This window comes from Cupriavidus sp. PET2-C1, assembly GCF_054515855.1.
The window spans coordinates 285,271-341,679 of sequence record NZ_CM137260.1 but is presented as its reverse complement, the minus strand read 5'-3'; the positions used below and the strand labels follow the sequence as shown (position 1 = coordinate 341,679).

52 protein-coding genes (2 of these 52 cut by a window edge) are annotated in these 56,409 nt (G+C 65.5%); 23 read left to right on the top strand and 29 right to left on the bottom strand.

Annotated features, from left to right (window positions below):
* Positions 1–705, bottom strand: partial view of an extracellular catalytic domain type 1 short-chain-length polyhydroxyalkanoate depolymerase gene (locus tag ACX12D_RS21510; protein WP_459375540.1) — the 5' portion only. It extends 438 nt beyond the left edge of the window; 705 of the gene's 1,143 nt are visible here — the first part of the coding sequence; the start codon lies at positions 703–705; the stop codon falls past the left edge of the window.
* A 49-nt stretch (positions 706–754) separates the two neighbouring features.
* A complete protein-coding gene (locus ACX12D_RS21505) occupies positions 755–1,192 on the bottom strand; it encodes a CopG family transcriptional regulator (protein WP_459375539.1) in 438 nt (145 codons plus the stop codon).
* Positions 1,193–1,491: 299 nt separating this feature from the next.
* Here ACX12D_RS21505 and ACX12D_RS21500 point away from each other — a divergent pair, with 299 nt between their 5' ends.
* Positions 1,492–1,917 carry a hypothetical protein gene (locus ACX12D_RS21500; protein ID WP_459375538.1) on the top strand — a complete coding sequence of 142 codons (426 nt, stop codon included), beginning with the start codon at positions 1,492–1,494 and terminating at the stop codon, positions 1,915–1,917.
* 74 nt (positions 1,918–1,991) lie between these two features.
* Here ACX12D_RS21500 and ACX12D_RS21495 read toward each other — a convergent pair whose 3' ends face one another.
* Positions 1,992–2,387, bottom strand: a complete 396-nt coding sequence (locus ACX12D_RS21495; RefSeq protein WP_459375537.1) for a DUF1801 domain-containing protein — start codon at positions 2,385–2,387, stop codon at positions 1,992–1,994.
* Between the two features lie 248 nt (positions 2,388–2,635).
* Between ACX12D_RS21495 and ACX12D_RS21490 the strand changes: the two genes are divergently transcribed.
* The 4 genes from ACX12D_RS21490 to ACX12D_RS21475 all read left to right on the top strand — a co-directional run bounded on the left by ACX12D_RS21490 (position 2,636) and on the right by ACX12D_RS21475 (position 6,429).
* A complete protein-coding gene (locus ACX12D_RS21490; protein ID WP_459375536.1) occupies positions 2,636–3,028 on the top strand; it encodes a DUF6331 family protein in 393 nt (130 codons plus the stop codon).
* A gap of 243 nt (positions 3,029–3,271) precedes the next feature.
* Complete coding sequence (locus tag ACX12D_RS21485; protein WP_459375535.1) at positions 3,272–4,102, top strand: alpha/beta hydrolase; 831 nt, start codon at positions 3,272–3,274, stop codon at positions 4,100–4,102.
* On the top strand, positions 4,099–5,145 hold the full coding sequence (locus ACX12D_RS21480) for an Ldh family oxidoreductase (RefSeq protein WP_459375534.1): 1,047 nt from the start codon (positions 4,099–4,101) through the stop codon (positions 5,143–5,145). Before ACX12D_RS21485 ends, ACX12D_RS21480 begins: the two co-directional genes overlap by 4 nt.
* Positions 5,146–5,565: 420 nt before the next feature.
* Positions 5,566–6,429, top strand: a complete 864-nt coding sequence (locus ACX12D_RS21475) for a helix-turn-helix transcriptional regulator (RefSeq protein WP_459375533.1) — start codon at positions 5,566–5,568, stop codon at positions 6,427–6,429.
* Positions 6,430–6,480: 51 nt separating this feature from the next.
* Here the strand turns inward: ACX12D_RS21475 and ACX12D_RS21470 are convergent, their stop codons facing one another.
* From ACX12D_RS21470 to ACX12D_RS21460, 3 genes are all read right to left on the bottom strand, one after another.
* Positions 6,481–7,617: an acetamidase/formamidase family protein gene (locus tag ACX12D_RS21470; RefSeq protein WP_459375532.1), complete on the bottom strand. Its 1,137-nt coding sequence runs from the start codon at positions 7,615–7,617 to the stop codon at positions 6,481–6,483.
* A gap of 65 nt (positions 7,618–7,682) precedes the next feature.
* Positions 7,683–8,333 (bottom strand): c-type cytochrome, encoded by a 651-nt coding sequence (locus ACX12D_RS21465; RefSeq protein ID WP_459375531.1) that lies wholly within the window; start codon positions 8,331–8,333, stop codon positions 7,683–7,685.
* 32 nt (positions 8,334–8,365) lie between these two features.
* Positions 8,366–9,412 carry a Bug family tripartite tricarboxylate transporter substrate binding protein gene (locus tag ACX12D_RS21460; protein ID WP_459375530.1) on the bottom strand — a complete coding sequence of 349 codons (1,047 nt, stop codon included), beginning with the start codon at positions 9,410–9,412 and terminating at the stop codon, positions 8,366–8,368.
* Positions 9,413–9,681: 269 nt separating this feature from the next.
* Between ACX12D_RS21460 and ACX12D_RS21455 the strand changes: the two genes are divergently transcribed.
* Positions 9,682–10,470, top strand: coding sequence for an alpha/beta fold hydrolase (locus ACX12D_RS21455; protein WP_459375529.1), 789 nt, complete (start codon positions 9,682–9,684; stop codon positions 10,468–10,470).
* Positions 10,471–10,543: 73 nt separating this feature from the next.
* Here ACX12D_RS21455 and ACX12D_RS21450 read toward each other — a convergent pair whose 3' ends face one another.
* The 10 genes from ACX12D_RS21450 to ACX12D_RS21405 form a co-directional block, all read right to left on the bottom strand.
* Positions 10,544–11,050, bottom strand: coding sequence for a GlcG/HbpS family heme-binding protein (locus ACX12D_RS21450; protein ID WP_459375528.1), 507 nt, complete (start codon positions 11,048–11,050; stop codon positions 10,544–10,546).
* An 85-nt stretch (positions 11,051–11,135) separates the two neighbouring features.
* Entirely contained in the window at positions 11,136–12,188 is a 1,053-nt protein-coding gene (locus ACX12D_RS21445) for a porin (RefSeq protein WP_459375527.1), read from the bottom strand.
* Between the two features lie 294 nt (positions 12,189–12,482).
* Complete coding sequence (locus ACX12D_RS21440; protein WP_459375526.1) at positions 12,483–14,972, bottom strand: TonB-dependent siderophore receptor; 2,490 nt, start codon at positions 14,970–14,972, stop codon at positions 12,483–12,485.
* Positions 14,973–15,101: 129 nt separating this feature from the next.
* Positions 15,102–16,109, bottom strand: coding sequence for a siderophore ABC transporter substrate-binding protein (locus tag ACX12D_RS21435; protein ID WP_459375525.1), 1,008 nt, complete (start codon positions 16,107–16,109; stop codon positions 15,102–15,104).
* A complete protein-coding gene (locus tag ACX12D_RS21430) occupies positions 16,106–16,882 on the bottom strand; it encodes an iron ABC transporter ATP-binding protein (RefSeq protein ID WP_459375524.1) in 777 nt (258 codons plus the stop codon). The genes ACX12D_RS21435 and ACX12D_RS21430 overlap by 4 nt, the downstream gene beginning before the upstream one ends.
* Positions 16,879–17,829, bottom strand: coding sequence for an iron chelate uptake ABC transporter family permease subunit (locus tag ACX12D_RS21425; protein WP_459375523.1), 951 nt, complete (start codon positions 17,827–17,829; stop codon positions 16,879–16,881). Before ACX12D_RS21425 ends, ACX12D_RS21430 begins: the two co-directional genes overlap by 4 nt.
* Complete coding sequence (locus ACX12D_RS21420) at positions 17,826–18,767, bottom strand: ABC transporter permease (protein ID WP_441631291.1); 942 nt, start codon at positions 18,765–18,767, stop codon at positions 17,826–17,828. The genes ACX12D_RS21425 and ACX12D_RS21420 overlap by 4 nt, the downstream gene beginning before the upstream one ends.
* Positions 18,767–20,533, bottom strand: a complete 1,767-nt coding sequence (locus ACX12D_RS21415) for an ABC transporter ATP-binding protein (RefSeq protein ID WP_459375522.1) — start codon at positions 20,531–20,533, stop codon at positions 18,767–18,769. The genes ACX12D_RS21420 and ACX12D_RS21415 overlap by 1 nt, the downstream gene beginning before the upstream one ends.
* Positions 20,527–22,335: an ABC transporter ATP-binding protein gene (locus ACX12D_RS21410; RefSeq protein WP_459375521.1), complete on the bottom strand. Its 1,809-nt coding sequence runs from the start codon at positions 22,333–22,335 to the stop codon at positions 20,527–20,529. Before ACX12D_RS21410 ends, ACX12D_RS21415 begins: the two co-directional genes overlap by 7 nt.
* Positions 22,332–22,499: a hypothetical protein gene (locus ACX12D_RS21405; protein ID WP_459375520.1), complete on the bottom strand. Its 168-nt coding sequence runs from the start codon at positions 22,497–22,499 to the stop codon at positions 22,332–22,334. Before ACX12D_RS21405 ends, ACX12D_RS21410 begins: the two co-directional genes overlap by 4 nt.
* Positions 22,500–22,577: 78 nt before the next feature.
* Between ACX12D_RS21405 and ACX12D_RS21400 the strand changes: the two genes are divergently transcribed.
* Both ACX12D_RS21400 and ACX12D_RS21395 read left to right on the top strand, forming a co-directional pair.
* A complete protein-coding gene (locus ACX12D_RS21400; protein ID WP_459375519.1) occupies positions 22,578–23,252 on the top strand; it encodes a TetR/AcrR family transcriptional regulator in 675 nt (224 codons plus the stop codon).
* A gap of 412 nt (positions 23,253–23,664) precedes the next feature.
* Complete coding sequence (locus ACX12D_RS21395) at positions 23,665–24,375, top strand: helix-turn-helix transcriptional regulator (RefSeq protein WP_459375518.1); 711 nt, start codon at positions 23,665–23,667, stop codon at positions 24,373–24,375.
* A gap of 48 nt (positions 24,376–24,423) precedes the next feature.
* On the opposite strand, the gene ACX12D_RS21390 is transcribed toward ACX12D_RS21395, so the two are convergent.
* The 4 genes from ACX12D_RS21390 to gabT all read right to left on the bottom strand — a co-directional run bounded on the left by ACX12D_RS21390 (position 24,424) and on the right by gabT (position 30,342).
* A complete protein-coding gene (locus ACX12D_RS21390; protein ID WP_459375517.1) occupies positions 24,424–25,923 on the bottom strand; it encodes an aldehyde dehydrogenase in 1,500 nt (499 codons plus the stop codon).
* A 36-nt stretch (positions 25,924–25,959) separates the two neighbouring features.
* The gene (locus tag ACX12D_RS21385) at positions 25,960–27,207 is read right to left on the bottom strand and encodes a Zn-dependent hydrolase (RefSeq protein WP_459375516.1); all 1,248 of its coding nucleotides are present in this window, start codon (positions 27,205–27,207) and stop codon (positions 25,960–25,962) included.
* 26 nt (positions 27,208–27,233) lie between these two features.
* Positions 27,234–28,961, bottom strand: coding sequence for a thiamine pyrophosphate-binding protein (locus ACX12D_RS21380; RefSeq protein WP_459375515.1), 1,728 nt, complete (start codon positions 28,959–28,961; stop codon positions 27,234–27,236).
* A 118-nt stretch (positions 28,962–29,079) separates the two neighbouring features.
* Positions 29,080–30,342 carry a 4-aminobutyrate--2-oxoglutarate transaminase gene (gene gabT / locus ACX12D_RS21375; RefSeq protein WP_441631275.1) on the bottom strand — a complete coding sequence of 421 codons (1,263 nt, stop codon included), beginning with the start codon at positions 30,340–30,342 and terminating at the stop codon, positions 29,080–29,082.
* A 498-nt stretch (positions 30,343–30,840) separates the two neighbouring features.
* Between gabT and ACX12D_RS21370 the strand changes: the two genes are divergently transcribed.
* The 4 genes from ACX12D_RS21370 (at position 30,841) to ACX12D_RS21355 (ending at position 34,902) form a co-directional block, all read left to right on the top strand.
* Entirely contained in the window at positions 30,841–31,590 is a 750-nt protein-coding gene (locus tag ACX12D_RS21370; RefSeq protein ID WP_459375514.1) for a FadR/GntR family transcriptional regulator, read from the top strand.
* A gap of 385 nt (positions 31,591–31,975) precedes the next feature.
* Positions 31,976–33,328: an MFS transporter gene (locus tag ACX12D_RS21365; RefSeq protein WP_459375513.1), complete on the top strand. Its 1,353-nt coding sequence runs from the start codon at positions 31,976–31,978 to the stop codon at positions 33,326–33,328.
* Between the two features lie 9 nt (positions 33,329–33,337).
* Positions 33,338–33,994, top strand: coding sequence for an RraA family protein (locus tag ACX12D_RS21360; protein WP_459375512.1), 657 nt, complete (start codon positions 33,338–33,340; stop codon positions 33,992–33,994).
* On the top strand, positions 33,991–34,902 hold the full coding sequence (locus ACX12D_RS21355) for an HpcH/HpaI aldolase/citrate lyase family protein (RefSeq protein WP_459375511.1): 912 nt from the start codon (positions 33,991–33,993) through the stop codon (positions 34,900–34,902). The genes ACX12D_RS21360 and ACX12D_RS21355 overlap by 4 nt, the downstream gene beginning before the upstream one ends.
* 44 nt (positions 34,903–34,946) lie before the next feature.
* On the opposite strand, the gene ACX12D_RS21350 is transcribed toward ACX12D_RS21355, so the two are convergent.
* The 4 genes from ACX12D_RS21350 to ACX12D_RS21335 all read right to left on the bottom strand — a co-directional run bounded on the left by ACX12D_RS21350 (position 34,947) and on the right by ACX12D_RS21335 (position 37,857).
* A complete protein-coding gene (locus ACX12D_RS21350) occupies positions 34,947–35,978 on the bottom strand; it encodes a sensor domain-containing diguanylate cyclase (protein WP_459375510.1) in 1,032 nt (343 codons plus the stop codon).
* Between the two features lie 72 nt (positions 35,979–36,050).
* Complete coding sequence (locus ACX12D_RS21345; RefSeq protein ID WP_459375509.1) at positions 36,051–36,428, bottom strand: hypothetical protein; 378 nt, start codon at positions 36,426–36,428, stop codon at positions 36,051–36,053.
* A 59-nt stretch (positions 36,429–36,487) separates the two neighbouring features.
* On the bottom strand, positions 36,488–36,862 hold the full coding sequence (locus ACX12D_RS21340) for a hypothetical protein (RefSeq protein WP_459375508.1): 375 nt from the start codon (positions 36,860–36,862) through the stop codon (positions 36,488–36,490).
* Positions 36,862–37,857, bottom strand: coding sequence for a LysR family transcriptional regulator (locus ACX12D_RS21335; RefSeq protein ID WP_459375507.1), 996 nt, complete (start codon positions 37,855–37,857; stop codon positions 36,862–36,864). Before ACX12D_RS21335 ends, ACX12D_RS21340 begins: the two co-directional genes overlap by 1 nt.
* Positions 37,858–37,982: 125 nt before the next feature.
* Between ACX12D_RS21335 and ACX12D_RS21330 the strand changes: the two genes are divergently transcribed.
* The 3 genes from ACX12D_RS21330 (at position 37,983) to ACX12D_RS21320 (ending at position 40,289) form a co-directional block, all read left to right on the top strand.
* Positions 37,983–38,615 (top strand): HAD family hydrolase, encoded by a 633-nt coding sequence (locus ACX12D_RS21330; RefSeq protein WP_459375506.1) that lies wholly within the window; start codon positions 37,983–37,985, stop codon positions 38,613–38,615.
* Positions 38,612–39,919, top strand: coding sequence for an NAD(P)/FAD-dependent oxidoreductase (locus ACX12D_RS21325; protein ID WP_459375505.1), 1,308 nt, complete (start codon positions 38,612–38,614; stop codon positions 39,917–39,919). Before ACX12D_RS21330 ends, ACX12D_RS21325 begins: the two co-directional genes overlap by 4 nt.
* A gap of 124 nt (positions 39,920–40,043) precedes the next feature.
* Entirely contained in the window at positions 40,044–40,289 is a 246-nt protein-coding gene (locus ACX12D_RS21320) for a tripartite tricarboxylate transporter substrate-binding protein (protein ID WP_459375504.1), read from the top strand.
* Positions 40,290–40,310: 21 nt separating this feature from the next.
* Here ACX12D_RS21320 and ACX12D_RS21315 read toward each other — a convergent pair whose 3' ends face one another.
* Positions 40,311–41,225: a LysR family transcriptional regulator gene (locus ACX12D_RS21315; protein ID WP_459375503.1), complete on the bottom strand. Its 915-nt coding sequence runs from the start codon at positions 41,223–41,225 to the stop codon at positions 40,311–40,313.
* Positions 41,226–41,425: 200 nt separating this feature from the next.
* Here ACX12D_RS21315 and ACX12D_RS21310 point away from each other — a divergent pair, with 200 nt between their 5' ends.
* From ACX12D_RS21310 to ggt, 5 genes are all read left to right on the top strand, one after another.
* The gene (locus ACX12D_RS21310; RefSeq protein WP_459375502.1) at positions 41,426–42,388 is read left to right on the top strand and encodes a hydroxymethylglutaryl-CoA lyase; all 963 of its coding nucleotides are present in this window, start codon (positions 41,426–41,428) and stop codon (positions 42,386–42,388) included.
* Between the two features lie 228 nt (positions 42,389–42,616).
* A complete protein-coding gene (locus ACX12D_RS21305) occupies positions 42,617–43,171 on the top strand; it encodes a cysteine hydrolase family protein (protein WP_459375501.1) in 555 nt (184 codons plus the stop codon).
* Between the two features lie 250 nt (positions 43,172–43,421).
* Positions 43,422–43,805 carry a nuclear transport factor 2 family protein gene (locus ACX12D_RS21300; protein WP_459375500.1) on the top strand — a complete coding sequence of 128 codons (384 nt, stop codon included), beginning with the start codon at positions 43,422–43,424 and terminating at the stop codon, positions 43,803–43,805.
* Between the two features lie 276 nt (positions 43,806–44,081).
* Positions 44,082–44,930, top strand: coding sequence for a MurR/RpiR family transcriptional regulator (locus ACX12D_RS21295; RefSeq protein ID WP_459375499.1), 849 nt, complete (start codon positions 44,082–44,084; stop codon positions 44,928–44,930).
* Between the two features lie 29 nt (positions 44,931–44,959).
* Positions 44,960–46,825 carry a gamma-glutamyltransferase gene (ggt, locus tag ACX12D_RS21290; protein ID WP_459375498.1) on the top strand — a complete coding sequence of 622 codons (1,866 nt, stop codon included), beginning with the start codon at positions 44,960–44,962 and terminating at the stop codon, positions 46,823–46,825.
* 501 nt (positions 46,826–47,326) lie between these two features.
* Here the strand turns inward: ggt and ACX12D_RS21285 are convergent.
* From ACX12D_RS21285 to ACX12D_RS21270, 4 genes are all read right to left on the bottom strand, one after another.
* On the bottom strand, positions 47,327–48,457 hold the full coding sequence (locus ACX12D_RS21285; RefSeq protein ID WP_459371562.1) for an IS110 family RNA-guided transposase: 1,131 nt from the start codon (positions 48,455–48,457) through the stop codon (positions 47,327–47,329).
* Between the two features lie 266 nt (positions 48,458–48,723).
* Positions 48,724–49,767 carry a rod shape-determining protein gene (locus ACX12D_RS21280; RefSeq protein WP_441631237.1) on the bottom strand — a complete coding sequence of 348 codons (1,044 nt, stop codon included), beginning with the start codon at positions 49,765–49,767 and terminating at the stop codon, positions 48,724–48,726.
* A gap of 596 nt (positions 49,768–50,363) precedes the next feature.
* Positions 50,364–51,329 carry a LysR substrate-binding domain-containing protein gene (locus tag ACX12D_RS21275; protein WP_459375497.1) on the bottom strand — a complete coding sequence of 322 codons (966 nt, stop codon included), beginning with the start codon at positions 51,327–51,329 and terminating at the stop codon, positions 50,364–50,366.
* Between the two features lie 215 nt (positions 51,330–51,544).
* A complete protein-coding gene (locus tag ACX12D_RS21270) occupies positions 51,545–52,666 on the bottom strand; it encodes an asparaginase (RefSeq protein ID WP_459375496.1) in 1,122 nt (373 codons plus the stop codon).
* A gap of 340 nt (positions 52,667–53,006) precedes the next feature.
* Here ACX12D_RS21270 and aspA point away from each other — a divergent pair, with 340 nt between their 5' ends.
* The 3 genes from aspA to aceE all read left to right on the top strand — a co-directional run.
* On the top strand, positions 53,007–54,434 hold the full coding sequence (gene aspA, locus ACX12D_RS21265; RefSeq protein WP_459375495.1) for an aspartate ammonia-lyase: 1,428 nt from the start codon (positions 53,007–53,009) through the stop codon (positions 54,432–54,434).
* A 110-nt stretch (positions 54,435–54,544) separates the two neighbouring features.
* Complete coding sequence (locus tag ACX12D_RS21260) at positions 54,545–55,885, top strand: dicarboxylate/amino acid:cation symporter (RefSeq protein WP_459375494.1); 1,341 nt, start codon at positions 54,545–54,547, stop codon at positions 55,883–55,885.
* 188 nt (positions 55,886–56,073) lie between these two features.
* Positions 56,074–56,409 carry the 5' end (the start) of a pyruvate dehydrogenase (acetyl-transferring), homodimeric type gene (aceE, locus tag ACX12D_RS21255; protein WP_459375493.1) on the top strand. The gene runs 2,358 nt beyond the window's last position, so only the first 336 of its 2,694 coding nucleotides appear in the window; its start codon is at positions 56,074–56,076; its stop codon lies off the right edge, out of view.

Below are 56,409 nucleotides of genomic sequence, written 5' to 3'. Positions count from 1 at the left end.
CAGGTCGGGATACGCATGCACCATCACGGCGGCCATGGCGCCGCCGGCGGACAAGCCGGCCACATACACGCGATCGGGATCGACCGGATGGCTGGCCATGACGTCCCGCGTGATGCCCGCGATCAGCGACGGCTCGCCCTGCTCGCGCTGCTGGTCGCCCGGCTTGAACCAGCTCCAGCACCTGGACGGGTTCGCCGTCACGGGCTGGATGGGATAAGCAACCACGAAACCGTGCTGCTTCGCCAGCGCATTCATGCGGGTACCCGCCGCGAAATCGTCGGCATCCTGCGTGCAGCCGTGCAGCATCACCACCAGCGGCAGGCGCTTGCCCTCGAAGCCGGCGGGCACGTAGACCTTGTAGGCACGCTGGCCGGCGTGTCCGGCATGGCGCCTGGTGGTGAAGTGGCCGGTGTCCTGCACGCCGGGTTGCGCTGCGGGTTGCGGCGCGGGTTGCGGGGCATCCGCGGGGTGCGCGCGGCCTTCGCGCGCTTGCGCAGCACGCTCCTGCGCCTGGCGTGGCAGCAGCGCCTCGACAACTTGCGCAGGCTGGAAGCCGGGATTGGGGACTGCGGGGACTGCGGGCACTGCGCTGTTGCCGCGCAACGCGCGCGCAATGACCTCGGTGGCTTCCAGCGGCCCCGCCGTGCGCAGCAGCGCCATGGCTTCCTGCATGGAAGCCAGAAATTCTTCGTTCATCTTCGTCATGGTGTCCTTCTATGTGCCTTTGGCGTTGGGCTTTCCGTTGCCTGGCGGCTTAGCGGATGCGGCCGGCCAGCGCGGCCTTGACGGCGGCGGAGGCGTGGAAAGCGCCCAGCACCACGATCGACTCGATCGTGGCCAGGGCAAGCTCGGGCGTGACATCGGATGCGATGCTGGCCAGTCCCAGCACATGGATATCCAGGCGCTGGTGCGCGGCTTGCGCTGCCTCCAGGTCCTGGCGGGAGAAATGCTGCAGGCCGAGCACCAGCGCGCGCCGCGTCACGGTCTCGCTGACGGCCTGCGCGTGGATCGCAAGCTGGTTGCGGATCGCGGTGCGGATCAGGTCGGTACGGTTTGAGTAAAAGCCTTCCTCGACCAGCAGGTCGATCTGGCCGAGATCGACCGGGCCGAGATTGATCGTGATCTTCTCGGTCTCGCCGCCTTTAGGGCGGGGTTGCGCCACAAGTGTCTTTTGCCGCTCATCCATCGTCATTTACCATCCAAATACCATCCAATGGGATGGTTATAGGATGGGATGGCCGATTATTCAAGAACGATTGCAGTCTTTTGCTGCAATCGCACATGAAAGTGCAGCCTACGGTATCCGGTGGAATTGCCCGCCCTGGCATGCAAGCCTTTACGGGCGGCCCATGAAATTTTTCGCCACGCGGCAAGGTGCCGGGGGATCTGCTCTATCCTTGGGCGTGGCTTCACGCACACGGAACCAGAGCACCGGGGAACCAGGGCTCAAGAGATCGATTTATCCATTGATCGAGAGGACATAGGAGCGATATGCCAGCCCCCGCAATGACAACGCGCAGCAGCCTGCGGCATCGCCGGGCGGCATCCCGGCTTGCCTGCGCTTGCGCAGCCCTGGCGCTATGCGCCTGCGCGCCAGACTCGGTGCGCAACTACGAGGCAAAAGGCTTCAATGCCTACCTCGACAGCGTGCAGCGAGGCTGCCCGAACATGATGATCGGAAACAACAACATCAGCGATTGGCTGCGCACCGACGGTGGCCAGAACAACAGCGACTACGTGTACTGGCTCGACCAGACCTCCCGGCTTTACTACCGGCGCATCACGCCGGCGCAGTATCGCGATTCGGTCGTCGGCGCGCTCGGGCAAGGCAAATCGGATACGCGCGCGGTGGATTGCATCCTCGGCAAGCTGCCAGCGCGGCGCCCTGCCAGCCCGGCAGGGGACAAGCGGCCGTAGTTGCTGGACGTGCTAGCTGGCCGTGGCAGCTGCAACGGCCAGGATGGGCGCCGGCGCATGTGGCACCGGACCGGCTATCGGGCCGATGACCCGTTCAGGGCTGCAGCGGCGCGTATGAGCGTCTTGAAGGCATCCTCGTCCATTTCGTCACCCTCGTGCAGATCGATAGCACGCCGGGTGTTGCCTTCCAGGCTGGCGTTGAATAGTCCTGAAGGGTCATCGAGCGAAGCGCCCTTGGCGAAAGTCAGCTTCACAACGCTCTTGTAGGTCTCGCCGGTGCAGATCAGTCCATCGTGAGACCAGACCGGAACGCCTCTCCACTTCCACTCCTCGACCACCTCAGGGTCAGCCTGCTTGATGAGAGCGCGGACATGGGAGAGCGTCTTGCCCCGCCAGTCGTCCAGTTCCTGGATCCTGGCGTCGATCAGCCGGGAAGGGGATTCGCCCTGGGTCGTTGCGCTCTTTTTCATAGGGATTGCACCTGATTCGGCTGTTTTACCATCTTGCTTGCATAGCCGGCTCGCCGTTGCGTGAGCGGTACCGCGCCTGAATAGGCGGTCTTGAATTTACCATACCCGATTGGTTGTGCATCCGGCATGATCGTTGTCGACCCTACGGGGTCGTGGCGACATGGTGACATGGATTTGTCAGCCAGTCCTGGCGCGCGGCGCTCGGCTACACTTTGCCGACTCTCCCCTTACTGGCACAAGCGAAGGAAATGGCAAATCAAGGCGACATCAGCATCGGCGAAGACAAATGGATTCCGTTCATCGACCTGGAAGGGAAGTACCACGACGCGGTGAACATCGACGCGTGGCTCGCCCCTATCCTGCCCTTGCTTGACTGGCTCGAAACGGAATGCGTCGTGGACTGTTGCGGCATTGACGCATATGGCTTCTGGCCCGATGCCATTGCCCGGGCGGCGACGCAAACCGGCCTCCCCGATCTTGCCGAGCGGATTGCACAGGTGAGAGAACGCGTCGCCAGCTCCGCCGGCGAGGCCTTCCTTAGCCACAGGATGAATAACTATTTCGACAGGCAGGTCTTGCTTGCGCTGATCGACCACATCGCTGCCTGCCTTGCGTCCGGCGCGCGGGACGCGAAAGCCTGAGCGGCTGGATGATTTCGTTCCCGCGGCCCATCCGCTGCGCGCGATCGTGAGCCGTGCTGACGGACACGCAAATCGCGCCCATCATCAAAGTCAGCGGACGATCGGGTAAGTCAGTGGATTCTTGGGCAGTCATGGAACCGCGGATTTCGTAGAACATCGTGTGTCACTAAACCTGGAGAAATGAGCGTGCACACGGATGTAACTTTTGACTCCGACGGGCTCCGCCTGGCCGGAGCCCTGCATTTGCCCCCAAATCTTGTCGACGGCGAGCGACGTCCGGCCATCGCAGTGCTGCATGGGTTCGGCAGCAACAAGGATGACGGTATGGTGCAGCTGGCGACGCGCCTGTTTTCCTCGCTGGGCTATGTGGTCCTGCGTTTCGACATGCGGGGCTGCGGTTACAGCGAAGGCGAGCGCGGCAAGGTACTGTGCGAGGACCAGGTGAGCGACACGCGCAACGCGGTCAGCTACTTGCAGAGCCTTTCCGAGGTGGAGCCAGCCAAGATTGCCGTGATGGGCCACAGCTTCGGCGCGGCCGTGGCGGTCTATGCGGCTGGCGTTGACCCTCGCATCGTGGCCTGCATCTCATCGGCCGGTTGGGGCGATGGGGAAGTCAAGCTGCGCCAGCAACATGCCGGGCCGGGCGAATGGCAGCGCTTCGAGGCAATGGTGGAAGAAGGCCGTGCCCGATTGGCCATGGGCCAGTCGATGCAGGTCTCGCGCTTTGACATCGTGCCGATCCCCCCCGCGATGCGCAGCAATCTGCCTGCGGGAAGCTTCATGGCGTTCCCGTTCGAGGTGGTCGAAAGCATGCTGGGCTTTCGGCCGAACGCAGTGGTCGGTGACATTGCCCCGCGTCCGCTCCTGCTGCTGCATCCGGCGGACGATTCGGTCACCCCGACGGACCAGTCGATCGAGCTGTTCCGCAACGCCAGGATGCCGGCCGAACTGCACCTGCTCTCGGAGATCGATCATTTCATCTTCTCCGACGACAACCGGGCTGTCCTGAACCTGGTCACGGACTGGCTGGTCAAGTTCTTCCCGGTCCACCAGGCGCCATCGGGGTCCGCATGACCGCGCGGCCCTCGACGATGATCAGTGCAGCCCGGCTGCAGACCTTCGCGCAGGCGCTACTTGCCTCGGCAGGGCTGCACGAACCTGGCGCCTCACTGGTGGCGGAGAGCCTGGTGTGGGCTGACCTGCGTGGTTCTCCCGGACATGGGGTAGCGCGCATCCCGCAGTACATTGCGTGGCTGGCCTCGGGCGACATGAATGGCCGGGCACAACCGCGCCCGGTGCTCAACCTGCCAGCGCTAACCGTGGTCGAGGGGGATCGCTGCGCCGGTGCGCTGGGCATGCGCATTGCCGCCGGGCAAGGCATTGCCGCTGCGCGCCAGGCCGGGGCCAGCCTGGTGCTCTTGCGGCAGACAACGCATACCGGCGCGCTCGGCTTTCACACCGCGCATGTGGCCAGTGCGGGCATGTTTGCCATGGCGATGGCCGCGTCGGGACCGTTGATGGCCTACCATGGCGCCTCGGTAGCGGGTGTCTCGACGGCTCCGCTGTCCATGGCCTGCCCTGGCCTCGGCGAGCCGATCGTGTTCGACATGGCTTCGGGCGCGGTTGCCTTCGGCAAACTGATGCAGGCTCGGGCAGCCGGCCGGCCGCTCGAGCCGGGCTGGGCCATCGATGCCATGGGTAACCCCACCACGGACGCCCATCAGGCGGCAACGCCGCTGCCACTGGGCGGCCCGAAAGGCTCGGGCCTCGCGCTGATGGCCGAGATCGCCTGCAGCCTGCTGACCAACCATCCGATCCTGGCACCCGCGCTGCTGGCTTCCCCTGCCGTTCATCCCCACACGCAGAACGCGTGGATGCTCGTGATCGATATCGCTCAGGTGCTGGACCCCGCCATGTTTCAAGCGCAGTTGACCGAGCTCGCGCAGGCCATCCACAATCTGCCGGCGTCTTTCGAAGGCCCTCCTCGGCTGCCGGGGGAACGCGGCTACGCCGAATCCCGGGAGCGGGGCGTGAGCGGGATTGCCTTGGCGCCCGTCACTGCCGCCGCGCTGGAGGAACTTGCCAGCCAGGCGGGCATTCGCGTTCCCTGGGAGTAGCATGCCCGGGAGGTCACATTCAACCGCGCGCACGAATACGGGCCTGCAGGCCACCGGGCTCGCGGTGCCGGGGCGCGTACAAACGAGAAAGCCTGACAAGTCGAGCCATACCGACGTGTCGAAGCCAGCTCTGGACGGGGCGTATTCGACGCTTGGATGATCAACAGCCCCTTCCCCTCGTCTGCGTGTAGCCCTTGTTTCACTTTTTGCCAAATCAACAGAGACTTCTCCCCCCTTGACGACTGCCGGACAGATGACATAATTCCAACTTACTGCAAACGTTTGCATAAGTGGGATGATCAAGTGGCTTGTCGGCGTGTTTTGGTCGAGCACTGGGTTCACGCAAGGCGAGGCCTGACGCCACGGTCTGCCGCGCGTGAGCACGATTCCCCCCAAGACATTGATGAGGAGACACCCTGAATGGCAAATGACCGCCAGCTACGCATCGTCCACGGCAGCTTCGGCCGTGCCACCCTCCATCGGATATCGGGGCCGCTCGTCGCGCATGCCCATGCGGAGTTCCATCTGATCTTCAAGTTCGGCGGCACAGATGCGACATTCAAGATCGACGGCCACGCGCAGACACTGACCGACGGCTGCGCGCTGCTGATCAATCCCTGGTCGACGCATGCGAAGAGCGCCAAGGAGGGCTCGCCCTCGCTGCTGCTCGCCTTGCTGCTGGAGCCGGAATGGCTGGGACGCACGCTCGGCGTCGACAATCCTGCCAGCGGCCTGCGCTTTAGCAAAACGCTGGCGCGCATGGATGCGGATACCGTCGCATCATTGACAGAGTTGGGTACCTGCCTGGCCCGGGACCTGGCTGACGATTCGGCGATTGGCTCGGTAGATTGCGAGGCCGCCGTCGCGGAACTGGCACGCAGGGTGTCGGCCTGCCATCTTCAGCGGCGGTCCATGACCGAAGTGCTGGCAAACACCAGGCCGCTGGACTATCGGATCAAGCGCGCGACCGAGTACATACGCAGCCACGCGGGGGAAAATCCCAACGTGGAGACGGTCGCCAGCGCGGTGGGCATGTCCCGCAGCCGGCTCTTCCACCAGTTCAAGGCGTGCATGGGCATTTCGCCGCAGCAATACCTCGACTGGATCCGGATCGGCATCGCCACACGGCTGCTGGCAGAACGGCATGCCAGCATCGGGGACGTAGCAGACCAACTCGGATTCAGCGCGCAAGGACACTTCACGCGCTTTTTCGTCCAACACTTGGGGCTTAGCCCGTCGGAGTTTCGCCGCATCGGCATGCCGGGCGGTGCACACGGCGACTGAAGCGCCCAACGCCGCCCGGCGTCCACTACCGTCAACCGCCGTCAACTACCGTCAAGCGCGCAGCGAGCGCGACAGCTTGTCCTGGATCACCGCGTCGAATACCGCCTTGGGCAGCATGCCGTGCACAGTCTTGGCCGGGATCGACGTGTAGTTGCTGGCCGTCTGGTTGGAGTACTGGGTGATGCGGAATCCCGAGGTAATGCTAGCGAGCGAGTACACGTCCTGAGAATCCATGCCGGTCGCAGCGCTCACCCAGTTGAGCATCTGCCGCAGGCAGGCGACCAGCGCCTCGTCGAGATTGTTGCCGAAGCCAAGAATGATCCAGTGGCTGGGCGTCTCAGCCATCGGCAAGGACAAGGGCCGCTGCTTGTGCAGGAAATACTGGATCTGCATGTCCTCCATCGCGGTTTCAATGGCGGTCTGATTGACTACGCCGTCGCCTTGGGCGGCATGCGAATCGCCTGTCCAGATCATCGCGCCCGGCCGTTGGACCGGCAGGAACAGTGACGTACCCTCAACCAGCTCGCGCAACACGAGATTGCCGCCATACCGGCCGCTGAGGATAGCGCTGACCGGCTCGTCGCCGGCGGGCTGCACCGCCATCACGCCCTGGAACGGCGCCAGCTTGATGCGGATGCCCGGCGCGAACTCGGTGTACTGCCGGCTCTCGTCAAATTTGAAATAGCGCAGGTACGGTTTTGGAAAGTCGTTAGGCAGCGCACCGACCCCTTTGGGTGCGGAGTTCCATCCCCAGCCGATCGGACGCAACCTGACCATCCGGCACTCCACCACGTCGCCGGGCATCGCCCCGCGTAGTTCCACGGGCCCGACGTTCGAGTACGGCCCTTGCGGAAATCGCTTGCGCACGGGTTCGCGATCCTCGTAGCTCATGCCGTACGAGGCGCCGTTGGCCCAGTTAACCCAGGTATTGGGATACATCACGAGATCGCCCGACTCAATGCTGGCGGCCGGCGCTGCCTTGGGGTCGAGAATGCCGACGTGCACGGTGTCCGTGGCGGACTCGATCCGGTGGATCTTGCCCGGTTTGATTGCGGGGAGTGGAACTGCACCCGGTTCGGCAACCGGTGCGCCCGGCCCCGACGTCACCTGTGCTGCTGCCCGCAGCGATGCCGCTCCCAGGCCGAGGGCACCTGCAGCCTTCAGCCAATGTCTCCTGTCGATCATCATCGTTTTTGTTCCTTTTGATTGGGCCGTCGGCGGCACCACTGCGCCGGACGGCAAGATACGGCACATCAGCGCAGTTGCGCGACGTACTGCGCCACTGCGAGGATCTCTTCGTCCGTCATCAACGGCACAAGCAGGCTCATCAGCTTGCCGGGACCGCCACGCGTGCCGGATTTCCACGCGTGGAGCTGCCTGGCCACGTATTCCGGCTGCTGGCCGGCAATGCGCGGAAAGTCGGGCGCGATGCCTTCCCCGTTTGGCCGATGGCATGTCACACAGGCCGGCAGGTGATTGGACGGATTGCCCTTCCAATAGATGGCCATGCCAGCCCCGACCAGGTGCGGCAGGGCGGCCTGTCCGCGCGCGGGTGCCTGGCGGCTAAAGTAGCGAGCCACTTCGCGCATCTCCACTTCGCTCATGCTTTGCACCACGGCAGCCATCGTGGCGTCCTGGCGCAGTGCCGGCTCGCTGGCTCCGGCCTTGAACTGCCTCAGCTGCTTGAACAGGTAGTCTTCGTTCTGGCCCGCCAGGCTGGGGTATGCCTTCTGCGTGCTCTGGCCGGTATTGCCGTGGCATGCCGCGCAGACTTGCTCGACAATCAGCCGCGCGGGCCGCGCTTCGCCCACCTCTGATGCGGGCTGCGCCAGCGCAGGCACGGCCAGCGTGCACAACGCGAGCAAGCGGGCAGACAGCCGGCGGCGCTCCATGGGATATTTCACGTTGGAATCCTCACAACAAGGCAATGCCCGATCTAGTTCAGGTAGCCGCCGGTCTTGGTGACGATCTGGTGCGCGCGCCGCGTTTCGCTGGTCAGACGGCTGGTCAGGCCGGCCACGCCGGTCTGGCTGAAGGCGGGATCAACGCTCAGGCCGGCCAGCCTGGCGCGGATCTCGGCATCGTTCATGATGGCGCGGACCTCGCTGCGCAGCCGCTCGGTCACCGGCGCCGGCGTGCCCTTGGGGGCGAACACGCCATACCAGACGGTAATGTCATACCCGGGAATGCTCTCGGCCACCGTGGGCACGTTGGGCAGGCCCTGGAGCCGGCTCGCGGTACCGACGGCCAGCAGCCTCAGCTTGCCGGCGTTCACATGGGGCATGTACTCCAGCAGCGGGCCCGTCGCCAGGTCGATGTGCCCGGCGATCATATCGTTGATCGTCGGGCCGCTGCCCTTGTAGGGGATATTGGTGATGTCGACACCGGCCATCGTCTTGATCATTTCGAGTGGATAGCTGGTTGGGCCACCGTAGTTGACCTTGCCGGGATTCGCCTTGGCGTAGGCAATCAGTTCGGTGACGGACTTGTATGGCGTCTGCGGATTCGTAACCAGTACCAGCGGCGACTCGCCCAGTGGCGCCACGGGTACCACGTCGCGCGTCACGTCGTAGGGCAGCTTGCGGTAGAAAGCGGCGTTGACCGCGTGGATGCTGTTCAGGATGCCGATCGTATGGCCGTCCGGCGCCGCGCGCACGAGCGCCTCCGCGCCGATATTGCCGCTGGCACCCGGTCGGTTCTCCACCACGACGGGTTGTCCCAGCGCTTTCGACAGGCGTTGCGCCACGGCCCTGGCCAGTACATCGTTGATGCCTGCCGGCGGGAACGGCACGATGAAGACGATAGGCTTCGAAGGCTTCCAATTGGCCTGTGTACTTGTGTCCGCTTGCGCTGCGTTGGCGGCTCCGGGCCGCAGGCCTGCGAGTGCCACGGCCAGTGCGGCGGTGATGGCCGCAGTCATGGCGGCAAATGTGGCCACCCGCCGAGGGGCGGTGAGGAACGATGGACGCTTCCGGCTTTGCATTGACTCTTGTCTCCTGGTGAATCGCGAGGCGTGGGCGATAGGGCCAGCCCAGGCTCACACTCTACGGATCTGGAAACAAGACGCTTCCCCATTTGGGGAGCCGTTTACCAATACGTCCTCCGTTCTGCGGTATCGGTATGCCGGCAAACGATCGCCTGATGACGCGCGGCGTCTGCTTACCGGATTGTCCAAGAACTTGACAGGGGCTCCGCCGACGCCGCGGTTCGTCATGCAAGATGGAGCGAAACATCGACGACCGGAGAAAACCCATGCATTACCAGCAAAACGGCACCGTGGTCACCATCGGCAACGGCCCACACCATGTCATCGCCTTGCATGGCTGGTTTGGCCATGCGCGTGGATGGGGGCCCCTTGTGGACGTGCTCGATGGTGAGCGCTTCACCTACGCCTTCATCGACTATCGAGGCTATGGTGCCCGGCGAGGGATCCAGGGCAGATTCGACATGCAGGAGATCGCCGCCGACGTGCTGGCGCTTGGTGACGAATTGGGATGGCAACGTTTCTCGCTGATCGGGCACTCCATGGGAGGCAAGGCCATGCAGGCTGTCGCCATGCTGGCCCCCGCGCGCGTCAAGGCCATGGTCGGCGTCACGCCTGTGCCGCCCACGCGCGTGCCCTTCGACGAGCCGACACGCTCGCTGTTCGAACGTGCTGCCGACGATTTAGCGGCAAGAATTGCTATCGTGGACAATGCCACGGGCAAACGTCTGAGCCGGTACTGGGTGGAAAAAATGGTTCAAGCCTCGACGCTGCATGCCGATGCCGACGCGTTCGCCGCCTACTTCCGGGCATGGGCCGACACCGATTTCTCTGCTGAGATTGCCGGCATCCGTGTTCCCACACTGCTGCTGGTTGGTGAGCACGACCCGTCGCTGACTGCTGACGTCATGGAGCAGACGTATGGCAAAGCATTCCGCGATCTGGCCATCGACGTGATCCGCAACGCAGGACACTATCCGATGGACGAGACCCCAGTGGACCTCGTCACGCGGATCGAGCGCTTCCTGACGGACATCCAGGCCCGCAGCGAACGCTGACATCCTGAAGTGCCCATGCGCAGCGCCTGCCGGTGTCGACCACCAGCAGGCACCACCATAGCGCATACGCCGCTCAGGGCGCCTCGGCCGCACCGATCGCGGCCACGCCGCGGCGCCCGATCTCCTCGTCCATGTCCGATGGCCCCCCGCTAACGCCGACGGCCCCGGCCAGGCGGCCACCGACGTAGATGCCCAGTGAACCCTGCGACGGAAAGACGGGGCCGCCATACACCAGCGAACTCATCTGGCCGAAGACGATGGGATTGGCCTGATAGCGCTTCACGAGTTCGGCGCCGGAGGCGCCTCCCGTTGCCGCCGAAGCGATGGCCTTGCCGCGCGCGACATCAAAGGTCGCAAACGGGGCGCCATCCATTCTCACGCCGCTGAGAAAGTGGCCGGACACGTCGACCACGACAATGCTGACGGCAAGTTTCCGGTCCTCGGCAAACCGTTTGGCGGCATCGGTAAGCCGCACCGCGGTGTCGGCGCCAAGGGTCTGCACCTGTACGACGGCCGCGGATGCGATCGGCGCGCAGAACAAATGCAGCCCGAAGGCCACTGCGAGGGTGGAGCGTTTCATGGATTCTCCTATGCATGACGAGATCGCGACGCATCGGCCTCTGGCCGACGACGGTGAACGGGTGGCGTACGCTGACGTGCGCACATCAGAAGAGATGGCGTATGCCCATCATGACCCCGCGCGGGTCGGACACGCTGCTTGCCGTGACCTCATTGGGGATGTTTGAAAATGTGTAGTTGGCCGCGTTCGTGTTCCAGATCTTACTGGCGTTGGCATAGAGCGTTGTACGCTTGGACAGCGAGTGCTGATAGCCGATCGACATCTGCTGGCCACGATTCGGCGTGCCGACCGATTGCTGCATGCCATATGCCACCAGCACCAGTCCGGCACCTCCCACGGGAATGGTCGTGCCGACATGGAAACCGCGGTCCTTCAGCGTCGCCTGGCCTGGCACCCATCGTGTGGCTTGGCGGACATTGGCGAACAGCTTCACCCACGGGAATTCATATGTGGCGCCGATCGCGCGCTCGTCGCGGTCGGCATTCGCTACCGCGTTGATGCTGTAGGTACGTTCGTAGGCAAGGCCCAGCCAGAGCGGTCCGCGCGCATAAGTCAGCGCCAAGGCTGCCAGCCGGTCGGCATCGCGTGGCGCGCTGGTCCGCTCGGCGCCGAATGAATAGATCGCACTGCCCTGCAGCCCGCCAAGTTCGGGGCTCTCATACCGAATGGAATTGTCCGCGCGCGCGGTCAGGCTGCTGCCCGCGGGGCCGCCGTTCTGCAGGCGGCCAAGCGGGCCATACGGCGAGAAGCCAAAGGCCGATGCCTGCCCCTCGATGTAGTAAATCGGCGTGTTCTGCCGGCCAAACGTCAGCGCGCCCCAGTTGTTGCTGCTCAGGCCGACCCAGGCCTGGCGGCCAAACAGGCGGCCTCCCTGCTGGGCGGTGCCACTGTCCAGTGCAAGTCCAGTCTCCAGTGCGAATACCGTGGACAGTCCCGGCGCCAGTTCCTCCTTGCCCCGCAAGCCCCACCGCGATTGATACAGCCCGCCGTCCTCGAGCCGCGCGACATGATTTGCCCCGGACTTGACATATTCGGTGTAGAGATCGGCTACGCCATAGATGGTCACCCCCGATTGTGCCGCCGCCATGCCCGGCATCGTTGCCACCGCCACTACCAAGAGTGTTCCCATTCTTTTCATGCGTTTCTCCTCGCTGTTCCGTCCTGTTTGACGATATGGTTCTTGCACGGTCCTTGCACCGTGCGCAGCAAGGGTATGGGTTCGCGCCGGGGGGGCGCTAACCCAATCATCCTGTCACTTGGAAAGGTGTCCGGAATGCGTGGCCCGGTGGGTCAGGAGCGCAGGCCCACGAGCAAGGTGCGGGAGGCAGATGTGGAAGTCCGCGACAAGCACTGGCGGATTCGGCAAGGCAATGGAGGGCTTTGTCGCAGCAAGAAGGAGCCATCGACAAAACGCCGGCGGTGATGATTGGCTTCAGAAGTCCATTGTGGCCGAGAGCATGAAGGTGCGCGGGGCGCCCAGGGCCAGACTGGACAACAGCGGCATTCCCCAATAGGCCTTGTTGGTCACGTTGTAGACGCTGGCCCGCACGGTCAGCGGATGGCTGGAGATCTTGGTGGCATAGCGTGTGCCCAGGTCATACACCGTGTAGCCCGGCACCGACAGCGAGTTGTCGGCGCTGATGTATTGCTTGGATACGGCGGTCGCATTGGCGGTCAGCGTCAAGCCCGGCACGGTGGCGGTGTCCCACTCCACGCCCAGCTTGCCTTGCAGCTTGGGCACCCCGGTTGCCTGCTTGCCCTGGTTGACGCCACCGGCGGTCTTGGTGAGCTTGGGGTCCACATAGGCGATGCCACCCATCAAGCGCACGCCGCGCAGCGGCGAGCCGAAGAAGCCCCACTCGACACCCCGGTTGCGCTGCTCTCCGCCAAAGGAAAAGACGTTGGTGGAAATATCGGTATAGCTGCTTGGCCGCTCGATTTCATACAAGCTGACCGTGTGGGCGAATTCGCCGAGGTCGAGCTTGAGGCCGACTTCCTTCTGCTTGGTCTTGGCCGGCGGAAACAGCTCTCCCGCATTGGCAGCAGTTGCCGGCGCGGTCTGGCCCTTGCTCAGCCCTTCAATATAATTGCCGTACACGGAAATATGGTCCGTGGCCTTGACCAGCAGCGCGGCCGCAGGCGTTATGGCGCTTGCGTCATAGCGGGCACTGCGCGCCCCGGTCGTGAGGCTGAAGGTATCGGTGAGCGCTTCCTGGTGACGCACGCCCAGCGTCAGTTGCACCCGGTCCTGTGCAAAAGACAGGGTGTCCGCTACGCCGTAGCTGGTCAGGCGCGTTTCCGTGTGGAGGGTCGGCGGCCAAAGCACTCCGGCGGCTGGCCCCCAGACCGGGTTGTAGATGTTGGTGGTCCAGTCCGCGCCCGGGACCGATCTGCGGCCATAGTCTCTTTCGGTGTCCGAGTAGCGCGTGACGTTTAACGCCAATTGATGCTTGACGCTGCCGGTTCGGAACTTGCCCTTCAATCCAACTTCCCCCGATGTCTTTTCAATATCGAAGGCCAGTTGGCCCATGGTGGTTCGGAAGTCGCCCGCCGCGTTGAGCACCTGCGCCGATACGGCACCGTTGTACTTGTAGTTGGTCTTGCTGGTGCCGAAGGCTGCATAGGCCGTCAGTTGTTCGCTCACGTCGAATTCGCCGCGGACGATCACACCCTTGTCCTTGGTGTTGACGAAGGACCAATCCGGGTTCAGCAGGGTTTCGGGCCTGGGTGGCTTGGGCACTGCCACGCCGGGGGCCAGATTGATGCCTCGGGTCACGCCGTCCACGCGGTCGTCGCTGCTGTAGAGGTCGGCAGAGACGCGAGCGCGCTCGCCCCGCCAGTCCAGCCCGAGGGACGCGAACCGGGTTTTCTTTTCCTGCCGGTCGACCGCCCCCTCGCCATCCCGATAGACCCCGTTGAAGCGGATGCCGAACTGCTTGTTCTCACCAAAGCGCCGCCCAAGGTCCACATGTCCGCCGAACTGCGCATTGGACATGTAGGTCGCCGTCAGTCGCGTCAGCGGCTCATCGCCCGCGCGCTTGGGCACCAGATTGACGGTGCCGCCCACCGAGCCGCCCGGAGGCATGCCATTGAGCAGGGCCGATGGGCCTTTCAATACCTCGATGCGCTCGAACATTTCGGGGGTGGTGCGGTAGTACGGCGCCATGCCGAACAGGCCGCCGATGGAGATATCGCTGGTGTTGGAGGCGAAGCCGCGGATGGAGTAGTTCTCGCTCCAGGCGCCGGTGACGCCGTTGCTGAACACCGTGGGATCGGTGGCGGCGATCACGCCGGTGATGTCCTTGGCCTGCCGGTCTTCGATGAACTTGTCCGTATAGCTGATGGTGGAAAACGGCGTTTCCATGAAATCCTTGTCGCCCAGCAGCCCCACGCGGCTGCCGGACGCCACCTGCCCGCCGGCGTAGACGTCGATCGCCGAGCTCGCCTGTACCGTCACCACCGGCAACGTCACCCCGCTCTCTGCGGCTGGGCTTTGCGTCAGTTGGGCCGTCCGGCTTAGCGTGTAGCGGCCGTTGGCCTCGCGCACTGCCTGCAGACCGTGCCCGCCTAGCAGTTCGGTGAAGCCCTCGCGCACGCTGTAGCTGCCGGACAACCCCCGGCTGTTCTTACCTTGGAGCAGGCTCTCATCCACGGTCAGTTCGACACCGGCCGCAGCGGCATAGGCCTTGAGCGCCTCGCCCAGCGGGCCGGTCGGCACGTTGAAGCGGCTCCGGGCATCCACCGCCTGGCCGGTGCTTTGGGCAAGTGCCGGCGTGGCGGCCAGGGCCAGGGCGCCCGCGCTCAGCCCCAGCAGCAGCACCGTCGGCACGGCGGCAGCGGCGCCGCGGTTCAGGGCAAAGGCGGGATGGGGGCGCACCGCCTGCTGTGCAGGTCGCGCGATGCGAGGGTGACGTTTGGTCATGACAAGCTCTTTTCCGTTGATTCAGTTGAGATTGGATTGGTTCTCAGCACGTCTTGCGAGTGAGAAAGAGATAACGAATACGAATCATTACGTTTTTGGCTCGGGGCTAAGGACAAGCCCCGGAACAGATCAGTGCTGATAGCCCTTGATGACGTCGTCGATCACGAGCTTCAAAGAGGTCGGGCTGGCGGCGGTGACGTACCAAGCTTCAGCATCGACGAAGACCACACGGCCGTTCTTCCAGGCGTTGGTCTGGCGCAGCAGCGGGTTGCCCATGCTCCCGGCATCCATGACCGGACGGCGCTCCATCACGGCCGTCCGGTCCACCACGAAGATGATGTCGGGGTTGGCCTGCTGGATGAATTCGCTGGAAATCGGCTGGCCATGCAGGCCGGTCTCGGTAGTCGGGCTGGCCGGTTTCACGCCAAGGGCATTGAAGACGAACCCGTAACGGGAATGCACGCCAAAGGAACTGAAGGCGCCGTTGTTGTGCAGAACGACAAGCGCCTTCTCGAGACGGCCCTGGGTCGTGCGCCTGGCCTCCTCGACCTTGACGTCCAGTTCAGCCGCTTTCTGGCGGGCAAGGCCTTCCTTGCCAAAGATTCGCCCCAGGGTCATGAGGTGGTCCTTGATGACCTCGATGTGCTTGACCTGGCTATCCCGGTAGTCCACATCGAAATGAATCGTCGGAGCGATCTCGCTCAATTCCTTGTAGTGGTTCGCCTGGAGCGAGGTGATCAGGATCAGTTCAGGCCTGGCCGCATGAACCCGCTCCAGATTGGGCTGAACGATCGAGCCCAGATCCTGAACGTCCGGAGCGTCCTTGTACCTGGCGAGGAAGTGCGGGACGAAATCCTTCGGCATGCCAACGACAGGGACACCCAGTTGGTCGAGGAAATCGACTTCATTCATGTCGAGGGCGACCGCGCGTTGCGGAAGGCGCTCGACGACGGTCGTTCCCAGCTTGTGCTGAACCGTGACGGGCGCGAACGCTGCCTGCGGGGACCGGCCGGCGGATGCGGGCTGTGCGGCTGCCTCTGGCGCTTCGGCTGGCTTCTGGCCGCACGCCTGCACCGCGACGGTCGCGGCCATCAGCAGGGCTAACGCCCAACGCCTGTTTCTGTGATTCCGGGTCATTTCAGTTCTCCTGATGGATTGAAGTAGTTGCACACGCATCCTCGATCGCTGCGCACGATCTCGAAGTCCAGTCCATACAGTTCCTGCAGCCGTGTCTCGGTCACGGCCTCCACGACGGGGCCGCAGAAGCGAACCGTTCCGCCCTTCAATGCGACGATGTGATCGGAGTAGTTCGCAGCGAAATTGATGTCATGGATCACCAGGATCACGGTGCGCCCATGCTCGTCACACAAGCGGCGAAGCGCGCGCATGATCTGGACGGCGTGCTTCATGTCGAGGTTGTTGAGTGGCTCGTCCAGCAGCAGAACGTTCGTCTGCTGGGCAATGGTCATCGCCAGGAAAGCCATCTGGCGCTGCCCTCCGCTGAGCTCGTCGATGTAGGCCCCGCGCAGCGCATCCAGCGACAGGAACGCGATGGCCTCGTCGATCGCGTCGTGGTCCTCGGGGGTGAGCGCGCCGCGGCTGTACGGGAAGCGCCCGAACGCGACGAGTTCCTCGACCGTCAGGCGCAGGTTGAAGTCCGGCGCCTGGCGCAAGGTGGCGACGTGCTTGGCGTATTCGCTGATGCGGATGCTGGAAACCTTGCGATCCCCGATCAGGATGTCGCCCTGGGTCGGCTCCAGCAGGCGCGCGATCGTCAGCAGCAGCGTCGTTTTGCCTGCGCCGTTGGGGCCGATCAGAGAAGTCACGCGCTGCGCCGGGAATTGCGCGCTGACGCCGGAAAGGACGGTCTTGGCGCCGTAGGCCTTGTGAAGGTTGTGAACGGTGATCATGCGGTGCCTCGGGTGCGAACCATCAGCGCGAGGAAATACGCGCCACACACCAGGTTGACGAGAATGCTGACGGTGGTCTTGTAGTTGAAAACGTGTTCGACCAGGAGCTGGGCCACGATGAAGATGCCGATGGCGATCGCGCAGCCTATGGGCAGCGTGACCCGATGCCTGGAAGTCCGGGCCATCGCATAGGCGATGTTCGCCACGAAGATCCCCATGAAGGCCGTGGGCCCGAGCAGGCTGGTCGAGACCGCCACGAGAGCCGCGATCAGCGCGAAGTAGAGCCTCACGTACCGCTGGTAGTCGACCCCCAGGGAAATGGCCTGGTCGCGGCCCAGCGAGAGCACGTCGAGGATCGGCAGGGTCTTCAGCCATGGCAGGCACACGGCCGCGACCAGAAGGGCCGAATAGAGCAACTGCTCGGGTTGTGCCCTGTTGAAGGATGCGTAGCCAAAGCCCTGGAGAACGGCGAACTCGCCCGGGCTGATCCTGAGCTGGACGAACTGCGTGACAGTGCCGATCACCATGGTCAGCACGAGCCCCAGCAGCAGCAGGAAATACACGTTGTACCTGCCATTGCGCAAAAGCCACCGATGGATGGCCCACGAATAGGCGAGCATCAACAGGATGCAGAGGAAGAAATTGCCGCTCTGGCCGAGTACCACCTGGCCATGCGTGCCCATGGCCAGGATCAGCAGCGCCTGCAACAGCAGATAGACCGCCTCGTACCCCATGATCGCCGGCGTCAGAATCCGGTTGCCCGCGATGGTCTGGAACGTGATCGAGGAGACGGCGACGCAGATGCCGCCGATGACGATGGCGGCCAGCCGGGCGAGCCGTTTGGGAATGACGTAGTCGAGGTCGAATCCGGACCGCACGAGGACAAAAGCCGCGGCCAAGGCGATGACCACCATCCAGAGGGCATATCGGGGGGCAGCGCGCCTCATTGCTTCCTCCAGATGATGAGCACGAGGAACAGCACGCCGCCCACGCCGCCTGCGGTCAGGCCGATGGGCACCTCGAACGGGTAGATGAGCAGGCGGCCGAGAATGTCGCAGGCCAGCAGCAGCGACGCGCCGCCCAGAGCGACGATGGGCAGCGTGCGGCCCAGGTTGTCGCCGTAATGCAGCGCGACCAGGTTGGGGATGACCAGCCCGACGAAGGGGATCGCGCCGGCGGTGATGACCGTGGCGGACACGGTGACCGCCACCAGCATCAGGCCCAGCGCCGCCGTCGCCGAATAGCTCAGCCCCAGGCTGGTGGCCATGCCTTCGCCCATGCCGAGCACCGTGAAGCGGTGCGCATACAGGTAGGTGAGCGCGACGATCGGCAGGATCAGGTAGATGATCTCGTAGTTGCCCTGGACGACCTTGGAGAAATCGCCGAGCAGCCAGCCCTGCATGCTCTGCAGGATGTTGTAGCGGTAGGCGTAGAACTCGGCCACGGCACTCAGCACGCTGCCGTACATGAGGCCGATGACCGGCACGAGAACGGTGTTCTTGAACTTGATGCGGCGGATGATCGCCACATAGACCAGGCTCGCGGCGAAGCAGAAGACCAGCGCGAACAGCATCCGGCCCATTGTGCCGGCGGCGGGCGCCAGCGTCATCGACACCAGGATGCCGAGCTTGGCCGCATCCAGTCCGCCCGAGGTGGCCGGTTCGACGAACCTGTTGCGCACGATCTGCTGAAGGATCACGCCGCAGACGGACAGGCCTGCGCCGGTCAGGACAAGCGCCGTCAAGCGGGGCAGGCGGCTGGCTGTCACCGTCAGCCAGGCATCGCCCGACAGCGAGAACACCTGCGACCATGCCATCTGCCGGGCGCCGACCAGCAGCGAGGCGCCGCAGAGGATGGCAAACAACCCAAACCAACGTGCGCGCATCAGCAGCGGTCTCCGTTCGACGCCGCCGCGATACGCCAGCCTCTGGCGGCCCGGCGCTGGGCCAGGAAGTGCGCGTAGCGCCCCTGGCTCGCGCGCAATGGCGCGGGCGAACCCTGCTCGACGACCTTGCCGCCATCGAGCACCACGATCTGGTCGGCCATCGCCACCGTCGAGAGTTGGTGCGCGATGACGATCAGCGTGCGCTTGCCGCGCAGACGCGCCAGCGCCTCGGCGATGGCGGCCTGGTTCTCCGCATCCAGCGCGGCGGTGGCTTCGTCCACCAGCAGGATGGGCGCGTCCTTGATCAGCGCGCGGGCGATGGCGATGCGTTGGCGCTCGCCGCCCGACAGGCGTGCGCCGCCTTCGCCGACGGGGGTGTCGATGCCCTGCGGCAGGCGCTCGATGATCTCGGCCACGCCGGCCTGCCGCGCAGCCTCCATGATCTCGACATCGGTGGCATTGGGCTTGCCGATGCGGATGTTGTCGGCAATGCTGCCCGCAAACAGGTAGTTGTCCTGGAAGATCTGACTGATCTGGCCGGCCAACTGCGCGTTGGACATCTGCCGCACGTCCACGCCACCGACAAGTACGCTACCCTGGCTCACATCGAAGAAGCGAGCGATCAGCCGCACCAGTGTGGTCTTGCCCGACCCGGAGGCGCCAATCAGCGCGGTCATGCTGCCCGGCTCGATGCGCAGGTTCACGCCCTTCAGCACATCGGGTTGATCCGGTGCGTAGCGGAAGCTCACCTCGCGCAGCGCGATCGACGCGTCACGCGGTGCCTGCGGCTGGTCCGGTTCCGGCAAGGGCTTGACCGCAAGGATCTCGCGCGCCGCGTCGAGCTGGCCGCGCGCGCCGCGCAGGACCTCGCCATAGCCGGCCACGTCCAGCAGCGGATCGATGTAGCGGTTGGCCAGCAGCAGCGCCACGATGACGGCGACGACCGAGTCCGCTTCCCGCGCGCCGCCCAGGTAGGCGTTGAGCCACGACACGGCGGCGATCAGCAACGCGGCGAAGACGGCCTGCACGACCCAGGCGTTGAGCGCCGTGGACGCCGCCGACAGACAGATCAACCGCATGCCGGAGTGGCGTTGCTGGTCGATGGCCTGTTCAAGCAAGCGCGTGCTGCCGCCTCCACCGTTGAACGCGCGCAGTACCGACTGGGCCTGGGCGAACTCGACCATGCGCTGGCTGCTGTGGGCGAAGTGGCGATGGAAGGTGTGGTCGGCGCGCCGGCCCAGGCGAGCGGCGATCAGGAACGCGCCGATCAGGATCGGCAGCGCCACCAGCGCGATCAGGCCCATCAGCCAGTGCCGCGCGAACAGCGCGGCCACGATCACCATCGGTGTCACGGCGCCGCTGATTACCGGCGTGAGCACGTGTGCGGGAAGCTGGGCCACTGCCATCATGCCGTTTGTGATGACATGGCCAAGCCGGGCGCTGTTCTCCGGGGTGAACCAGCCGACGGGCAGGCGCGCAACGTGGTCGCCGATCCGCTGGCGCGCGCCCTGCAGGACGGCAACACCCACGCGCACGCCGGCCTTCTCCACCTTGCGCCGCCAGCCCCAGCAGGCTGTCATGCCGGCCAGCAGCACAATGAGCCACAGCGCCGCGCCGCGCGTATCGCCGGCCAGAAGGCGGCTGAGAATGGGCACCAGCGTGATGATGGTCAGCCCGCTGAGCAGGCCGTAGAACACGGCCATCCAGGCGTAGCGGCGGAAGACGGGCGCATCGTCGCCCAGCAGTTGAATAAAGGTTTTCAGCATGACAGCACCGCCAGTTCCTGGGGTTCTTCATGGCCGCCCAGCGTCCATAGCCGCGCATAGCGGCCTTTGCGCGCCATCAGCTCGGCGTGGCGGCCTTGCTCGTGGATCGTGCCGTTCTCGAGCACGATGATGTGGTCGGCGTGCATCACCGTGTCGAGCCGGTGCGCGATGATCAGCAGCGTGCGGCCTTGCGCGAAGCGCGACAGCGCGTCCTGGATCGCCACCTCGTTCTCGGCGTCGGCGGCCGCGGTGGCTTCGTCGAGCACGAGCACGGACGGATCGAGCAGCACGGCACGGGCGATGCTCACGCGCTGCTGCTCGCCACCGGAGAGCAGCGCGTCCTCGCCGATCATCGAGTCGTAGCCGCGCGGCAGGCCCAGGATGCGCTCATGAATGTTCGCGGCGCGCGCGGCGTCCTCGATCTCCTGCTGGCTGGCCGAGGGCCGGCCCAGCGCGATGTTCTCGCGTAGGCTGGCATGGATGAGGCGCACCTCCTGCAGCACGAAACCGATGCGCTGGTACAGGTCCGAAGTCTCGATATGCCTCAAATCCACGCCGCCGAGCGTGATGCGCCCGTCGGTCGGGTCGAAGAAGCGCAGCAGCAGCCGGGCCAGGGTCGATTTGCCAGCACCGGACGCGCCGACGATGGCGGTCACCGTGCCGGGCTTGAGGGTAAAGCTGACGTCCGACAGCACCTTGTTCTGCGCGTCGTAGGCGTAGCCGACGTGCTCGACGCGGATTTCGGTGCCGGCGGGCAACTGCCGCCTGTCGGGCGCCGGCTGCTCCAGCACAGGCGTCTCCAGCAGCGCCTGCACGCGCTGGGCGGCACCGGTGGCATGGTTCAGGTCATGGGTGATGTAGTGCAGCAGCAGCAACGGCGCGGAGATGCCCGGTGCCACCAGCGCGAACGGCAGCACGTCCACCGGGGCGATCCAGCCCAGGCTCACGAACAACGTGCCGAAGACCAGCACCACGCCCAGCACCGCCACCGGCGCGATCATCGCGTTGGCGTTGGCCATCGAGCCCACGAGGGGACGGGTGAAACCGGCGAAGGCCTGGGCGAAGGCATCGACTGCCTCGCGGTAGCCGCCGTGCGCCTTGCCGCTGGCGCCGAAGGACTTGACCACGGGAATGCCGTTGACGAACTCGACCACCGCGTTGTTGATGCGTCCCAGCCCGCCGACGAATTCCTCTATGTTCGCCCCGCTGGCCTTCATGGCCCTGCCGAAGAACAGGAAAAAGCCCGGGAACGGCAGGATCGAGACGATGGCCATGCGCCAGTCCATCGCGAACAGGTAGATGACCGAGATCAGGATGGCGCCCATCGCGCGCCCAAGCGTCGTATAGAAGTGTGCGGTCAGGCTGTGCAGCGTGCCGATGTCGTCCTGCATGGCCTGCTTGACCTCGCCCGATGCGCGGCTGGTGAACCAGCCCAGCGGCACGCGGGCCAGCCGCTGCGTGGCCGCCAGGCGCAGGTGATGGGTGATGCGGTTGTCGGCCAGGTGGGCGGTCAGTTCCCCGGCGGACACCAGCGTCATGCCGACGAACAGGCTTACCACGCTGGCGATGACGGTCCACCAGACTTCGCCCTGCACTTGCGCCCGTGCCGCCGCCGCGATGTCGGTGCCGCCGAGGACGAGCTTCGCGATATGCGCGATGCCGGCCAGCGGCACCAGCGTGAGCATGGCGCCCACGCCGGCCAGTACTGCGGCGACGATCAGTTGCCCACGGATGGGATTCAATACCCGGCTGATCGGGCCAGGTCCCTTGGGGTTGGCCGCAGCCGCGTCACGCGTGCTCATGAAAAAGAAACGTCCAGAGATTCAGAAAGATGGGATGGCTCTCCCCCGGTCTTGCAAACGAGAAGGCGAGCCCCCATCCACGCAGGCCGCTCGGTGGCATCGATCTCGCGCAGAATGGCGGCTGAGGGGTTGCTGCCTGCCAAGGCGCTCGATGGATCGGTCATGGATGACTCCAGGGAATCGAAATGATAATTAGTTGCATGACTATAAACTAATTGACGAATGGCTGGCAAGGCGGCTACATGGCTATCACCACCGATCAAGGAACAAACATGAATTCGCCACAACAACCTTCGGCGCGCGGGCGCCCTCGTACCATCACGCGCGAACGGATCGCCGACGCGGGCATCGAGATCGGCTTGCCGAACATCACCTTCGTCGGCGTCGCCGCCGCGCTCGGGGTCAGCCATATGGCGCTCTACAAGCACGTGCCGAGTCTTGAGGAACTCAAGCGCCTGGTCGCCGAGGAGATCTTCAGCCGCTGGCAGATTCCGCAGGCTTGCGGCAAGGGGCGTGGCGGATTGAAGGATTACCTGATCGTGTTCACCACATCGGTACGGGAGTTCGTCAAGGCACACCCTGGGCTGACGCCGTACGTGATCCGCAGGTTGGCTGCGACACAGCCCATGCTCGCCAAGATCGACGGGCACCAGAGCCATATTGCGGGTGCCTACGGCATTTCAAAGGAACAGGCACGTTGGCTGCTTGCGACGGTCGCATTCCACTGCATTGCCGTGGCCGACACGGTGTATTCGGTAGCAGGCCGGGAACCCCTTGTGGAGGCGGACCGCGCGGCGGAAGAAGCCGAGATGGAGGCGGAGCTGGTTCAGGGCATGCACGCGCTCATCGTCGGCGCGCTTGCCATGCTGGAGGAAGACGCCCAGCGTGACGGTTCGGCATTGCGGATCAAGTCATAGGCGTGACGAAACGCCACGCCCACGCGGGTTGACTTCCGACGCGGAGGCCGACGAGAGGGGCGAATGCCAGCGAAGCATGGCGCGCATATTGATGTTTCATCCATGCCACATGCCCACTTGATTTCAAGCATAATCCGAACCTAATATCCTCCGAGATACAAAACATTACGTATGCGGGCAGGCTCTACGACGCACAGAGCCGTCCTGGCGGGTCCGCCAGGGCAGGGTCGGAAACCCGGGGATTGCAAAACCTGAGCAAGCGCTGGTCGGCGCTGGTCGGTGCTGGCAGTGTCGTGCCATCCCCGCGGGTTCAGCCTGTCTCCGTGGCACTTGCATTTGCATTTGCGCTTGTACGGGGAGTTACGGCATGAACGTGGTGCTCGTCGAAAGCCATCCATTGCTCCGGATTGCAATGCTCGCTCTGCTGGAGGGTATTGCAGGCATCGCGCAAGTCGTTGCCATCGACCCGGGGGAAATCCCTGAGCATTCGCATGCCGGCGGCAACGTTGACCTGATCGTCTTTGGCATGCCCGCCGACGCTGACACGGGCTGGCAATGGCTCGGCCAGGCACGCAGGCTATGGGCCGCGCCGCGCGTGCTGCTGCTCTGCGATGCCGTGCCGCTGCAGCTGCCGCAAGGCGAGATCACCGAAGGCTTCAGCGGCTGCCTGCCAAAATCCGCCCCGCTCGACGTGCTCAGGACCGCCATCCGGCGTATCGCCACCCGTGAGCCGGAGCGTGCCGGCGCAAGCCAGCTTTCACTGTTCCCCGCTTTGCCCACCTTGCCCGCCGCCGCGCTGGCACCGCGGCCCGCCGCCGGGACCCGGCGGCTGACGCGAGAGGCAACGCAACTGGGCTTGACGCAACGCCAGTACGACGTGCTGGCACTGCTCTCCCGAGGGCATGGGTTCAAGACCGTAGGCCGCCTGCTGAATATCTCGGCGCCGACGGTCAAGACGCATGCCCGTGCCATGTACAGGCATCTCCAGGCGGCTGGCAAGGAAGAGGCCGCCTACAAGGCACGGCAACAGGGCTTTAGCCTGGCGTGGCCGGTTGGCGGTGTGCCGGCGTTGACGCTGGCACACCGCCCCGCCCCCGCCGTCCGGCAAATGGAACTGCTCTGAGCGGCTGACCGGCGTTGGCCGGCACTGACCGGCCAACGCCTTGCCTGGTCACGCCAGGCTGATCCATGTGGTCTTCAGGTCCGTGTACTTGTCCAGCGCATGCAGTGACTTGTCCCGCCCCGAGCCCGACTGCTTCACGCCGCCAAACGGCACCGTCACGTCGCTGTCCATATAGCAGTTGACCCACACCAGCCCCGCCTGCAGCTTGCGCGAAACCCGGTGGGCGCGGGACAGGTTGGAGGTCCAGAGTCCCGAACCCAGTCCGTAGGGCGAATCGTTGGCCATGCGGATGGCCTCTTCCTCGGACTCGAAGCGGGTCACCGCCAGCACCGGGCCAAAGATCTCTTCGCGCACGATGGTGAGCGACTGCGTGGGGCACTCGAAGATGGTGGGCTGCATGTAGAAGCCGCCACTGTCCGTGTGCGCACGCTTGCCGCCGGCGCGCAGGCGGGCGCCTTCGTCCTCGCCGCTCTGCACATAGGACATCACCCGCTGCAGCTGCGCGCCGTCGACGATGGCGCCCATGGCGGTGGCGGGATCGAGCGGGTCGCCCGGCTGCATGCGCGCCGCGTGCGCTTCCAGCTTCTCCATGAACGCGTCGTAGATGCCGCTTTGCACATAGAGGCGCGAGCCGGCGATGCAGATCTCGCCCTGGTTGCTGAAGATGCCGATGGCGGCGGCCTGCGCCGCGCGGTCCAGGTCGGGGCAGTCGTCAAAGACGATATGCGGGGACTTGCCGCCGCACTCGAGCCAGACGCGCTTGAGGTTGGACTGGCCCGAGTACTCCATGAAGCGCTTGCCGGTGGCGGTGGAGCCGGTAAAGGCAATGCAGTCCACGTCGGGATGGCGGCCAAGGGCCTGCCCGGCAGCGGCGCCGAGACCTGGCACCACATTGAAGACGCCCGCCGGGATGCCCGCTTCTTCGGCGAGCTCCGCCAGCCGCAGCGCGGTGAGCGGGGACTGCTCCGCGGGCTTGAGCACCACGCTGTTGCCGGCGGCCAGCGCGGGCGCGACCTTCCAGCTGGCCATCAGCAGCGGGTAGTTCCAGGGCACGACCGCCGCCACCACGCCCAGCGGCTCGCGCGTGATGGTGGCCAGCACGTCGGGGCCCGTCGGCGCGATCTCGTCGTAGATCTTGTCGATGGCTTCGGCGTACCAGGCGTAGGTGCGGCCGGCTTCGGGGATGTCGTAGTGCAGCGTCTCGGCAATGGGCTTGCCCATGTCGAGCGTTTCCAGCAGCGCGAGCTCTTCGCGATGCGTGTCGATCAGGTGCGACAGCCTTAGCAGCGTGGCTTTCCTGGCGCTGCGCGGCATGTCCGACCAGACCCCGGACTGAAACGCCTTGCGCGCCGCGGCGACCGCGCGGTCGACGTCCTGCGCGCCGCAGGCCGCGACCCTGGCGAGCACCTTGCCGGTGGCAGGGTTGATGGTCTCGAAGGTGGCGCCGTCGGCGGCGTCAGCCCAGCGGCCATCGATATAGGCTTGCGAACGGATCGACACCGTTGCGGCCTGCTTGCGCCAATAGGCGAGATCTCTTAAGTCACTCATCGTGGATTCCTGGCATGCATTGGGGTTTCGGCCCGTTCAGGCGCTCGCGTTCGCCTGCGCCACCATGGCGCCAAGCAGCACATTGGCCCCGGCTTCCAGATGCTCCGGCTTGGCGTCTTCGATTTCGTTGTGGCTGATGCCGTCCTTGCACGGCACGAAGATCATCGCGGTGGGCGCCACGCCGGCGATATAGACCGCGTCGTGGCCTGCGCCCGTGACGATGTCCTGATGGCTGTAGCCTCGCGCGGCGGCTTCCTGGCGCACGTGGCGGATCAGCTCGGGCGCGAATGGCGTGGGCGCGAAGTACTGCACGTCTTGCACCACCACATCCAGGGCCGCGCCGGTGGTGGTGCCATCCGCGACGGCGGCGCAGGCCGCGCGAAAGCGCGCATCCATCCCGGCAAGCCGCGCCGGGTCGAGGTGGCGCAGGTCGACCGTGAACGTCACCGCCCCGGGAATGACATTGCGCGACGACGGATGGACCTTGACCACGCCCACCGTGCCGCGTCCGTGCGGCGCGAAGTCGTTGGCGATGCGGATCACTTCCTGCATCAGGAACGTGGCGCCATAGAGCGCGTCCTTGCGCAGCGGCATCGGCGTGGGGCCGGCGTGCGCCTCCATGCCGGTCACGGTGACGTCGTACCAGCGCAGGCCCAGCGATCCGGTCACCACGCCGATCACGTTGTCCTCGGCCTCGAGCACCGGCCCCTGTTCGATATGGGCTTCGAAGTAGGCGCCGACCTTGCGGCCAACTTCCGCGTCGCCGGCATAGCCGATGGCCGCCAGTTCATCCGCCACCCGCTTGCCCGCCACGTCGGTGGCCGACAGCGCCGTCTGCAGCGGAAAGACGCCGGCAAACACGCCGGAACCCATCATCACCGGGACAAAACGCGAGCCTTCTTCATTGGTCCAGATGGCCACTTCGAGCGGGGCCTCGGTGGTGATGCCGTGGTCGTTCAGGGTGCGCATGACCTCCAGGCCGGCCAGCACGCCATAGCAGCCGTCGAACTTGCCGCCGGTGGGCTGCGTGTCGATATGGCTGCCGGTCATGACCGGGGCCAGCGCGTTGTTGCGCCCTGCCCGGCGGGCAAAGATATTGCCGACCTGGTCGACCGTCACGCTCAGTCCGGCTGCGCGCATCCAACCGGTCACCAGGTCTCGCCCCTGCCCATCCAGCGCCGTCAGCGCCAGGCGCGCATTGCCGCCCTTGGGCGTGGCGCCGATCGCGGCGAGGTCCATCAGCGACTGCCACAGGCGCTCGCCATTGATTGCCAGCATGTTCATGTTCTCTCTCTTTGCCGTCGTGGCCATCACGCCGCGTCCGCTTGCCGGGCGAGTGCGTCCGAGCGGATCTGCGACAAGGTCATGCCCGGCGCGATGCCGTCCGCGTCATAGCGCAACTCCAGCAAGGCGGGCAGCTGCCGGGTGTTGGCGAACGCAAGGGCGCGCGCAAAAGCGGGACCGAACGCTTCATCGCTGGCGACAATCTCGCCATAGCCGCGATAGGCGCGGATCAGTTCGCTGAACTCCGGATTGTCGAAGCCAAGCGCCACGGTGCGGCCCGGGAACTCGCGCTCCTGGTGCGCGCGGATGGTGCCCCAGATGCCGTTATTGAAGACCAGCACGACGATGCCGACGCGGTACTGCATGGCAACGCCGAGTTCCTGCAGGTTCATCTGGAAGCAACCATCGCCCGCATAGCAGATCACGGTGCGAGCGGGGTTCTCGAGCTTGGCGGCAATGGCCGCCGGCAGGCCATAGCCCATCGATCCCACGGTCGGCGCCAGGCTGGTGCCGACGCCCCTGAAGCGGTAGTAGGCATGCGGGTACAAGGCGTAGTTGCCCGCGCCAACGGTGATGCAGGTGTCCTCCGGCACGTTGTCGCGGACGTGGCAGGCGGCCACATTGAGGTTGAGGGCGCCCGGCGCGGCCTTGGGTTCCTGCTCGGCCAGGTACACCTGGTGGGCGTCGTGCCCGGCGTTGCGCGCGCCCGGGGAACGCGACGGGGAGAGCTCGCTCACCGCGGCGGCAAACGAGACCACGTCCGCGGCAATCGGCAGCGTGGGATGAAACACGCGGCCAAGCTCATTGGCGTCGGGGTACACGTGGACCAGCCTCTGCTTCGGCAGCGGGCTCTGCACCACCGTATAGCCCTCGCTGGTGGCCTCGCCCATGCGCGTGCCCACCGCGATCAGCAGGTCGCTCTCCTGTACGCGCTTGCGCAGCGATTCGGGCATGGCCCAGCCCACGTGCCCGGCAAAGTTCGGATGATGGTTGTCGAAGCACTCCAGGCGGCGCCAAGCCACCCCGACCGGCAGCGCGAAGCGCTCGGCAAACCCTTCCATCTGCCGCGAGGCCTCCGGGGTCCAGCCCGATCCGCCCAGCAGCAGGAACGGGCGCTCCGCCTGCTCGATCAGTTCGGCCAGCGAGGCCATGGCGCCAGGCGTCGGCGCGCTGTGGGCACGCCGGTAGCGCGGCACATCGGCCACCGTTGCCTTGCCCCACAACGTGTCTTCCGGCAGCGCCAGCACGACCGGGCCGGGCCGTCCGCTGGTGGCCACCGCGAAGGCGCGCGCGATGAACTCGGGAATGCGGTCGGTGCGGTCGATCTGCGCCACCCATTTGGTCATCTGGCCAAACATGCGGCGGTAGTCGACCTCCTGGAACGCTTCACGCTCGTAGAAATCGTTGCCGACCTGGCCAACGAACAAGATCATGGGGGTCGAATCCTGGTAGGCGGTGTGCACGGCGATGCTGGCGTTGGTGGCGCCGGGGCCGCGCGTGACAAAGCAGATGCCTGGCTCGCCGGTCAGCTTGCCTTGCGCCTCGGCCATATAGCCCGCCCCGCTCTCCTGCCGGCAGACGATGGGCTGGATCTTGTCCTGATGGTCGTACAGCGCGTCGATGCAAGGCAGGTAGCTTTCGCCCGGCACCAGGAAGACGCGCTTCACGCCCTGGATAATCAGTTGGTCGATCAGGATCTGGCCGCCGTTGCGCTCTGCGCGCGCGGGCAATGCTTGCGGCGATTGCTTGTTCATGGTCGTGAATTCCGTTTTGGCGATCGCAGCCCGCTTCAGCTTGCGTGCGGCGATCCTTCGAAGTCTTGAATGCGAGGTTTGCGGGCTTGGGCTTGCGCTTGGGCTTGCGCTCCGGCTGTTACTGCAGGAGCGCGGCCTCCAGGATGCCCAGCCCTTCGTCCATCACGGCGTCAGGAATGGTCAGCGGGAACAGGAAGCGCACCACGTTGCCGTAGACGCCGCAGGACAGCAGCAGCAGGCCGCGCTCCAGCGCGCGGTCTTGCACTTGCCGCGTGAATTCGGGATTGGGGCGGCCATCGGCCTTGCGGAATTCCACGGCAATCATGGCGCCCAGGCCGCGGACCTCGCCGATCTCCGGCACGCGCGATTTCAGGCCAGCCAGCTTGTCCTGCAGCCGCTGGCCGAGCGCGGCGCCGCGCTCGATCAGCTTCTCGCTCTCCAGCACGTCCAGCACCGCCAGCGCCGAGGCCACCGCCAGCGGGTTGCCGGCGTAGGTGCCGCCCAGCCCGCCGGGGGCCGGCGCGTCCATGATCTCGGCCCGGCCGCAAACGGCCGACAAAGGCATGCCGCCGGCCAGGCTCTTGGCCATGGTGGTCAGGTCCGGCGTGACGCCGTAGTGCTCCATGGCGAAGAGCTTGCCGGTGCGGCCGAAGCCGGTCTGCACTTCATCGGCCACCAGCAGGATGCCGTGCTCGTCGCAGATGCCGCGCAGCGCGCGCACGAACTCGGCGGGCGCCACGTTGAAACCGCCCTCGCCCTGGACCGGCTCGAAGATGATGGCCGCGACCCGCTTCGGGTCCACATCCGCCTTGAACAGCTGGTGCAGGGCGTTGATCGAATCCTGCACGCTCACGCCATGCAACCCGTACGGGTACGGCGCGTGGAACACGTCGCCCGGGAACGGGCCGAACCCCACCTTGTACGGCACGACCTTGCCGGTCAGCGCCATGCCCATCATGGTGCGGCCGTGGAAGCCGCCGGAGAAGGCAATGACGCCGGGGCGCCCGGTGGCGGCACGGGCAATCTTGATGGCGTTCTCGACGGCCTCGGCGCCGGTGGTGAAAAACGCGGTCTTCTTGGCGAATGCGCCGGGCGCGCGGGCGTTGATCTTCTCGGCCAGCTCGATATAGCTGGCGTAGGGCACGATCTGGTAGGCAGTGTGCGTGAAGCGCTCCATCTGTGCCTGCATGGCTTGCACCAGGCGCGGATGGCGGTGGCCGGTATTGAGCACGGCGATGCCGGCCGCGAAGTCGATGTAGCGGTTGCCTTCGACATCCCACAGCTCCGAGTTCTCGGCGCGCTCGGCATAGAAGTTGCACATCACACCAACGCCACGGGGCGTGGCGGCATCTTTGCGGCGTACCAGGTCTGCGTTCTTCATTGCGTGCTCCATTGCATTGGTGTCCTGCTGTCTTGTCTGGATCTGGGCGGCCGGCGCCATGAGGGGCCGGCCGGGAAACCGGGGGAAAGCGCTTCGGGTCAGGCTTCGGGTCAGACCAGTGCGACCCTCCGGATGGCGCTAAAGCCGCTTTTTTTGCCACGGGTGTTATAACTCAACCGGTGGCCGGACCAATTCTATGGCCTTCGCAGAAAAAATGCCAAATTTTTTGATTTTTTGACTGGGTGGTCCGTCCAATTGAGGGCAATGGCTTCACGTTTTGCCCAGGACGCGTGCTGCGATGTGCGGAAAAGCCGACCGATGGAATCCGGAGCACATGGCCGGTTTGCTGCCAATCCAAGGCCGTATTGGCCGGACCACTCCCGCTGGCACCCCCTGGCAGCCCGGAACGCCGGGAGAAACCCGCCCTGCCCCTTGAACAGACACCGGGTTTTGCTGTATTGATCAGACCATCAGTCAATTTGCAGCGGCCTTGCCTTCATGTCCTTACTTCAAGCGGTTTCAGCGCAGCGCCTTTACCGGCTGATCGCCGACCAGATTGCCAAGAAAATCAGCGCAGGCGAGTTCGCCCCCGGCGAGCGCCTGCCCGCGGAGCGCGAGCTGGCCGAGCAGCTCAACGTCGCGCGCTCGACCTTGCGTGAGGCATTGATCGCGCTCGAGATCGGCGGCTATATCGAGGTGCGCGTCGGCAGCGGCGTATTCGTGCTGGAACCCAAGGAGAACGGGCCGGCGGCGGCCAATGGCGCCGCGCCCGATCCGGCGGCCGAGATCGATGCCCGCCTGGGCGCGGCGCTGGAAGCCAGCCCGTTCGAGCTGATCGAGACGCGCACGCTGTTCGAGCCGGAGTGCGCGGCGCTGGCCGCTCAGCAAGGCACACCGGAGCAGATCGCCGCCATCGAGGAGGCGCACCGGACGATGAACCCCGACCAGTCGCCGGAAGCCGGTGACTTCGCGCACGACCGAGCCTTCCACCAGGCGATCGCCGATGCTTGCGGCAATGCGGCGCTGGCGTCGGTGGTCACGCACGTATGGGATCTGTGCGAGGCCAGCCCCTTGTATAAGCGGCTCGACAAACACTTTGTGGATGCGTCTGCCTGGCGCGCGGCGGTTGGCGAGCACGACCGCATCGTCAGCGCGATCGTGGCGCGGGACCCCATCCGGGCGCGCCACGCCATGTCGTTCCACCTGCTGGCAATTGTGTCGCGCCTGTCCGAAGACATCGCCGAATAGGCCAGACAAAGCTTGCCGGGCCCGGGCAATCCGGGTCTGGGCGCACATCGCTGGTGCAAGCCTGGCCCCAGCGCGGCGCCTCCAGCCGCCCACTTTCGCACCAATTCCACGCGCAGACCCCGGCAAAAAGTGTCATTAAGTCACTTTTTCTACTGGCACGTGGCTTGCGTTAACGAAGCCGAAGTGGTGAAATTCGCCCCAACAGGCCGGACCACCCGCCCACCAGACCTAGAACAACTACCTATTACGCTTAATTTCTTAGTCATTTACGCTTGATTGGCCGGACCACCAGAACAAAAGCATCCAAAGCATCACCTCGCATCACCCCGCATCGGCCCCCTTACCTCACGCGTGCCCAAGCCCGCCCGCATTACTGGAAAGCCTTATGAACCCCGATCACGCCCCCACCCACCAGCCCGAAGCCGGGCAAGCGCCCCGCAACATGAAGAAGATTGCCGCGGCCAGCGTCATCGGCACCACGGTCGAGTGGTATGACCTGTTCATCTTCGCCACGGCCTCGGCCCTGGTCTTCAACAAGGTATTCTTCCCGGCCTTCGACCCGCTCACCGGCACGCTGCTCGCCTTCGGCACCTTCGCTTCGGCCTACGTGGCCCGCATCCTTGGCGCCGCGCTGTTCGGCCACTTCGGCGACAAGGTCGGCCGCAAGTCCATGCTGCTGATCTCGCTCATCATGATGGGCTCGGCCACCTTTGCCATCGGGCTGCTGCCGGACTACCGCTCGATCGGCATCTGGGCGCCCATCCTGCTGCTCACCTTGCGCGTGATACAGGGCCTGGCCCTGGGCGGCGAGTGGGGCGGCGCGGTGCTGATGGCGGTGGAACATGCCCCGGCCGACAAGCGCGGCCTGTACGGATCGTGGGTGCAGATCGGCGTGCCCGCCGGCACGCTGATCGCCAACCTGGCGTTCCTGCTCTGCAATGCCGTGCTATCGAATGAGGCGCTGTTGTCCTGGGGCTGGCGCATTCCGTTCCTGGCCAGCGTATTGCTGGTGGGCGTGGGCATGTACATCCGCCTGAACACCTCGGAAACGCCGTCGTTCAGCAAGGTCAAGGCCACCGCCGCGCAGGTGAAGATTCCGCTGGCGGAAGTGCTGACAAAATCGTGGAAGCAAGTCCTGCTGGGCGGCATCGCGACGATGTCGACCGGCACGGCCTTCAACCTGATCGTGGCGTTCGGGCTGACGTACGGCACGCAGACGCTTGGCTTCTCCCGCAACCAGATGCTCACCATCGCGCTGATCTCGTGCGCGCTGTGCGTTGTGCTGCTGCCGCTGTTTGGCCTGCTGTCGGACAAGGTGGGCCGCAAGCCGGTGATCATCGGCGGCATCATCGCCGAGGCGCTGCTCGCCTTCCCGCTGTTCTGGCTGCTGGACACCAAGGTGTTCTCGTTCGCCCTGCTCGGCTACCTGCTGATGATGAGCGCCTTCGCGGCCAACTACGGCCCGATTGCCACATTCCTGGCGGAGCTGTTCGGCACCAAGGTGCGTTACTCGGGCCTGTCGATCAGCTACATGCTGTCCGGGCTGCTGGGGAGCGCCGCCACGCCGATCATCACCACCGCGCTGCTGTCCGCCACGGGCCGCGGCTCGTCCGTTGCCTGGTACATGATCGGCTCCGCGCTGATCTCCGCCGCTGCGCTGTTGCTGCTGGCCGAGACGCTCAGGAAGCATGCCCCGGCGGCGGCCTCCGGGGTGGATGCCACCGCCTCGCTGTCCTGAGTGCCGGCCATGCAAGCCGAACTTGACCCGGCGCTGCTGCGCCAGCTTGAACGCGTGAGCTTCCCCACGCTCGGGCACTTCCTTGAAGACGGCTTTGCCAGCCACGAGATCCGCGCGCTCGTGCCCAGCGTGAAGGTCGTTGGCCGTGCCGTCACGCTGCGCCTGGCCACGCCCAACGCCATTGCCGTGAACCGGGCGCTGGCCAGCCTCACGGCCGGCGATGTGCTGGTGATCGACGCCTGCGGCGACCATGCGCATGCCCCCGTTGGCGCCGTCACCGGCACCGCGGCCTTGTGCGCCGGCGCCAGGGGCATCATCGTCGACGGCGTGGTGACGGACATCCTGGAGTTGCGCGCCATGGGGATGCCGGTGTTCGCGCGCGGCACCAGCGTCCTGACCACCAAGCGCATCGACGACGGCGGCAGCGCCGTCAATGCGCCGGTGATCTGCGGCGGCGTCACCGTCAACCCGGGCGACATCGTGCTGGCGGATGACAACGGCGTGCTGTTCCTGGCGCCGGACGTCGCCGCCGGCATCATCGGCCAGGCACTGGCTTCCGATGACGCCGAACCGGCGATCCTGGCCCGCCTGCAGGCAGGTGAGCCGGCCAGTGCCGTGTTGTTCCAGGGCGATTGCCACGCGCCCGCAACGAGAGAAACGCCATGAGCGCCCAAGCGACAAGACGGCCGCCAGGACTGCGGCGCAGCTGGTTGTTCGTGCCCGGCCTGGACCCCGTGCGCCAGCACGCGGCCCTGGAGAGCGGCCCGGATGTGGTGGTCGCCGACCTGGAGGAGTTCACCAGCCCCGCGGACCGTCCCGCGGCGCGCGCGCGGATCGCCGCCCTGATGGGCGAATGCCGGGCGCGCGGCATTGTGGGCGCCGTGCGCGTCAACAAGCTGGACGGCGACGGGCTGGATGACCTGCGCGGCGTGCTGCCGGGCGCGCCCGCGGCGATCCTGCTGCCGCACACCGAGTCGGGCGCGCAGATCCTGGCGCTCGACCAGCGGATCACCGGCCTTGAGCGCGAGCTTGGCCTGCCGCATGGCCACACCGAGATCGTGCCGACGCTGGAATCCGCGCGGGGCATCGTTGCCGCCCAAGCGATCCTGTCGGCCAGCCCGCGCGTGAGTGCCTGCCTGCTGGCGGCGGAAGACCTGAGCGCGGATCTCGATGCGGTGCGCGGCCCGGACGGCGTCGAGCTGCATCATGTGCGCGCGCGCTTCCTGGTGGACTGCATTGCCGCAGGCTGCGTGCCGATCGACTGTCCGTTCAACTACCAGGATGCCGCGGCGCTGGCTGAGGACCTCGCCTGGGCCCGGCGGATCGGGCTGAAGGCAAAATGCACCGTGTTCCCGCATCAGGTCGCCGCGATCCACGCAGCGCTGACACCATCGGCGCAGCAGGTCGCGCAGGCACAAGACAGGGTTCGCAGGTATGAGGCGGTGCGCGACGGCAAGCCCGTGCAGGGCCCGCGTATCGATTCCCCGGACTACAACACGGCACGCCGGGTGCTGGCGCGCCATGCCGGGTTCGTGCAATGGGCGCAGGCCGCCGGAGGCACGGCGGCCGCATAGCGAGTTAGCCAGTTAGCCAGTTAGCCAGTTAGCGAGTTGCCCATCTAGATGATGACCACCTTGTTCCTGCCGTCGGCCTTCGCCATATAGAGCGCGCGGTCCGCAAGCGCGAAGCCCTCGCGGGCCCCGGGCTCGACGGCGCCCTTCTTGCGCGCCATCGATGCGCCGATGCTCAGCGTCACGCTGCCGAACGGCGAGCCGCGGTGATCGATCCTCAGGCGCTCCACGCTCAGGCGCAGGTCTTCCAGCGCCGCCTCCAGCACCAGCCGTGGCGCGCCGCACAGAAGCAGGCCGAACTCTTCCCCGCCCAGGCGCCCGGCGATCATGCGATGCGCATCCGAGATCGATTGCAGCACCGACGCGACCTCACGCAAGCAGGTGTCGCCCGCCGGATGCCCGTAGGTGTCGTTGTAGCGCTTGAACCAGTCGACGTCGACCATGACCGCACCGATTTCCTCTCCCTCCGCCGTTTCATGCCATCTGCGGCGAACGCTCTCCAGCATGGCGCGCCGGTTGAACAGTTGTGTGAGCGGATCGATCGCGGTGGCAGTGCGCAGCTTCAGGTCGTTCTCGACCATGGCACGCAGGTGCCTGAATACCTCGCACTGCGCCAGGGTGATGCGGTGCGGCGCCGAATCCATCGCGCAGAGCGCGCCGACGACCGTGCCGCAGGGCGCCTTGATCGGGATCCCTGCGTAAAAACGCACGAAGGGGAAGCATCTGACCAGCATGCATTCGCTAAAGCTCGGATCGGCCAGGGCGTCTTCCAGCACGAACAGGTCGCCGTGCCGCGCCACATGATCGCAGAGCGAGTGCTTGCGCGAGATAGGCGAAAGCGGCATGCCCACCGCGGCCCGATAGTGCTGGTGCTCCTCGTCGAGCAGCGTGACCGCCGTCATCGCGGCACCCGTCGCATTTTTCAGGATCGCGGCAGCATGGCGGAAGCATTCGCGGATCACCTGGTCGTCGTGCAGCAGCCAGTCGATGACGGACGGCTCGGCATGCTGCCCGCTGGCGTCGATGTCGGCCGGCTGCAGCCTGCTGGCGGGGCGGTCGTATTCAGTGGCGGGGCGCAAGGTCTACATTCGAAATCAACGGGTGCCCCTCCTAACGGCGGGCCACCCGCAAACTTGAATGCCTTGCGCCAGTCAGTCCGAGCGCCCCGGCAGCATGATGGGGCCATCCTGATCGGAGCTGCCGTCCATCACCACCAGCGCATCGCCAGCCCAGAACACCTCCGCCAACGGCACGCCGGACGCCGATGCCTGGCCGATCTGCTTGCCGTCGGCGGTGTACACCCGCACATAGCCGTTCACATAGTAGAGCTTGTCCGAGCCTTGTCCCGGAAAGGCCATGGTCGGCACCCAGCTACGCCAGCTGGCCAGTTTGTATTTCTGATAGTAGAAGGCCCTGTTGGGGCTGTACGCCTTGCCGCCATAGGGCACGCCGTAATAACAGTAGAGATACGCGGGGTAAGCCAGGATGGCGATTGCCGCGGCGGCAATAAGAAGAGGCTTGTTTTTCATTGCTTGTTAAGTGATCGCCCAAACCAAGGGATCGCGCCAAACGTCAACGCGCCAGCGCATCAAAGTGCAGCCTGCCTCACCGGGACAAAGACCTCCCAGTGCAGGGTCCAACCGCCTGCGGTACGCGGGCACCGCACCGCTACGCTGTGGCTGGACAACCCCTGGCTTTTCGGCGCCCATTGCACGCGCAAGGGCATGGCGCAGCGGGGCACCAGCACCTTGTTGTTCGGCTCGCCCGCTGCCCAGCGAGTGCCCGCTTGCTGGTTCTGCGCAGCCACGAACGCCGCGGCAGCCTGCTGTATCTGGCCCAGGTCCTGAACGGGAGGCGGATTGTACGGCACTTCCGGCCCGCTGGCCTGCGCCGCCGCGCATGCCAGCCCGAGCGCAAGCACCGCCATGGCACGGCGCATCGGCATGCCGGGCTTCATCGTCATCACCGCGCCCCTTGCGCAGGCGTTGCCTTGCGCTGGCGCCGGGCGCGCGCGTGCAGGCGGCGCAGTATCACGTCAAAGGACTCCAGCTGCCGGTTGATCTCCGCCTGGCCCTGCTCCACCAGGTAGCCACGGAAGGCAACCGCCACGCGCGGCAGGCGCACGCCCGGCAGGTTCAGTACATACCAGTCGCGCTCGATGGGATTGCCTTGCAGCGGCAGCAGCCCGATCAGCCCGGCCTGGAATTCCAGTGTGCAGGCGTGCAGGGAGAGAAATGCAAGCCCCAACCCTGCCGACACCATCCGCTTGATCGCCGCGTTGCTGGACAGCTCGGACCCCAGGGGCAGCCGCAGGCCGGCCTCCTTGAACAGCCGCTCCACGGTATTGCGCGTGCCCGAGCCGCGCTCGCGCACCAGCAGGTTCTCCTCCACCAGGTCCTGCAGCGTGAGATTGCGGCGCGCCATCAATGGGTGGTCCGGCGCCGCGATGAATGCCATGGGGTGCTTGGCGAACGGCGTCGCCTGCGTGCGGATGTCCGTGGGCGGCCGGCCAATGATGGCAAGGTCGATCTCATGCATGGCCAGCATCCGCACGATCTCCTCGCGGTTGCCCACATGGAGCTTGATCTTGACGTCGGGCTGGTCCGCGGTGAATGCCACCAGCATCGAGGGCAGCAGGTACTCCGCCGTCGTGATGGCGCCGACCCGCAGCGTGCCGGCCAGGTTGCCCTTGAGCGCCGCCACCTCCTCGGTGGCTTCGCGCCACAGCCGCAGGATCTGGCCAGCGTAGCCCGCCATCACCTCACCGGCGGGCGTGAGCTGCGTGCCCCGGCCCGCGCGCTGCAGCAGCGGCGCCCCGATCGCCTCCTCGAGCAGCTTGAGCTGCAGCGACACCGTTGGCTGCGTGATGTGCAATTCCTCCGCCGCGCGGGAAACGCCACCCAGGCGGGCAATGGCATCGATGGCATTGAGCTGCCGGAAGGTGGTGGTGCGATTCATAGTAGAAAACCTATTGGTCGGTTTTATAAACCAATTTTTCAATATGAAGCGGCTACCTTATAGTGCCCTGACCGGAAACGCAATCGCGTCCGCGTATCGAAACGTAGTGCATAGGGAGACGAGAAATGTCGCTGGAATTGCTGGTGCTTACCCTGGACGATGTACTCATCCGCGCGGACGAACTGCGCAGGTCCGGCTTCGGCGCAGCACCGCGAGAACGCGACGCCCTGCTCCGCTGGCATGAGGACGCTTGCACCGGCGCGCGTGCCGGCAAGCCGGCCGAAATCCGTGCCCAGGCCATGCAGCTCATGCGCAGCGCGGAGCTGGGCGGTGCGCGCCTGGCGCTCGCCGCGCCGGTCGCATCGCGTGGGCTGCGCGTGCTGCTCGACGGCGCCATCGGGCCGGACTGGATGGGCCGCTTTACTGTCGTCGCCACGGCGGACGCGCTGCTGCCCCGCGAAACCGAGATCGAACTTTACCGGCTGATCCTGCGCACCGCCGACGTGCCCGCGCACCGCGCCTTGCTGGTTGGCGCCACGCCGAGCAGCCTGCGCGCCGCGCAAGCCGTCGGCATGCACACAGCCAGTGTCCAGCCAGCGTATGACGATGCGCCGCGCCAGGCAGGGGGATCCGTCGTGCTGTCAGGATCGCCGGATGCGCTCTGGCCCGACTTCCACGCGCTGGAGTGCATCGTGGATGGCAAGCGGCGGCCGGAGCCGCTCGCAGCAACAAGACCCCAATCGCGGAGTTTCCCATGAGCACCATCGTGATCGTCGGCGGCGGCGCCGCCGGACTGCAGGTAGCCACCCGCCTCGCCAGGCGGCTAGGCAAGCCAGGACTCGCCGAAATCGTGCTGGTCGACCGCAGCCCCACGCACCTGTGGAAGCCGCTGCTGCATGAAGTGGCCGCCGGCAGGCTCGAGCCCGTGGTTCACCATACGTCCTTCGCGCTGCAGGCCGAGCGCCATCGCTTCCGCTACGTGCAGGGCGACCTGCAGGCGGTGGATCGCATCAACCGCACCATCTCCGTGGCTATCGCCGGCACCGGGCATGGCGAGGGCGGACAGACCCAGTCCATCGGCTACGACAAGCTGGTGCTTGCCGTTGGCGGCGTCACGCAGTACTTCGGCGTGCCCGGCGCGCGCGAGCACGCCCTGACGCTGGACAGCGTGAGCAGCGCGGAGCAGGTGCGCGACAGCGTGTTCACCGCCTTGCGCCGCAAGACCGCGCAGGCCGAGGCACAGCCGCAGGCACCCACCGGCACAGTCCGCGTCGCCATCGTCGGCGCGGGCGCCACCGGCGTGCAGCTCGCGGCCCAGTTGCGCCGCACGTCCAGCGTGCTGAACCGTTACGGCATCCACCGGCTCGACCCGGTGAAGGGCGTGGACATCTGCCTGATCGAAGCCTCCCCCGCGGTGCTCCCCGGCCTCGGCGCCCGGATCGCGGATCGCGCCGGCGAGCAGCTCGCGCGGCTGAACATCCGCGTCCAGTGCAACGCCCGCGTGACGTCCGTCAGCGAGAGCGGCCTGACCATGGCCGGCCAGGCACCCATGCAGGCAGATGTCGTGGTGTGGGCGGCCGGCATCGCCGCGCCGGGCATGCTGGCCAGCTTCGGGCTGCCGGTCAATGCCAAAGGGCAGATCCGCGTGTTGCCCACCCTGCAGAGCGTCGAGGACGAACATATCTACGCGATCGGCGACTGCGCCAGCTGCCGGCCGCAGGATCTCGATGCGGAGCTCCCGACGCGCGCGCAGGTTGCCTATCAGCAAGCGCTGTATCTTGCGCAAGCGTTGCCACGGCGATTGGCGGGCAAGCACACCGAGGGGTTCCGGTATCGCGACTATGGCTCGCTGGTCTGCCTGGCGGGAAGCAGCGCCATCGCCAACCTCGCCGCGCCGGGCAGGGAGAGCGGCTGGCATATCGAAGGCAGGTTAGCCGCCCTGCTCCACCATGCCGTCTACCGCCGGCACGTGCTCGCCATCCACGGCTGGGGACGCGCGCTGGGCATGACGCTGGCCCAGGGGCTGGAACGTTTGCTGGCGGCGGGCACGCGGCTGCACTGAGGATGGCGCCAGGCGCGGTCGGCCTGGTGGCCGCCATCCAGATCCCTCCCGCCGTTAAACCAGCCCGTAACGCTGTAGCGTATCCCCCAGCCCGGATATCCCGACGATCAAGGAAGCGAGCGGCATGAGCTCGCTGGAAATGGGCGCGTGGCAAGGCATCCTGGTGCCAAAAGGAACGCCAGACTCCATCGTCAAGCAACTGCGGGAAGCCACCGACAGGACATTGAACGATGAGGCGGTGCGCGCCAAGCTGATCGCCCAGGGCTCCGACATCCTCGGCGGCACGCCCCAGCAATACACGGCCTACATGAAGAGCGAGGCCACGCGCTGGGGCCAGATCATCAAGGAGTCGGGCGCCAAGGTGGACTAAGCCTGCCGGGCGGGGATCCGGTCAGGGCCCGCCGGCCTGCCGCAGATGCTCCCCGAGAAGCCGCGCGGCGGATGACAAGGGCACGCCCGAGCGCGTTGCCAGCAGAAGCCGCCGGCTGGCCCAATCGTCTGACAAGCCAACCATATGCAGCCCCAGCGCCTTGGCCTGGGCACGGCACACGGCTTGCGGCAGGACGCCTACGCCAAGGTCGGCGGCAATCATCTGGCACATCGCGTCGAAGCTGCGGACCTGGATGCGAAGCCGAAGCGGCCGCCCGGCCTGCTCCGCCGCGCGCGAGGTCAGCTCCAGCAACGCGCTGCCGCGATTGAGCCCGACCATGTCGTACTCCAGGCAGCTCGCAAAACCGACGCGCCGCTTGCGCGCAAGGGGATGGCGGCGCGAGCACAGCAGCACCAGCGTGTCGGTCTGGAAGTCGCTGATGTCCAGGCCATCCGTGGGCGTGCCTTCCGAGAACACACCGATATCCGCCAGGCCGTCCACCAGCGCGCGGGCGATATCGCCGCTGAGCTGCTCCTCGAGCTCGACATGAATCCCCGGGTGCTGCGACAGGAAGGTGGCGAGCCTGGCGGGCAGGAACTCCGTCAGGGCGGACATATTGGCCCACAGCCGCACATGGCCCAGCAAGCCGCGCGAATGGTCCTGCAGCTCCGCGCTGAAGCGCTCGAAACCCTGGAACAGGCGCATGGCGTGTTGCATGGCCATATGGCCCACGGGCGTGAGCGTCACACCCTTGGACGTGCGCTCCAGCAACTGGAAGCCCGTGGTTTCCTCGAAATCCGACAAGCGCCGGCTGGCCGCCGACAAGGCCAGGTGGCAGGCGGCCGCGCCTTGCGTGATGCTGCCGGTCTGCACGACCGCGCAAAACAGGCGCAGCGTCACGAAATCTACGCGGGCGGGATTGAGGGGCCAGGTCATTGGCGCATTCTAGCGCGGGTCCTTCGCGTTTTGCGAAGCTGGATTGTGGAGATCGCAATTCCGCCGGCGGCGCCGCGCCCATAGAGTGGCGGGAACGGCCGAGCCATGACGCCGGCACCACGGCTTGGCGAACACAACCAGGATCACACCGCCGGTGGCTGGCCGGCGCGTGATCCGCAACCCGCAAAAGGAATGCAAGCATGCATCACGGCCAAGGCATCCGCCTGCAGTTCAATGAAGTGGCGACCCGCGACGGTTTCCAGATGGAGTGCGATTTCATCGAGACGGATGACAAGGTCGCCCTGCTCGACGCGCTGAGCGGCCTGGGCTTCGCCAAGATCGAAGTCACGTCGTTCACGTCGCCCAGCGCCATCCCGGCGCTCAAGGATGCAGAGGCGGTCATGCACCGTATCCGGCGCGCGCCCGGCGTGGTGTACACCGCGCTGGTGCCGAACGTGCGCGGCGCGCAGCGCGCGCTGGAGTCCGCCACCGGCGAGTTCAACCTCGTCATGTCGGTGAGCGCGACCCACAACCTGGCCAACCTGCGCATGACGCAGGAGCAATCGTTGGGCCAGTTGCAGGAGGTGATCGCGCTCGGCACGCAACACGGCGTGCCGCTGAACGTCTCGCTGTCCTGCGTATTCGGCTGCCCGATGGAGGGCGAGATCGCGGCCGAAGCGGTCTTTGGATGGATCGCCCGCTTTGCCGGGCTGGGCGTGCACGGCATCACGCTATGCGACACCACCGGCATGGCGTACCCCAACCAGGTGCAGGCCCTGTGCGAGGCCGTGCAGGCACGCTTTCCCAGGCTCGAATTCACCGCCCATTTCCACAACACGCGCGGCATGGGGCTGGTCAACGCGGTGGCCGCAGTGCAAGCCGGCATCCGCCGCTTCGACACGTCGCTTGGCGGCATCGGCGGCTGCCCCTACGCGCCCGGCGCCACCGGCAACGTCGCCACCGAGGACATGGTGCATCTGTTCGACTGCATGGGCTATGACACCGGCATGGACCTGCCCGGCTTGCTCGACGCTGCCGCCACCCTGCGCCAGCTCCTCAGGCACGACCTGCCCGCACAGGTTTCGCAGGCCGGCCCGCGCCTGACGCGGCACGCTCCGCCGGCGGATTTCGAGGACATTCGCCGGCGTGCGCTGGCGCGCTGAAGCCACACCGGACATTGACGCCCAGCCGGGCCTGCTGCATGATCCGCGAATGCACTTCCCGGCTCTCAACACCACGACCCCGACCACTACCACGACCGCTGATGGCGGGTCGTGTGGTCGGACCATGAGCCAGGCATAAGCCGCTCAAGTCTTCACCCCAAGGCCCCGCCAGCGATGGACGGGGCCTTTTGGTTTCTCCGCCCGCGCTGGCATCACAGGAGAAACACCATGCCTAGCAGTGCAAGCCCCGGGCGCTCCGCCCTCTTGATCATCGACATGCAGGTCGGCATGTTCAACGGCCCACAGAAGCCCTATGAAGGGCAGCGCGTCCTCGCCACCGTCAACGCGCTCATCGCCAAAGCCCGCGAAGCGGGCGCACCCGTCTTTGCCGTGCGCCACACCGGCCCGCTGGGATCTCCGCTGGAGCCCGGCAGCGCGCTGTCGCAACTGCTTCCCGAGCTTGCGGTGGATGCGATGGCAGACACGGTGTTCGATAAAACCCGGCCCAACTGCTTTGCCGGAACCGGGCTGGCAGGCTGGCTGGCGGATGCCGGCGTTGCCGAGCTGGTCATCGTTGGCATGAAGACGGAGTACTGCGTCGACACGACTTGCCGTGCCGCCGCGGAGCTAGGCTTCAGGCCAGTGCTGGTCGCGGACGGACATACCAGCATGGACACGCCGGTGCTGCCGGCGCAGGCCATCATTGCGCATCACAACCGGACGTTGAGCGGACCGTTCGTGAAACTGGTGAACGCGGCAGACTACCGGTTCACGCAACATTGAACACAACGACAAACAATAAACAACAACAATGCCGTCACCGAAAGCCAGTCTTCTGATCCTGGCCCTGTCGTTGGCCACGCCAGGGCAAGCGGCCGAGCAGCAATGCAGGCAGCGGGCAGACCGCGGCGAAGTCGTGGCGAGCGCCGGCGAGCCGCGCCGCCTTCTGGCATGATTGAGCGCGCTTTGGCCTCGGCCTGTGCAGCGGCCAAGGCGCAGTCGATGCGACCCACATTGAAGGTGACCACACACCATGCCCACGCCAGAAACCATCGAGAAGTTCATCGCAAGAGTCGAGGAGAATGCGCACGTCGAGGCCGTCGAGGCGTTCTATACGGAGAACGCTTCGATGCGGGAGAACCAGGCCCCGCCCAGGGTGGGCCGCCACCTGCATGTGGCCAATGAACGCAAGGTCATGTCCAACGCCGCGTCGCTGACCTCGAAATGCGTTCGTCCGGTGTTCGTGGATGGCGACAAGGTCGTCGTGCGCTGGATATTCCGTTTCGAATGGCGCGATGGCACCGTCACCGAAATGGAAGAGCTGGCCTATCAGCGGTGGGAAGGCGAGCGCATCGCCGAAGAGCAGTTCTTCTACGACCCGGCGCAACGCGTGCCGAGGCGGCCCGAAGCGTCTTGACACTTGGCTAGTGACATCTTGGTGCGTGCCGCACCTTGTAACGTTCGCTACAAACAGAGCTGAATGCTGAGCCGTGCGTTTCACTGATAAACAATACGCGCGGCGTCCGCCAGGCGGAACCAAGGGTTTCTACGCGTTTTTTGCCCAGTTACCCAAATGATATTCTCCGATTTGTTTCACGAGATGTAATGTTTGTTACGTCATGCTGCCGCACCACCCAGTGGCCAGGCAGTCCCTTTATCGGAGAGCGGCTTGGCGAGGTCATCAATCAGGGAAATGCTGGCAGATCAGGCCGCCGGCTTCACCACGTCGGAGCTGAAGGTAGTGGAAACGCTGCTCGCCAGCTACCCGAGCGCCGCGCTGACCTCCATCTCGAACCTCGCGGGGCAAGCGGGGGTCAGCGATCCGACGGTGTACCGGCTGGTCGTGAAGCTGGGATTCGACGGCTACCCGTCATTTCAGCGAGCGCTCCTGGCTGAGGTCGACGAGGCAATGAATTCGCCGCTCTCCCGGCTCGGCGCGCTGGGCAACACAGCACCCGGAGAGGATTTTCAGAGGCGTTCGCTGGCAAGCCTGGCGATGTCGGTCGAGCGCGTGGCGCAGCACGCTGCGCCGGAGGACTTCAACACCGCCGTCGAGTTGCTCGGCAACGCGCGCTCCGCCGTGTTCTGCACCGGCGGACGATCGAGCTTGTTCCTGGCCTCGCGGCTCGCGTCGCACCTGACGCATATCCGGCCCAAGGTCCGTCTCGTCGAGCCTGCCCTGGAGCGGGCGAACGAGGTACTGGTCGACATCGGGCCAAACGATGCGCTGGTCGTCTTCGACTACCGCCGCTATCAGAAAAGCGTCATCGACTTTGCCGCCGCGGCGCATCGCCTGGGCGCAAGGATCATCCTGTTTACCGACGAGTGGAAGTCGCCGATCGCCGGCTTCGCCACGGCCACGCTAAGCAGCTTTGTACAGACCGGCTCACCGTTCGATACCAAGGTACCCGCGCTGGCGCAATGCGAGACCTTGATTGCCGCGCTCATTGCCCGCTTCCCCGAGGAGGCAAAGCGCCGGCTCGAAGCCATCGAGGCCGTACGCAGCTCCGCCACCCCCGAGGGTGCAAGCATCGATTTCTAGAATGCCTTTCCTTTCAGGAGAATATTGAAATGGCCACTCATCAGTTTTCATTGATACGCCGGGGCAGCCCGCTGGCCTTGGCGCTCGCCCTGCTTAGCGCATGCTCGACGCAAACCGGGGTGTCCTCGACACCGTCGGCCACAACCGCGCCCACGGCAACGGCCTTGCCCGCGGCGCCGGAAGTCTCGTCCGGCTACCGGCCGGGCATGACGACCACTTACGCCAACAAGCACATGGCCGCGGCCGCCAATCCTCTGGCGACCGAAGCCGGCCGCAAGATCCTGCGCGCGGGCGGCACAGCCATCGACGCGGCCGTTGCCATGCAGGCCGTGCTGACACTGGTCGAGCCGCAGGCCACCGGCATCGGCGGCGGTGCCTTCATCATGTACTGGGACGGCAAGCGCGTGCAGGCTTATGACGGCCGCGAGACCGCGCCCGCCGGCGCCGGCGAGAACCTGTTCATGCGCCCCGACGGCAAACCCATGAGCTTCAGCGAAGGGCAGATCGGCGGGCGCTCGGTGGGCACCCCTGGCGTGCTGCGCGCGCTGGAACTGGCGCATCGCCAGCATGGCAAGCTGCCCTGGGCCAAGCTGTTCGAGCCGGCCATCGCGCTGGCAGAGCAGGGTTTCCCGATTTCGCCGCGCCTTTATACGCAGATCGCCGCCGACAAGTTCCTCCCGGCCTCGCCCGAGATGGCAGCCTACTTCCTGACGCCGGACGGCAAGCCCAGGCCCGTCGGCACCATGCTGAAGAATCCGGCGCTGGCCAGCACGCTGCGCGAGATCGCGCACCGCGGGCCAAACGTGCTCTATACCGGCCCGATTGCCCACGAGATCGTCAAGCAGGTCAACGGCAGCGCCAACCCGGGCTCGCTCTCGCTGGTTGACCTGAAGGATTACCGCGCCAAGGAGCGCGCGCCCATTTGCAGCGACTACAAGCGCTGGAAGATCTGCGGCATGCCGCCGCCTTCATCAGGCGGCATCGCGATCGCGCAGATGCTCGGCGCCTTGCAGGCGCTGGAGGCCAGGAACCCGAAATACGCGCTTGCCGCGCTCAAGCCGAAACAGGTAGCAACGCCTGCCGGGGTCGAGCCGGGCATCGACGCTGTGCACGCCATTGCCGAGGCCGGGCGCCTGGCCTATGCGGACCGTGGCCTCTATGTGGCGGACTCGGATTTCGTGCCCGTCAATGTGGCGGGGCTGCTCAGCCGCGACTACCTGGCAAGCCGCGCGAGCCTGATCGGCGAGGAGAGCATGGACAAGGCGGAGGCCGGCGTGCCACCTGGCGCCACAGTCGCGCTGGCGCCGGACCGCTCGCCGCCGCGCGTGTCCACATCGCAGATCGTCGCGGTGGATGACACCGGCGGCGCGATTTCCATGACCACCACCGTCGAGAGCTATTTCGGCTCGCACCTGATGGTGCGCGGCTTCGTGCTGAACAACCAGCTCACCGACTTCTCCTTCGTGCCGAGCGAGAACGGCAAGCCCGTGGCCAACCGCGTGCAGCCCGGCAAGCGCCCGCGCTCGTCGATGGCGCCCACGCTGGTGTTCGACCGCGACAGCGGCAAGCTGGTCGCAACCGTGGGTTCGCCCGGCGGCTCGCAGATCATCGAGTACGTGTCCAAGACGCTGGTGGGCCTGCTGGACTGGAACATGGACGTGCAGGCGGCCATCAACATGCCCAACTTCGGCAGCCGCAACGGACCGACGGAGCTGGAAGCCGGCCTGGTCAGCCCGGCCCTGGTGCAAGGCCTGAAAGACCGCGGGCATGAGGTCGCGCAGATCGAGATGACCAGCGGCACGCAGGCCATCATGCGCCGCCAGCGCCCCGATGGCACGTGGGCCTGGGCCGGCGGCGCCGACCCGCGCCGCGAGGGAGTGGCATTGGGGGATTAAGCGCGGTTGCGCAATGGTGCTGGCGCTGGCGCTGGTGCTGTCGGTGCTTTCGAAGCGCCGGGACTGCGACGCGCAAGGCCGGATCTGCGTTGCCGTGCTCCCCTCTCCCGCGTGCGGGAGAGGGGTTGGGGGAGAGGGCGGGCGTTCGTTACGCCGTCGTGCTGGAAAACACCACGGGCTTCGCTTCAAGCGGCTCCTAGCTGATATGACTCCCCGTGTCAATTGAGATTGGTTTGATTCAGTTTCACAGTTGCATGGTGTTCCCCAATTTCCTGGAGGGCGACGTAGCAGTAAGTCTCGACGGTGGATCACGCTGATATCCGCGGGTTGGTTACCGCATTACAGAGGTCCGCCCAATGAGCCTGCCGCCATCTAAGGCCGCAAGTCGGATGAAATCCGTTGCCTAGCTAGGTCGCGGGTTGCTCGTGTGCCGGGCTACGTCGCCCTTCAGGAAACTGGCTCCACAGTAGGTGGCAGATAGGTTGATACCTTGGCGCTGGGTTACGTTGTCTGCGCCGCGTTCGGTATGGCAAGCGACATGGCGAGCCGGCTGATGTCCCAGATGAACCCGCTCAGTTCGCGGGCCACCGCAACCACCGCAATGTTCGGGTTCTTGCCGCGCGCGGCAAGTCTCCGATAGCGCCGGCACAGTCGAACCTGGGCGTCCCAGGACCGGTCAACGATGGCCTTCGGGATGCCTTCGTGCCGGCGCTGAATCTCGGGGCTCACACGTGCCGGGTGCCGGTAACTCCAGGCGGCTTCGATTAGCAGCTTTCTTGCATAGCTATTGCCGTTCTTGGTGATGCTGCCTTGGCGCCGTTTCCCCCCCGATGAGTGTTCTGCGGGCGTCACGCCGAGCCAGGCCATCAGTTGGCGCGGATGGACAAAGCGCGAGAGATCGCCCAATTCGGCGAGCATGCCCACCGCCGTGGTGAACTGCACGCCACGCATGGCCTGCAAGCCCAGTACGGCCGGATAGAAGCGCCAGTTGACCACTGCCTCGCGCAAGGCCGCTTCGAGACGGCTGCATTGCGCGAGCCGATCCTCGATGGCACGTCGATATTCGTCAAAGGCAAGTTGCTGCCACACGGTGTCGAACGCAAAGGTACTGATCCAGCGCTGGTGCGCCGGTCCCCAGTCGGCTCTGCCGCTGTAGCGCACCCCATGTGAAAGCAGAAAGGCCTTCAGCCGTTGGCGGGCGCGCTTCAGATCGTCCTTGGCGCTGACCCACGCGCGTGACAGATCCCGGAATGCTTCGTCCTCCACGCTGGGCACGTACACGGCGGAGAGGTCACCGGCGCGCAGCGATCGCACGAGCTTGACCGCATCGCGCCGATCGGTCTTGACGCGCTCGCCGGGTTTCTTCGGGATCAGCGACGGCGCGCACACCATGCACTCGAATCCCTTCCCTGCAAGCTGCCGGTAAAGGCCATAGCCGCAAGGGCCTGCCTCGTAGACGATGTGGATCCGGCTCGCTTTAGACTGCAGGCGCTTGCACAGGCGATCGATATCGGCCTTCGAGGTACCGATCTTGCCAAGCAGTTCGACCTCGCCCACGCCGAGTGCGTAGGCGACCGTGATCGAGTCCTTATGGACGTCAAGACCCACGTACAAAGTGCTATCGTGTTCCATGCTGGCCTCCGCGCTGGAAATCGCCGGGTGTGGCACTGTCCACACCATGCGGCTCTGGCAGTCATGCTAACCCGCGTTTGATTCCTCGCGGCGGGCCAGCCCTCTTGCCCCCAGGGGAGTCATATTGACTAAGCCACCCCTCTCCCCGGCCCTCTCCCCCGAGGGGAGAGGGACAGACAGCCGTCGTCATGGCGCGCGGCTTTGGCCCGTTCGGCGGCTTTGGCCTGTTCGGCGGCTTCGGCTGGTGCTTCGCGGCCCGCCAGCCGTTACTCGTAGGAGAAGAAGCTGCCGAGCTTGTCCATGCGTTCGAGCGCCATGCCCGCGCCCCGCACCACGCAGGTCAGCGGGTCATCGGCCACCAGGACCGGCAGGCCGGTTTCCTCGGCCAGCAGGCGATCCAGTTCGCTCAGCAGCGCGCCGCCGCCGGTGAGCATCATGCCGCGCTCGGCAATATCGGCGCCGAGTTCCGGCGGAGTCTGCTCCAGCGCGATCTTGACCGCCGACACGATCTGATTGAGCGGTTCGGTCAGCGCTTCCAGGATTTCGTTGGACGATACCGTGAACGCGCGCGGGATGCCTTCGGACAGGTTGCGGCCCTTGACTTCCATTTCGCGGACTTCGGCACCCGGGAACGCCGAGCCGATTGTCTTCTTGATGGCCTCGGCGGTCTGCTCGCCAATCAACATGCCGTAATTGCGCCGGATGTAGTTGACGATGGCCTCGTCGAACCTGTCCCCGCCCACGCGGATGGAACCCTTGTAGACCATGCCGCCCAGCGAGATCACGCCGACCTCGGTGGTGCCGCCGCCGACGTCCACCACCATCGAGCCGGACGGCTCCGACACCGGCAGCCCCGCGCCGAGCGCGGCCGCCATGGGTTCCTCGATCAGGTAGACCTGGCTGGCGCCGGCGGCCAGCGCCGATTCGCGGATGGCGCGGCGCTCGACCTGGGTCGAGCCGCACGGCACGCAGATGATCATGCGGGGCGACGGCCGCAGCAGCTTGGTGTCGTGCACCATCTTGATGAACTGCTTGAGCATCTGCTCGGTGACCCGGAAGTCAGCGATCACGCCGTCTTTCATCGGGCGGATGGCCTCGATGTTTCCAGGTACCTTGCCCAGCATCTGCTTGGCTTCCTTGCCCACCGCCTCGATGGTCTTCCTGGGATTGGGGCCGCCCTGCTGGCGAATCGCGACCACCGAGGGCTCATCGAGGACGATGCCCTTGTCGCGCATGTAGATCAGGGTGTTGGCGGTGCCGAGGTCGATCGCGAGATCGTTGGAGAAGTAGCTACGGAGAAATCCAAACATCGGGGAACTTTCATCTGGTGGTTCGCAAGCATGCGAACCGGCGGGCGCCAGTTCTGGCGACAAGCAGGCTATGAATAGCGGCGCATGCAGGAAGCCTTCATGCGCCGCGCGTCGAGCGGAGCGGCTCTCGGCGGTGGCCGGCGCTCCGTCACTTTGTATGGGCGGCAAAACCCGGTGGTGGCCACATCCGTGCGGCCTGGCGGCGAAACCGGCCACCAGGCAACCGCTGAACAGGCCACATCGTCAGAACCGCGCCGGGATCACAAAAAGATCCTGGCGAGACGTAACCGGAACATCCTTGGCTCAGGGAGTGGCGTGCGCCGTACTTGCGCCACGCCAGCGCGTGAGCCGGGTGCAAACCAGAGGTTAACCGGATGCTGACCGGGAACGAATGATACCTTGCGCAACGGTCTTCCTGCTCAAAAAACGGCGTCCGTCGGCCAGCGGCGCAAGCCGTGGCGTCAGGGACCGAACCGGGGGCCGGCCTCCTTGTCTTGCCCAGTGCGACAGCAGCCGCACGCCTGGTCGCCCGCCTGCATGAACTCGGCCACGGTGGCTTGCGTCATCAGGTCGCCGGCGCGGCCCGGGACCGAGCCTTACAGCATCCCGCAGTCGCTCGATTCCGCTGTCTTGCCCATCAGCATCAATTGCGGGTCCCGCACGTGGCTGATGAAGGACCACAGCTCATCGACCAGCGGCTTCGGGCTGGCCGCCGAGCGGTACAGGCGGATATCGAGGCTGGTTGCCCACGAGGCCGGCCCCGCCACCACCAGCTTGCCCTCTTTCAGCTCGTCGCTGACGCAGCTCTCCGGCAACCAGCCCACCCCGTGCCCGGCCACGACCATGGCCTTCAGGGCCTCCGACATATGGGTCTCGAAGCAACGCTGCAGCCCGTAGGGCTCCGGCGCATTGAGCAGGATCATCTCGACCACGTTGCCAAGGAACGCGCCGGATGAATAAGCCATGAAGGGCAAGGGATTGGCGCTCGTGCCCGGCAGCCGGAAGATCGGCTGCCCTTGCTTGTCCGGCGCCGAGAACGGCAGGATCCGCTCGACGCCCAGCATCAGGAACGGGAAGCCGTTCGGGTCAAGCAGGATCGGCAGCTGCTGATGGTGATAGCCCAGCAGGATGTCGCAATCGTCATCCACCAATTGCTGCACACCCTCCGGCACGTTCACCGCATGCACGCAGGCGCTCAACGAGCCGAAACGCTCGTGCAGGTACTTGAGCCAGGTCGGAAAGAAGGTAAAGACCAGGGTGTGCGCCACCGAGAAGCGGATGACCTTGTCGCTCTCGGCAAGGGGCTGGCGGCTGCTCAGCAGCGCGCGTGCGGCATAAGCGTCACGCAACAGGTCGGCGGCCAGCCGGCGGAACAGCCAGCCTGCCGTGGTCAGCGTTGCCGGATGCACGCTGCGGTCGACCAGACTGACGCCAAGCCACTCCTCAAGGGCCATGATGCGCCGGCTGAACGCCGACTGGGTGATATGCCGGTCGGCAGCCGCGCGCGAAAAACTGCGCGTTTCAGCCAAGCACAGGAAGTCTTCAAGCCACTTGGTTTCCATATTGGAATGTACTCAACATCAGGGGGAGGGACGCGCGTCCATGGCAGATCATACGGCAGCGCGGCGCTGCACAAATCGGTGGAAGCCCGATCGCACCATGCAAATTTTGCGCCACATTATTCCGAAATTGCAACATCCCTCCCCGGCCTCGCGCGGACAAGCGCAAGGCGCCGAGTACTCGACTGGTGCTCGCCTAGTACTCGCCTAGTACTCGCTTAGTACTTCCAGAAGATCTTCTGCAGTTCCTTGGTGTCGTTGGTCTTGGTCAGTGCCAGCGCCATCAGGATGCGGGCCTTCTGCGGCAGCTGGTCGTCGGTCACCAGCCAGTCGTACTTGTCGTCCGGCTGCTCGGCGTTGCGGACCACCACGCCGCTGCCGGTGCGCGAGGCACGCACGATCTGCACGCCCTTGGCGCGGGCGGCCTTGAGCGGCTCGACCATGTAGTCGCCCACGCTGCCGTTGCCGGTGGCGGCATAGACGATGGCCTTGGCGCCGTCCTTCACCGCGGCATCGATGCTGGCCGGATTGACGTTGCCGTAGGCGTACACCACGGCCACTTCAGGCAGCTTGTCGATCTTGTCGATGTCCCATTCGGTCTGCATGGTGTGCGGGCGCGCCGGCAGGCGGTAGTACAGCGTGCGGCCTTCCACCACGTAGCCCAGCGGGCCAAACGGCGAGCGGAAGGTCTCGATCTTGAAGGTGTTGCTCTTGGTGACGTCGCGCCCGGTGTGGATCTCGTCGTTCAGCACCGCCAGCGTGCCCTTGCCCCTGGACTCCGGGCTGGACGCCACCAGCACCGCGTCGTACAGGTTAAGCGCGCCATCCGCGCCCAGCGCCGTGCCCGGACGCATCGATCCCACCACCACGACCGGCTTGTCGCTCTTGAGCGTGAGGTTGAGGAAGTAGGTGGTTTCCTCGATGGTGTCGGTGCCGTGGGTGATCACGATGCCGTCCACGTCCGGCTGCTTGAGCAGCTCCGAGACGCGCTTGCCAAGCTTGAGCAGGCGCTCGTTGTTGAAGCTCTCCGAGCCGATCTGGAAAACCTGCTCGCCCTTGACGTTGGCGATCTTGGAGATCTCCGGCACCGAGGCGATGATCTTGTCCACCGGCACCACGGCCGACTGGTAGGCGGCGGTATTGGTGGCGGCGGCGCCCGCGCCGGCAATGGTGCCGCCGGTGCCGATGATCACGATATTGGCCTTGCGGGCTTCGCTGGCCTGTGTCGGCGCGCCGGCGGCAGGGGCGGAGGGAGCGAGCTGGGCATGGGCAACGCCGGTGGTCAGGCTGGCGGCAAGCAGCAAGGCGCTGAGGGTATTAAGACGTGCAAAACGCTTCATGGTGGTCTCCATGCGTTGGATTTCGGGCGCTCGGTAAGTGCCCGCCAAATGGTGATGATAGGTAATGAGCGGGCGATGATACGGCAACCAAAAAGCGCCCGTATCCGTATAAGCCCTGATATGGCGATGCAAAATTCGCGACGAAGTATGCGGAAAAATCATCGTCGGGCGAGCCGCCCCGCCTGCCGCGCTCCTGCCGCTCCTGGCGCCTTGCCGATAGGGCGGGTGCCGCATGAGTATTTCGTGCCGCGCCATGACAAATTCGCATCAAGGTCGCTACCTGCCGGCGGATTACCTAGAGTCAACTCCTCCCTGATGTAAATTTGCGAGGAGCAATGCAATGACCGCTGGAACCTTTAGAACCGAACATGACCTCCTGGGCGATCGCGAGGTCCCGGCCGATGTCTACTACGGTGTGCACACCCTGCGCGCGGTGGAGAACTTCCCGATCACCGGCACCCCCATCTCCATCTACCCCGAGCTTATCAAGGCCCTGGCTTACATCAAGCAGGCAGCCGCGCTGGCCAACCACGAACTGGGCCTGCTCGACGAGCCCCGCTGCGACGCCATCGTCGCCGCCTGCGCGGAACTGCTTGGCGGCAAGCTGCACGATCAGTTCGTCGTCGACGTGATCCAGGGCGGCGCCGGCACCTCGACCAACATGAACGCCAACGAGGTCATCGCCAACCGCGCGCTCGAACTGATGGGGCACAACAAGGGCGAGTACCAGTACCTGCACCCGAACGAGCAGGTCAACATTGGCCAGAGCACCAACGACGTCTACCCATCCGCCCTCAAGATCGCCACCTGGTTCGGCATCCAGGGCCTGGTGGATGCCATGGGCGTGCTGAGGCACGCCTTCGAGCGCAAGGCCGAAGAGTTCAGGCATGTCCTGAAAATGGGCCGCACCCAGTTGCAGGACGCCGTGCCCATGACACTGGGCCAGGAGTTCAGCACCTACGCCGTGATGCTCGGCGAGGACGAGGAGCGGCTGCGCGAGGCCGCCCTGCTGATCTGCGAGATCAACATGGGCGCCACCGCCATCGGCACCGGCATCACCGCGCACCCGGACTACGCGCCGCTGATCCTCAAGCGGCTCAAGGAGATCACCGGCATTCCGCTGATGACCGCGCCGAACCTGATCGAGGCCACGCAGGACTGCGGCTCCTTTGTGCAGCTCTCCGGCGTGCTCAAGCGCGTGGCCGTCAAGCTCTCCAAGACCTGCAACGACCTGCGGCTGCTCTCCAGCGGCCCGCGCGCCGGGCTGGGCGAGATCAACCTGCCGGCGATGCAGGCAGGCTCCAGCATCATGCCCGGCAAGGTGAATCCGGTCATTCCGGAGGTGGTCAACCAGATCGCGTTCGAGGTCATCGGCAACGACATCACGGTCAGCTTCGCGGCCGAAGCCGGCCAGCTGCAGTTGAATGCCTTCGAGCCGATCATCGCGCACAGCCTGTTCAAGAGCGTGAGCCATCTGCGCAACGGCTGCCTGACGCTGGCCGAGCGCTGCGTCAACGGCATCACCGCCAACGAAGAGCGCCTGCGGGCCACGGTCGAGAACTCCATCGGCATCGTGACCGCCCTGAACCCGTACATCGGCTATGCCAATGCCACCGCCGTGGCACAGGAGGCCCATGCCACCGGCGGCAGCGTGTACGAGATCGTGCTGCAAAAGGGCTTGCTGACCCGGGAGGAACTGGACCAGATCCTGCGCCCGGAAGTGCTGACGCAGCCGACCCCGCTGAGCCTGGCGCCCCGCGCACGCTGATCCGGGGGGCAAGGCGGGTCCGGCGCCAGGCATGGCGCCACCGGCCCCGCCCTGCCCCGATACCGACGGTCAGACCAGGATCTGGCCGCAACCCCTGGAGACAACGCATCATGAAGGCAAACAAGCTCACAACCCGGATCATGATCGCCATGGTCCTGGGCGTCGTCACCGGCTTTCTCTGCAACCGCCTCGTGCCCGATGCGGCAATGGCCAAGGAGATCGCCGGCTACTTCTCGATCGTCACCGACGTCTTCCTGCGCCTGATCAAGATGATCATCGCGCCGCTGGTGTTCGGCACGCTGGTGGCGGGCATCGCCGGCATGAAAGACGCCAGCGCCGTGGGCCGCATCGGCATCAAGGCGCTCGGCTGGTTCATCACCGCGTCGCTGATATCGCTGCTGCTCGGCATGTTCTTCGTGGACCTGCTGCAGCCCGGGCATGCACTGAACCTGCCACTGCCCGAAATCGGCGCGGCCACCAACCTCAAGACCTCCACGCTGAACCTGAAGGACTTCATCACGCACGTCTTCCCCAAGAGCGTGTTCGAGGCGATGGCGCAGAACGAGATCCTGCAGATCCTGGTGTTCTCGCTGTTCTTTGGCTTTGCCATTGCGTCGTTCAAGGGCAAGGTGGGCCATCACCTGGTGGCGTCGATCGAGGAACTGGTGGCGATCATGCTGCGCGTCACCGACTTTGTGATGCGCTTCGCGCCGCTCGGCGTGTTTGCCGCCGTAGCCGCCGCCATCACGGTGCAGGGCATTGGCGTGCTGTTTACCTACGGCAAGTTCATCGGCGGCTTCTACCTGGGCTTGCTGGTGCTGTGGCTGGTGCTGACCGCGGCGGGCTACCTGTTCCTGGGTGGGCGCGTGTTCACGCTGCTCAAGCTGATCCGCGAGCCGACGATCCTGGCGTTCTCCACCGCCAGCAGCGAGGCGGCCTACCCCAAGACCATGGAGCAGATGGAGAAGTTCGGGGTGCCCAACAAGGTCACCGGCTTCGTGCTGCCGCTGGGCTACTCGTTCAACCTCGACGGCTCGATGATGTACCAGGCATTTGCCGCGCTGTTCATCGCCCAGGCCTACAACATCGAGATGAGCCTGACCCAGCAGATCACCATGCTGCTGGTGCTGATGGTCACCAGCAAGGGCATCGCCGGCGTGCCCCGCGCCTCCATCGTGGTGGTGGCGGCGACCCTGCCGATGTTCAACCTGCCGGAAGCCGGCCTGCTGCTGATCCTGGGCATCGACCAGTTCCTCGACATGGGCCGCACCGCCACCAACGTCATCGGCAACAGCATCGCCACGGCCGTCGTTGCCAAATGGGAAGGCGAGCTTGGCGCCACGCAGGACCCGGATGCCGTGGGGGCCCTGGAGGCCGAGGACATTGCGCAAGCGCCGTCGCAACAACCCCGCGCCGGCCAGGCGCGGGTATTCCCTGACACCCCCGCATGAAATCTCATAACGATCACCCCGCCTGAATATGGATTCCCGACCGGGCAGCCGGCCAGCCACGGCGGGATTCCTTTCCAATCAATCACTTGCGTAACCCGCGCAACCGCGCCTGCAGTGGCACATCTCTTGCTGAATAGCTCTGCCACTGCAGCACCCGACACAACCAAAACAGAACACGTGGAGACACTATGAGCGCACGAGAAGCGGGCGATCTCGATCCTATCGAGACCGCGGAATGGCTGGAGTCCTTGCAAGCGGTGACCCAACACCGCGGAGCCGAGCGCGCTAACCAGCTGGTCAATACGCTGGTGGACGAGGCGCGGCGCGATGGCCTCTATGTGCCGCGCTCCCTGACCACGGGCTACCGCAACACCATCTCCCCCAAGGACGAAGCGCAATCGGGCGGCGACCGCGCCATCGAGCATCGCCTGCGCTCGATCATCCGCTGGAACGCCATGGCGATCATCCTGCGCGCCAACAAGGAATCGTCGGAGCTGGGTGGCCACATCGCCAGCTTCCAGTCC

Coding starts and splice junctions, on each gene's coding strand:
- ACX12D_RS21505 (WP_459375539.1), bottom strand. CDS start 1,192: ATGACGATGGATGAGCGGCAAAAGACACTTGTGGCGCAACCCCGCCCT.
- ACX12D_RS21500 (WP_459375538.1), top strand. CDS start 1,492: ATGCCAGCCCCCGCAATGACAACGCGCAGCAGCCTGCGGCATCGCCGG.
- ACX12D_RS21495 (WP_459375537.1), bottom strand. CDS start 2,387: ATGAAAAAGAGCGCAACGACCCAGGGCGAATCCCCTTCCCGGCTGATC.
- ACX12D_RS21490 (WP_459375536.1), top strand. CDS start 2,636: ATGGCAAATCAAGGCGACATCAGCATCGGCGAAGACAAATGGATTCCG.
- ACX12D_RS21480 (WP_459375534.1), top strand. CDS start 4,099: ATGACCGCGCGGCCCTCGACGATGATCAGTGCAGCCCGGCTGCAGACC.
- ACX12D_RS21475 (WP_459375533.1), top strand. CDS start 5,566: ATGGCAAATGACCGCCAGCTACGCATCGTCCACGGCAGCTTCGGCCGT.
- ACX12D_RS21470 (WP_459375532.1), bottom strand. CDS start 7,617: ATGATGATCGACAGGAGACATTGGCTGAAGGCTGCAGGTGCCCTCGGC.
- ACX12D_RS21460 (WP_459375530.1), bottom strand. CDS start 9,412: ATGCAAAGCCGGAAGCGTCCATCGTTCCTCACCGCCCCTCGGCGGGTG.
- ACX12D_RS21455 (WP_459375529.1), top strand. CDS start 9,682: ATGCATTACCAGCAAAACGGCACCGTGGTCACCATCGGCAACGGCCCA.
- ACX12D_RS21450 (WP_459375528.1), bottom strand. CDS start 11,050: ATGAAACGCTCCACCCTCGCAGTGGCCTTCGGGCTGCATTTGTTCTGC.
- ACX12D_RS21445 (WP_459375527.1), bottom strand. CDS start 12,188: ATGAAAAGAATGGGAACACTCTTGGTAGTGGCGGTGGCAACGATGCCG.
- ACX12D_RS21440 (WP_459375526.1), bottom strand. CDS start 14,972: ATGACCAAACGTCACCCTCGCATCGCGCGACCTGCACAGCAGGCGGTG.
- ACX12D_RS21435 (WP_459375525.1), bottom strand. CDS start 16,109: ATGACCCGGAATCACAGAAACAGGCGTTGGGCGTTAGCCCTGCTGATG.
- ACX12D_RS21430 (WP_459375524.1), bottom strand. CDS start 16,882: ATGATCACCGTTCACAACCTTCACAAGGCCTACGGCGCCAAGACCGTC.
- ACX12D_RS21425 (WP_459375523.1), bottom strand. CDS start 17,829: ATGAGGCGCGCTGCCCCCCGATATGCCCTCTGGATGGTGGTCATCGCC.
- ACX12D_RS21420 (WP_441631291.1), bottom strand. CDS start 18,767: ATGCGCGCACGTTGGTTTGGGTTGTTTGCCATCCTCTGCGGCGCCTCG.
- ACX12D_RS21415 (WP_459375522.1), bottom strand. CDS start 20,533: ATGCTGAAAACCTTTATTCAACTGCTGGGCGACGATGCGCCCGTCTTC.
- ACX12D_RS21410 (WP_459375521.1), bottom strand. CDS start 22,335: ATGAGCACGCGTGACGCGGCTGCGGCCAACCCCAAGGGACCTGGCCCG.
- ACX12D_RS21405 (WP_459375520.1), bottom strand. CDS start 22,499: ATGACCGATCCATCGAGCGCCTTGGCAGGCAGCAACCCCTCAGCCGCC.
- ACX12D_RS21400 (WP_459375519.1), top strand. CDS start 22,578: ATGGCTATCACCACCGATCAAGGAACAAACATGAATTCGCCACAACAA.
- ACX12D_RS21395 (WP_459375518.1), top strand. CDS start 23,665: ATGCTCGCTCTGCTGGAGGGTATTGCAGGCATCGCGCAAGTCGTTGCC.
- ACX12D_RS21390 (WP_459375517.1), bottom strand. CDS start 25,923: ATGAGTGACTTAAGAGATCTCGCCTATTGGCGCAAGCAGGCCGCAACG.
- ACX12D_RS21385 (WP_459375516.1), bottom strand. CDS start 27,207: ATGAACATGCTGGCAATCAATGGCGAGCGCCTGTGGCAGTCGCTGATG.
- ACX12D_RS21380 (WP_459375515.1), bottom strand. CDS start 28,961: ATGAACAAGCAATCGCCGCAAGCATTGCCCGCGCGCGCAGAGCGCAAC.
- gabT (WP_441631275.1), bottom strand. CDS start 30,342: ATGAAGAACGCAGACCTGGTACGCCGCAAAGATGCCGCCACGCCCCGT.
- ACX12D_RS21370 (WP_459375514.1), top strand. CDS start 30,841: ATGTCCTTACTTCAAGCGGTTTCAGCGCAGCGCCTTTACCGGCTGATC.
- ACX12D_RS21365 (WP_459375513.1), top strand. CDS start 31,976: ATGAACCCCGATCACGCCCCCACCCACCAGCCCGAAGCCGGGCAAGCG.
- ACX12D_RS21360 (WP_459375512.1), top strand. CDS start 33,338: ATGCAAGCCGAACTTGACCCGGCGCTGCTGCGCCAGCTTGAACGCGTG.
- ACX12D_RS21355 (WP_459375511.1), top strand. CDS start 33,991: ATGAGCGCCCAAGCGACAAGACGGCCGCCAGGACTGCGGCGCAGCTGG.
- ACX12D_RS21345 (WP_459375509.1), bottom strand. CDS start 36,428: ATGAAAAACAAGCCTCTTCTTATTGCCGCCGCGGCAATCGCCATCCTG.
- ACX12D_RS21340 (WP_459375508.1), bottom strand. CDS start 36,862: ATGACGATGAAGCCCGGCATGCCGATGCGCCGTGCCATGGCGGTGCTT.
- ACX12D_RS21335 (WP_459375507.1), bottom strand. CDS start 37,857: ATGAATCGCACCACCACCTTCCGGCAGCTCAATGCCATCGATGCCATT.
- ACX12D_RS21330 (WP_459375506.1), top strand. CDS start 37,983: ATGTCGCTGGAATTGCTGGTGCTTACCCTGGACGATGTACTCATCCGC.
- ACX12D_RS21325 (WP_459375505.1), top strand. CDS start 38,612: ATGAGCACCATCGTGATCGTCGGCGGCGGCGCCGCCGGACTGCAGGTA.
- ACX12D_RS21320 (WP_459375504.1), top strand. CDS start 40,044: ATGAGCTCGCTGGAAATGGGCGCGTGGCAAGGCATCCTGGTGCCAAAA.
- ACX12D_RS21315 (WP_459375503.1), bottom strand. CDS start 41,225: ATGACCTGGCCCCTCAATCCCGCCCGCGTAGATTTCGTGACGCTGCGC.
- ACX12D_RS21310 (WP_459375502.1), top strand. CDS start 41,426: ATGCATCACGGCCAAGGCATCCGCCTGCAGTTCAATGAAGTGGCGACC.
- ACX12D_RS21305 (WP_459375501.1), top strand. CDS start 42,617: ATGCCTAGCAGTGCAAGCCCCGGGCGCTCCGCCCTCTTGATCATCGAC.
- ACX12D_RS21300 (WP_459375500.1), top strand. CDS start 43,422: ATGCCCACGCCAGAAACCATCGAGAAGTTCATCGCAAGAGTCGAGGAG.
- ACX12D_RS21295 (WP_459375499.1), top strand. CDS start 44,082: ATGCTGGCAGATCAGGCCGCCGGCTTCACCACGTCGGAGCTGAAGGTA.
- ggt (WP_459375498.1), top strand. CDS start 44,960: ATGGCCACTCATCAGTTTTCATTGATACGCCGGGGCAGCCCGCTGGCC.
- ACX12D_RS21285 (WP_459371562.1), bottom strand. CDS start 48,457: ATGGAACACGATAGCACTTTGTACGTGGGTCTTGACGTCCATAAGGAC.
- ACX12D_RS21280 (WP_441631237.1), bottom strand. CDS start 49,767: ATGTTTGGATTTCTCCGTAGCTACTTCTCCAACGATCTCGCGATCGAC.
- ACX12D_RS21275 (WP_459375497.1), bottom strand. CDS start 51,329: ATGGAAACCAAGTGGCTTGAAGACTTCCTGTGCTTGGCTGAAACGCGC.
- ACX12D_RS21270 (WP_459375496.1), bottom strand. CDS start 52,666: ATGAAGCGTTTTGCACGTCTTAATACCCTCAGCGCCTTGCTGCTTGCC.
- aspA (WP_459375495.1), top strand. CDS start 53,007: ATGACCGCTGGAACCTTTAGAACCGAACATGACCTCCTGGGCGATCGC.
- ACX12D_RS21260 (WP_459375494.1), top strand. CDS start 54,545: ATGAAGGCAAACAAGCTCACAACCCGGATCATGATCGCCATGGTCCTG.